55 protein-coding genes and 1 pseudogene (2 of these 56 running past the window's edge) are annotated in these 54,906 nt (G+C 66.7%); 26 read left to right on the top strand and 30 right to left on the bottom strand.

Annotated elements, in window-relative coordinates:
* Nucleotides 1–513, top strand: partial view of an alpha/beta hydrolase gene (locus ACLJPD_RS09090; RefSeq protein ID WP_410871413.1) — the final stretch only. 555 nt of this gene lie to the left of the window's left edge; only the last 513 of its 1,068 coding nucleotides appear in the window; its start codon lies off the left edge, out of view; the stop codon is at nt 511–513.
* 21 nt (nt 514–534) lie between these two features.
* Here ACLJPD_RS09090 and ACLJPD_RS09085 read toward each other — a convergent pair whose 3' ends face one another.
* From ACLJPD_RS09085 to ACLJPD_RS09070, 4 genes are read right to left on the bottom strand one after another with little or no spacing between them, the layout of a single operon-like run.
* Nucleotides 535–1,866 (bottom strand): CHAT domain-containing protein, encoded by a 1,332-nt coding sequence (locus ACLJPD_RS09085; protein ID WP_410871412.1) that lies wholly within the window; start codon nt 1,864–1,866, stop codon nt 535–537.
* Nucleotides 1,863–3,377, bottom strand: a complete 1,515-nt coding sequence (locus ACLJPD_RS09080; RefSeq protein ID WP_410871410.1) for a tetratricopeptide repeat protein — start codon at nt 3,375–3,377, stop codon at nt 1,863–1,865. Before ACLJPD_RS09080 ends, ACLJPD_RS09085 begins: the two co-directional genes overlap by 4 nt.
* A 35-nt stretch (nt 3,378–3,412) precedes the next feature.
* Nucleotides 3,413–4,468: a hypothetical protein gene (locus tag ACLJPD_RS09075; protein ID WP_410871408.1), complete on the bottom strand. Its 1,056-nt coding sequence runs from the start codon at nt 4,466–4,468 to the stop codon at nt 3,413–3,415.
* Nucleotides 4,468–5,850 (bottom strand): hypothetical protein, encoded by a 1,383-nt coding sequence (locus tag ACLJPD_RS09070; RefSeq protein ID WP_410871975.1) that lies wholly within the window; start codon nt 5,848–5,850, stop codon nt 4,468–4,470. The genes ACLJPD_RS09075 and ACLJPD_RS09070 overlap by 1 nt, the downstream gene beginning before the upstream one ends.
* Before the next feature lie 173 nt (nt 5,851–6,023).
* Between ACLJPD_RS09070 and ACLJPD_RS09065 the strand changes: the two genes are divergently transcribed.
* The 3 genes from ACLJPD_RS09065 (at nt 6,024) to ACLJPD_RS09055 (ending at nt 9,599) form a co-directional block, all read left to right on the top strand.
* On the top strand, nt 6,024–6,548 hold the full coding sequence (locus ACLJPD_RS09065) for a lipoprotein LpqH (RefSeq protein ID WP_410871406.1): 525 nt from the start codon (nt 6,024–6,026) through the stop codon (nt 6,546–6,548).
* A 41-nt stretch (nt 6,549–6,589) separates the two neighbouring features.
* Nucleotides 6,590–7,390 carry a hypothetical protein gene (locus ACLJPD_RS09060; RefSeq protein WP_410871404.1) on the top strand — a complete coding sequence of 267 codons (801 nt, stop codon included), beginning with the start codon at nt 6,590–6,592 and terminating at the stop codon, nt 7,388–7,390.
* 154 nt (nt 7,391–7,544) lie between these two features.
* Nucleotides 7,545–9,599: a PhoX family protein gene (locus ACLJPD_RS09055; protein WP_410871403.1), complete on the top strand. Its 2,055-nt coding sequence runs from the start codon at nt 7,545–7,547 to the stop codon at nt 9,597–9,599.
* A 27-nt stretch (nt 9,600–9,626) separates the two neighbouring features.
* Here ACLJPD_RS09055 and ACLJPD_RS09050 read toward each other — a convergent pair whose 3' ends face one another.
* The 4 genes and pseudogenes from ACLJPD_RS09050 to ACLJPD_RS09035 all read right to left on the bottom strand — a co-directional run bounded on the left by ACLJPD_RS09050 (nt 9,627) and on the right by ACLJPD_RS09035 (nt 11,235).
* The gene (locus ACLJPD_RS09050) at nt 9,627–9,794 is read right to left on the bottom strand and encodes a hypothetical protein (RefSeq protein ID WP_410871402.1); all 168 of its coding nucleotides are present in this window, start codon (nt 9,792–9,794) and stop codon (nt 9,627–9,629) included.
* Nucleotides 9,791–10,189 (bottom strand): type II toxin-antitoxin system VapC family toxin, encoded by a 399-nt coding sequence (locus tag ACLJPD_RS09045; protein WP_410871401.1) that lies wholly within the window; start codon nt 10,187–10,189, stop codon nt 9,791–9,793. The genes ACLJPD_RS09050 and ACLJPD_RS09045 overlap by 4 nt, the downstream gene beginning before the upstream one ends.
* A 95-nt stretch (nt 10,190–10,284) precedes the next feature.
* Nucleotides 10,285–10,437: pseudogene (locus ACLJPD_RS09040) on the bottom strand (type II toxin-antitoxin system Phd/YefM family antitoxin); the annotation flags it as partial.
* A gap of 63 nt (nt 10,438–10,500) precedes the next feature.
* Complete coding sequence (locus ACLJPD_RS09035; RefSeq protein WP_410871400.1) at nt 10,501–11,235, bottom strand: glycoside hydrolase family 25 protein; 735 nt, start codon at nt 11,233–11,235, stop codon at nt 10,501–10,503.
* Between the two features lie 131 nt (nt 11,236–11,366).
* Between ACLJPD_RS09035 and ACLJPD_RS09030 the strand changes: the two genes are divergently transcribed.
* A complete protein-coding gene (locus ACLJPD_RS09030) occupies nt 11,367–12,047 on the top strand; it encodes a pentapeptide repeat-containing protein (protein ID WP_410871399.1) in 681 nt (226 codons plus the stop codon).
* Here ACLJPD_RS09030 and ggh read toward each other — a convergent pair.
* On the bottom strand, nt 12,044–13,384 hold the full coding sequence (gene ggh / locus ACLJPD_RS09025) for a glucosylglycerate hydrolase (RefSeq protein WP_410871398.1): 1,341 nt from the start codon (nt 13,382–13,384) through the stop codon (nt 12,044–12,046). The genes ACLJPD_RS09030 and ggh overlap by 4 nt on opposite strands.
* Before the next feature lie 54 nt (nt 13,385–13,438).
* Nucleotides 13,439–13,981, bottom strand: coding sequence for a DUF6069 family protein (locus tag ACLJPD_RS09020; protein ID WP_410871397.1), 543 nt, complete (start codon nt 13,979–13,981; stop codon nt 13,439–13,441).
* A gap of 120 nt (nt 13,982–14,101) precedes the next feature.
* Between ACLJPD_RS09020 and ACLJPD_RS09015 the strand changes: the two genes are divergently transcribed.
* A complete protein-coding gene (locus ACLJPD_RS09015) occupies nt 14,102–14,791 on the top strand; it encodes an SDR family oxidoreductase (protein WP_410871396.1) in 690 nt (229 codons plus the stop codon).
* A 264-nt stretch (nt 14,792–15,055) separates the two neighbouring features.
* On the top strand, nt 15,056–15,838 hold the full coding sequence (locus tag ACLJPD_RS09010; RefSeq protein WP_410871974.1) for a polysaccharide deacetylase family protein: 783 nt from the start codon (nt 15,056–15,058) through the stop codon (nt 15,836–15,838).
* A gap of 66 nt (nt 15,839–15,904) precedes the next feature.
* Here ACLJPD_RS09010 and leuS read toward each other — a convergent pair whose 3' ends face one another.
* Entirely contained in the window at nt 15,905–18,745 is a 2,841-nt protein-coding gene (gene leuS / locus ACLJPD_RS09005) for a leucine--tRNA ligase (RefSeq protein ID WP_410871395.1), read from the bottom strand.
* Between the two features lie 190 nt (nt 18,746–18,935).
* Here leuS and ACLJPD_RS09000 point away from each other — a divergent pair, with 190 nt between their 5' ends.
* The 3 genes from ACLJPD_RS09000 (at nt 18,936) to ACLJPD_RS08990 (ending at nt 20,547) form a co-directional block, all read left to right on the top strand.
* The gene (locus tag ACLJPD_RS09000; RefSeq protein WP_410871394.1) at nt 18,936–19,343 is read left to right on the top strand and encodes an SdpI family protein; all 408 of its coding nucleotides are present in this window, start codon (nt 18,936–18,938) and stop codon (nt 19,341–19,343) included.
* Nucleotides 19,344–19,406: 63 nt separating this feature from the next.
* Nucleotides 19,407–19,745 carry a hypothetical protein gene (locus ACLJPD_RS08995; RefSeq protein WP_410871393.1) on the top strand — a complete coding sequence of 113 codons (339 nt, stop codon included), beginning with the start codon at nt 19,407–19,409 and terminating at the stop codon, nt 19,743–19,745.
* A 484-nt stretch (nt 19,746–20,229) separates the two neighbouring features.
* Nucleotides 20,230–20,547 (top strand): hypothetical protein, encoded by a 318-nt coding sequence (locus ACLJPD_RS08990; RefSeq protein WP_410871392.1) that lies wholly within the window; start codon nt 20,230–20,232, stop codon nt 20,545–20,547.
* A gap of 77 nt (nt 20,548–20,624) precedes the next feature.
* Here the strand turns inward: ACLJPD_RS08990 and ACLJPD_RS08985 are convergent, their stop codons facing one another.
* Genes ACLJPD_RS08985 through ACLJPD_RS08970 form a run of 4 tightly spaced genes read right to left on the bottom strand, consistent with a single transcriptional unit; the run spans nt 20,625 to nt 25,058 of the window.
* On the bottom strand, nt 20,625–21,653 hold the full coding sequence (locus ACLJPD_RS08985) for a pyridoxal phosphate-dependent aminotransferase (RefSeq protein ID WP_410871391.1): 1,029 nt from the start codon (nt 21,651–21,653) through the stop codon (nt 20,625–20,627).
* On the bottom strand, nt 21,650–22,663 hold the full coding sequence (locus ACLJPD_RS08980) for a 3-oxoacyl-ACP synthase III family protein (protein WP_410871973.1): 1,014 nt from the start codon (nt 22,661–22,663) through the stop codon (nt 21,650–21,652). Before ACLJPD_RS08980 ends, ACLJPD_RS08985 begins: the two co-directional genes overlap by 4 nt.
* Nucleotides 22,664–22,665: 2 nt before the next feature.
* Nucleotides 22,666–23,325, bottom strand: a complete 660-nt coding sequence (locus ACLJPD_RS08975; protein WP_410871390.1) for an SRPBCC family protein — start codon at nt 23,323–23,325, stop codon at nt 22,666–22,668.
* On the bottom strand, nt 23,322–25,058 hold the full coding sequence (locus ACLJPD_RS08970; RefSeq protein ID WP_410871389.1) for a thiamine pyrophosphate-binding protein: 1,737 nt from the start codon (nt 25,056–25,058) through the stop codon (nt 23,322–23,324). Before ACLJPD_RS08970 ends, ACLJPD_RS08975 begins: the two co-directional genes overlap by 4 nt.
* A gap of 140 nt (nt 25,059–25,198) precedes the next feature.
* On the opposite strand from ACLJPD_RS08970, the gene ACLJPD_RS08965 reads away from it, so the two are divergent.
* The 3 genes from ACLJPD_RS08965 to ACLJPD_RS08955 all read left to right on the top strand — a co-directional run bounded on the left by ACLJPD_RS08965 (nt 25,199) and on the right by ACLJPD_RS08955 (nt 27,652).
* The gene (locus tag ACLJPD_RS08965; protein WP_410871388.1) at nt 25,199–25,726 is read left to right on the top strand and encodes an EXLDI protein; all 528 of its coding nucleotides are present in this window, start codon (nt 25,199–25,201) and stop codon (nt 25,724–25,726) included.
* An 88-nt stretch (nt 25,727–25,814) separates the two neighbouring features.
* Nucleotides 25,815–26,873 carry an ATP-binding cassette domain-containing protein gene (locus ACLJPD_RS08960; RefSeq protein WP_410871387.1) on the top strand — a complete coding sequence of 353 codons (1,059 nt, stop codon included), beginning with the start codon at nt 25,815–25,817 and terminating at the stop codon, nt 26,871–26,873.
* Complete coding sequence (locus ACLJPD_RS08955; RefSeq protein WP_410871386.1) at nt 26,870–27,652, top strand: ABC transporter permease; 783 nt, start codon at nt 26,870–26,872, stop codon at nt 27,650–27,652. Before ACLJPD_RS08960 ends, ACLJPD_RS08955 begins: the two co-directional genes overlap by 4 nt.
* Nucleotides 27,653–27,704: 52 nt before the next feature.
* Here the strand turns inward: ACLJPD_RS08955 and ACLJPD_RS08950 are convergent, their stop codons facing one another.
* From ACLJPD_RS08950 to ACLJPD_RS08940, 3 genes are all read right to left on the bottom strand, one after another.
* Complete coding sequence (locus tag ACLJPD_RS08950) at nt 27,705–28,403, bottom strand: zf-HC2 domain-containing protein (protein WP_410871385.1); 699 nt, start codon at nt 28,401–28,403, stop codon at nt 27,705–27,707.
* Complete coding sequence (locus tag ACLJPD_RS08945) at nt 28,400–28,909, bottom strand: sigma-70 family RNA polymerase sigma factor (RefSeq protein WP_410871384.1); 510 nt, start codon at nt 28,907–28,909, stop codon at nt 28,400–28,402. The genes ACLJPD_RS08950 and ACLJPD_RS08945 overlap by 4 nt, the downstream gene beginning before the upstream one ends.
* Before the next feature lie 68 nt (nt 28,910–28,977).
* Nucleotides 28,978–29,616 carry a YqgE/AlgH family protein gene (locus ACLJPD_RS08940; RefSeq protein WP_410871383.1) on the bottom strand — a complete coding sequence of 213 codons (639 nt, stop codon included), beginning with the start codon at nt 29,614–29,616 and terminating at the stop codon, nt 28,978–28,980.
* 106 nt (nt 29,617–29,722) lie between these two features.
* Here ACLJPD_RS08940 and ACLJPD_RS08935 point away from each other — a divergent pair, with 106 nt between their 5' ends.
* Nucleotides 29,723–30,481, top strand: coding sequence for a lysophospholipid acyltransferase family protein (locus ACLJPD_RS08935; protein ID WP_410871382.1), 759 nt, complete (start codon nt 29,723–29,725; stop codon nt 30,479–30,481).
* On the opposite strand, the gene ACLJPD_RS08930 is transcribed toward ACLJPD_RS08935, so the two are convergent.
* A complete protein-coding gene (locus ACLJPD_RS08930; RefSeq protein ID WP_410871381.1) occupies nt 30,475–30,786 on the bottom strand; it encodes a GNAT family N-acetyltransferase in 312 nt (103 codons plus the stop codon). The two genes, ACLJPD_RS08935 and ACLJPD_RS08930, sit on opposite strands and share 7 nt — an antisense overlap.
* A 170-nt stretch (nt 30,787–30,956) precedes the next feature.
* Between ACLJPD_RS08930 and ACLJPD_RS08925 the strand changes: the two genes are divergently transcribed.
* Nucleotides 30,957–32,081, top strand: coding sequence for a glycerate kinase (locus tag ACLJPD_RS08925; protein ID WP_410871380.1), 1,125 nt, complete (start codon nt 30,957–30,959; stop codon nt 32,079–32,081).
* Here the strand turns inward: ACLJPD_RS08925 and ACLJPD_RS08920 are convergent, their stop codons facing one another.
* Complete coding sequence (locus ACLJPD_RS08920) at nt 32,082–32,441, bottom strand: winged helix-turn-helix transcriptional regulator (protein ID WP_410871379.1); 360 nt, start codon at nt 32,439–32,441, stop codon at nt 32,082–32,084.
* 156 nt (nt 32,442–32,597) lie between these two features.
* Between ACLJPD_RS08920 and ACLJPD_RS08915 the strand changes: the two genes are divergently transcribed.
* Together ACLJPD_RS08915 and ACLJPD_RS08910 are read left to right on the top strand one after the other, a co-directional pair.
* On the top strand, nt 32,598–33,473 hold the full coding sequence (locus ACLJPD_RS08915; protein WP_410871378.1) for an NAD(P)-dependent oxidoreductase: 876 nt from the start codon (nt 32,598–32,600) through the stop codon (nt 33,471–33,473).
* The gene (locus ACLJPD_RS08910) at nt 33,473–34,306 is read left to right on the top strand and encodes an NAD(P)-dependent oxidoreductase (RefSeq protein WP_410871377.1); all 834 of its coding nucleotides are present in this window, start codon (nt 33,473–33,475) and stop codon (nt 34,304–34,306) included. Before ACLJPD_RS08915 ends, ACLJPD_RS08910 begins: the two co-directional genes overlap by 1 nt.
* A 46-nt stretch (nt 34,307–34,352) precedes the next feature.
* On the opposite strand, the gene ACLJPD_RS08905 is transcribed toward ACLJPD_RS08910, so the two are convergent.
* Genes ACLJPD_RS08905 through ACLJPD_RS08895 form a run of 3 tightly spaced genes read right to left on the bottom strand, consistent with a single transcriptional unit; the run spans nt 34,353 to nt 36,353 of the window.
* Nucleotides 34,353–34,589 carry a helix-turn-helix transcriptional regulator gene (locus tag ACLJPD_RS08905; protein ID WP_067455043.1) on the bottom strand — a complete coding sequence of 79 codons (237 nt, stop codon included), beginning with the start codon at nt 34,587–34,589 and terminating at the stop codon, nt 34,353–34,355.
* Nucleotides 34,579–35,415, bottom strand: coding sequence for an ABC transporter permease (locus ACLJPD_RS08900; RefSeq protein ID WP_410871376.1), 837 nt, complete (start codon nt 35,413–35,415; stop codon nt 34,579–34,581). The genes ACLJPD_RS08905 and ACLJPD_RS08900 overlap by 11 nt, the downstream gene beginning before the upstream one ends.
* Nucleotides 35,412–36,353 carry an ABC transporter ATP-binding protein gene (locus ACLJPD_RS08895; RefSeq protein ID WP_410871375.1) on the bottom strand — a complete coding sequence of 314 codons (942 nt, stop codon included), beginning with the start codon at nt 36,351–36,353 and terminating at the stop codon, nt 35,412–35,414. The genes ACLJPD_RS08900 and ACLJPD_RS08895 overlap by 4 nt, the downstream gene beginning before the upstream one ends.
* Before the next feature lie 181 nt (nt 36,354–36,534).
* Between ACLJPD_RS08895 and ACLJPD_RS08890 the strand changes: the two genes are divergently transcribed.
* The gene (locus ACLJPD_RS08890; protein ID WP_410871374.1) at nt 36,535–36,981 is read left to right on the top strand and encodes a nitroreductase family deazaflavin-dependent oxidoreductase; all 447 of its coding nucleotides are present in this window, start codon (nt 36,535–36,537) and stop codon (nt 36,979–36,981) included.
* On the opposite strand, the gene aroQ is transcribed toward ACLJPD_RS08890, so the two are convergent.
* Nucleotides 36,978–37,424: a type II 3-dehydroquinate dehydratase gene (gene aroQ / locus ACLJPD_RS08885; RefSeq protein WP_410871373.1), complete on the bottom strand. Its 447-nt coding sequence runs from the start codon at nt 37,422–37,424 to the stop codon at nt 36,978–36,980. The genes ACLJPD_RS08890 and aroQ overlap by 4 nt on opposite strands.
* Before the next feature lie 15 nt (nt 37,425–37,439).
* Nucleotides 37,440–37,994 (bottom strand): hypothetical protein, encoded by a 555-nt coding sequence (locus ACLJPD_RS08880; protein WP_410871372.1) that lies wholly within the window; start codon nt 37,992–37,994, stop codon nt 37,440–37,442.
* 396 nt (nt 37,995–38,390) lie between these two features.
* Here ACLJPD_RS08880 and ACLJPD_RS08875 point away from each other — a divergent pair, with 396 nt between their 5' ends.
* Both ACLJPD_RS08875 and ACLJPD_RS08870 read left to right on the top strand, forming a co-directional pair.
* The gene (locus ACLJPD_RS08875) at nt 38,391–40,070 is read left to right on the top strand and encodes an NTF2-like N-terminal transpeptidase domain-containing protein (RefSeq protein WP_410871371.1); all 1,680 of its coding nucleotides are present in this window, start codon (nt 38,391–38,393) and stop codon (nt 40,068–40,070) included.
* Between the two features lie 81 nt (nt 40,071–40,151).
* Nucleotides 40,152–40,508, top strand: coding sequence for a DUF3054 domain-containing protein (locus ACLJPD_RS08870; RefSeq protein ID WP_410871370.1), 357 nt, complete (start codon nt 40,152–40,154; stop codon nt 40,506–40,508).
* Here ACLJPD_RS08870 and ACLJPD_RS08865 read toward each other — a convergent pair whose 3' ends face one another.
* Together ACLJPD_RS08865 and ACLJPD_RS08860 are read right to left on the bottom strand one after the other, a co-directional pair.
* Nucleotides 40,509–41,579, bottom strand: a complete 1,071-nt coding sequence (locus tag ACLJPD_RS08865; protein WP_410871369.1) for a lysylphosphatidylglycerol synthase transmembrane domain-containing protein — start codon at nt 41,577–41,579, stop codon at nt 40,509–40,511.
* 4 nt (nt 41,580–41,583) lie between these two features.
* Nucleotides 41,584–43,104 carry an adenylate/guanylate cyclase domain-containing protein gene (locus tag ACLJPD_RS08860; protein WP_410871972.1) on the bottom strand — a complete coding sequence of 507 codons (1,521 nt, stop codon included), beginning with the start codon at nt 43,102–43,104 and terminating at the stop codon, nt 41,584–41,586.
* Between the two features lie 72 nt (nt 43,105–43,176).
* Here ACLJPD_RS08860 and ACLJPD_RS08855 point away from each other — a divergent pair, with 72 nt between their 5' ends.
* The 5 genes from ACLJPD_RS08855 to ACLJPD_RS08835 all read left to right on the top strand — a co-directional run bounded on the left by ACLJPD_RS08855 (nt 43,177) and on the right by ACLJPD_RS08835 (nt 49,158).
* Complete coding sequence (locus ACLJPD_RS08855) at nt 43,177–44,415, top strand: AI-2E family transporter (protein WP_410871368.1); 1,239 nt, start codon at nt 43,177–43,179, stop codon at nt 44,413–44,415.
* Complete coding sequence (gene macS / locus ACLJPD_RS08850; protein ID WP_410871367.1) at nt 44,396–45,574, top strand: MacS family sensor histidine kinase; 1,179 nt, start codon at nt 44,396–44,398, stop codon at nt 45,572–45,574. Before ACLJPD_RS08855 ends, macS begins: the two co-directional genes overlap by 20 nt.
* A 16-nt stretch (nt 45,575–45,590) precedes the next feature.
* Nucleotides 45,591–46,241, top strand: coding sequence for a LuxR C-terminal-related transcriptional regulator (locus ACLJPD_RS08845; RefSeq protein WP_410871366.1), 651 nt, complete (start codon nt 45,591–45,593; stop codon nt 46,239–46,241).
* A gap of 61 nt (nt 46,242–46,302) precedes the next feature.
* Entirely contained in the window at nt 46,303–46,974 is a 672-nt protein-coding gene (locus ACLJPD_RS08840; RefSeq protein ID WP_410871971.1) for a DUF1707 domain-containing protein, read from the top strand.
* 516 nt (nt 46,975–47,490) lie between these two features.
* The gene (locus ACLJPD_RS08835) at nt 47,491–49,158 is read left to right on the top strand and encodes a DUF2339 domain-containing protein (RefSeq protein WP_410871365.1); all 1,668 of its coding nucleotides are present in this window, start codon (nt 47,491–47,493) and stop codon (nt 49,156–49,158) included.
* Nucleotides 49,159–49,265: 107 nt separating this feature from the next.
* Here ACLJPD_RS08835 and ACLJPD_RS08830 read toward each other — a convergent pair whose 3' ends face one another.
* Genes ACLJPD_RS08830 through trmB form a run of 3 tightly spaced genes read right to left on the bottom strand, consistent with a single transcriptional unit; the run spans nt 49,266 to nt 54,712 of the window.
* Entirely contained in the window at nt 49,266–53,195 is a 3,930-nt protein-coding gene (locus ACLJPD_RS08830) for an MMPL family transporter (protein ID WP_410871364.1), read from the bottom strand.
* Nucleotides 53,196–53,912 carry an NYN domain-containing protein gene (locus tag ACLJPD_RS08825; RefSeq protein ID WP_410871363.1) on the bottom strand — a complete coding sequence of 239 codons (717 nt, stop codon included), beginning with the start codon at nt 53,910–53,912 and terminating at the stop codon, nt 53,196–53,198.
* The gene (gene trmB, locus ACLJPD_RS08820) at nt 53,909–54,712 is read right to left on the bottom strand and encodes a tRNA (guanosine(46)-N7)-methyltransferase TrmB (protein ID WP_410871362.1); all 804 of its coding nucleotides are present in this window, start codon (nt 54,710–54,712) and stop codon (nt 53,909–53,911) included. The genes ACLJPD_RS08825 and trmB overlap by 4 nt, the downstream gene beginning before the upstream one ends.
* Before the next feature lie 134 nt (nt 54,713–54,846).
* Between trmB and ACLJPD_RS08815 the strand changes: the two genes are divergently transcribed.
* Nucleotides 54,847–54,906, top strand: the beginning of a protein-coding gene (locus tag ACLJPD_RS08815; RefSeq protein ID WP_410871361.1) for a hypothetical protein. 1,050 nt of this gene lie beyond the right edge of the window; only the first 60 of its 1,110 coding nucleotides appear in the window; the start codon lies at nt 54,847–54,849; its stop codon lies off the right edge, out of view.

Genomic DNA, 54,906 nt, shown 5'->3' with positions numbered 1-54,906 from the left:
ACGGCGGTCCTGCAATTGGCGCAGGCCAGGCCGGGCTTCTACCAGTCGGTCGCCGGCTACAGCGGCTGCGCCCAGATCGCCGACCCGATCGGCAAACAGTTCACCAAACTGGTCGTGGAGACCTACGGCGGCGGCGATGTGCGCAACATGTACGGCCCCGACGACGATCCGGCCTGGGCGGCCAACGATCCGGTCGTGCACGCCGAGAAGCTGCGCGGGACAAGGCTTTACGTCTCGGACGCGTCCGGCCTTCCCGGCCCACATGACCGTATCGACGACCCGAACATGATGAACCCGACCCCCTTCGGCCTGGCCAACCAACTCGTCGTCGGCGGCATCATCGAAGCGGCGGTCACCTGGTGCACCCGCAACCTCGAAACCCGCCTGGCCGAATTGGACATCCCCGCCACCTTCGACCACCAACCCACCGGCACCCACTCCTGGGGCTACTGGCGCGACGCCTTCTACCGCTCCTGGCCGGTCCTCTCAGCGGGCCTCGGTCTCCCCGAATAGGGCCCCGGCCCGGTAGGCCTGTCAGCCGGTGACGGTGGCGAAGGCGGCCCAGAGCAGGGGTGAGTTCTCGGGTATCGGTGCGTCTCGCCAGGCGGCCAAGCGGGATCTTTGCCAGGTCAGGAGGGTGGGGATGGGTGTGGGGGAATCGTGGGCGGTGTCTACGGCGCAGATGGCTGATTGCAGGGGGTAGGTCGTGGTGGGGGTGAGGGTGTGGAAGGCGTGGTCGGTGGGGAGGGGCCAGCGGGTGGCGGTGACGAGTTCCGCGCCTGCCGCCATGGCCGCGGTGGTGAGGCCGAGGGCCTCGGTGAAGCGCAGGTCACCGCCGCTTTCGCAGGCGATGAGCGCGACGCGGCTCGGCATCGGCCACAGGTCGCGGCCGGGGATCGGCGACGGGTCGAGGGAGTGGGTGCCGAGGAGGAGGTCTTTCGCCGAGAGCGGCCGGTGGGTGCGGTTCGTCGCCGCGAAGCCGCGGGTGTCGGCGGTGCAACTGAGGTGCAGTTCGGCATGTTCGCTCTGCCCGGATTCCGGTGCGGGAGCGGTGACATGGCCGACGTAGACGAGCCGGCTCGCACCTTGCCGTAGGACCGCGGACAGCCAATCGCGATCGGTGTCGGCGCGACGGAAGAGCTCGACCGGATCAGCCGCCAGGGGGACCAGGCGCGGGCCGTAGCGGCTGAAGTGCTGGGCCACTTGACTTTCCGGGCTGGGCCGACCGAGTACCGAGCCGAGTTCGGAGTCCGCGCGGAACCCGGGTACCCGCGGATCGAGCACCGCGACGACGGGCAGATCACGAGTGTCGTTCCAGCTGTGCACGATTCGCTCCGGCGAACGAACTACCGATGCTGGTGCGAGCAGACTCACATCGGCGATATCGAGCAGCCGGATCTCGGGATCGGGCGCGAGGATCTCCCACGGAACCTGCGCCAGTCGCGGGGACGGCTGAATCCGCAGATGTGGCCGAACCCCACGTTGCGACAGTTCGTAGAGCTGCACGGCCAATCCGTACGGCAACAAGGTTCGTGACAGCGCTTGTGCCAGAGCGCTTTCCGCAGCCGGATCGACGAGGGCGCCCTCGGTCATCACCCGCCGCAGATCCTCGGGCCGTGCGGGATCGGGCACCGCGTCGCCCAGCGTCCGCAGCACCTCGCGCACCTCGTCGCGCGGCAGCACCGCGACCCCACGCGCCAGGGCATCATCGGCCCACAGCCACGACACATAGACATCGCCCGCGTCAGCCATTCGGATGAAGGCGGTCGGTCCGGCAGCGGTGGCCGCTGGGTCGGTCGGGGCCGTGTCGGGCTTGTTCGGTCGGCGGTTCGGTGGCTGCGCCGCGGCCGCAGGTTGTGGGTTCACAGGGCGATCATCCGATGGTCGCGGACAGGGTGTCCGTAGCGTTGCTCGGCGAAGAAGATGAAGTCCGACAGCAGTATTCGGCCGCCGTCGGTGAGTCGGGGCGGGGGTGCGACGGGGATCCCCGCCGCTGCGGCGACGTCGGCGAGTGCTGCGCCGAGTTGTAGTGCCGGTGTGGTCATCTGCTCTGCGACGGTGGGGTTGAGCAATTCGAAGTCGAGCACAGAGCCCGCGGGTTCGGTGAAGGAAGCGAGATCGAGAGTTGTTCCCGCGCATTGGGTGTCGATCAGATCGCTGACCAGCTGACCGTCGCCGGAGCGGGCGGCGCAGCGGAAAGCCAGGCGCATGGCAGGTTCGGCTACGGCGCGGTGCCAGTGTTCGCGCTGGTTGCCGTTGGGGAGGGTGTGGCGGACGGCGTCGATGGCGAGGGCGGCGGGAATCGCCAGGGCGACGGCGCGAGCCAAGACGGCTGGATCAGGTTGTGCCGCTTGTTCGATCGTGGTGTGGAGAAGTTCGGCGTGCCAGTAGTCGAGCTGGGCGCAGTGCATGCCGAGTCCGTGGGCGGCGTAGACCGCGAACGACGCGTCCAGCAGTTCTTCGGCGGCGGCGAGGTCACCTTCCGCGCAGGCGACCGTGGCGAGCCGGAGCCGGACATCTGCCGCGTCCACCACCGCGCCGGTGGCGTCGAACCGGTCCAGCGCGCGCTCGTACTGTGCGCGCGCCGCGCCGAGATCACCCCGACGCTCGGCGAGAAACCCCAACGTCTTGGCCCCGATCCCGGACCAATGCCCCAGCTCACCGGCCTCGAAGAACTCCTGACTGGCCCGCAATGGCTCCTCGGCCTCGTCGAAATGGCCCGCGCGCACCAGCATGGTCGCCAGATTCTGTCGCGACTCAGCGACCGAGGCATCCGCACCTGCTGCGACGAACGCGGCAACCCCCTGTCGCGCGAAGTCGATCGCCAGTTCCCATCGCCCGGTTTCGAACGAACAGGCCGCCAAGTTCATCAACGGGTGCCCGGCCAGCTCGGGCGCGAAACGCTCTGTCACCCCCAGCGATTCGGTGGCCAACGTGCTCGCTCGCGCCCACTGCTGGCGGTGTAGTGCCACGGCTGTCAGCGACAACAGACAGGCCACCCGCAGCACCCCCTGATCGGAGCTGTCGGCAAGCAGCGCACGCGCTTCCTCGAGCACATCCTGTGCGGCATCGAGTTCGCCGAGATGCTGGAAGGCCTGCGACAGATTCACCAACGCCGTAGGGCGCTGATGTGCTGCGTCTGACGGCATTTCAGCAAGTGCGGTTCGGAACAACACCACCGACCGCCGGTGATCCCCGAGCTCATCGGCCATACTCGCCGCGTTGATCAGCGCCGCACTCCGCAACCGCGGCGCCGCCCTCTCGGCCGCCTGCTCGAAGATCTCCAACGCCGCCACCACATCGCCACGCTGATACGCCGCGTACCCGGCGGCGAGCTGCGTGTCGTCCTGGTCGGACGTTCTTCCGGTTGCTGCCATCTATCCGCCACCGATCTGCGCCAGGCGCACACTCATCAGAAGTCCTCGTCCGCTTCGGCCGCGGCCGTTTCGGCCGTCAGCAGGTCGCCGGTGGGATCACTGAGGCGAAGGCGGGCGAACCGGCGGATCCGGTCCCGAACAACCGACTCCTCCACTGGGTCGGCAGGTCCGACACCGGGAACGAAAACGGCTACCTCGAGCGATGTTTCAGGAGGGCCGGGTATCTCGGCCACCCCCGTCCAGGTGTCCCCCCGCAGGTGCAAAGGAAGTCGCACGCCGACCGCAGGCGGCTGCGCCCGAACCGACTGCAGGCGGGCGAAGGGTCGAAGGTGTTCGGGAACAGCGCGCCGAAAGTTGGGCGCGGCGACCACACTGACCCGCACTATGGACACCCCCGCCGCCCGGGTCACCTGCCATGACACCGCGCGCTCACTCGCATCGAGAATGCCGGGCGGGCAACACCGCCAATCCCATCCACCGCTTCCCCGCGCGACGATCAGCCCGTCGGTCTGGTCAGCGCCGCCCGCCGCCAGGGCGTAATCGTTCGCACGACCGTGAGTTTCAGCTCGCTCTGTATCGCGCCCAGCGGAAGCATCGTGCGCCCCCTGGCTTTCGAAGAGCCCGGACTCCGTGGCATCGTCGTGGGCCGCCGTATCGAGCACCATTTCGCAAGCGTCAGTCAGAAATTCGATGTCGTTCACCAACAGCCGAGAATCCAGCGATGGGATTCCATCGACAGTCGACGCGGGCCACCACCGACTTACCCAGTGCGCGTACGCAAGTCGACGCAGTGCCGCTACCAGATCCGGCCGGGCAGGTACGGCTGTGAGTGATTGGGGATAACTTCCGGCGACAGCCAACGCGACCGCTTCGCCGTAGACCGCCCACACCCAATATTGCGCGGCATCGACATCGTCGAGCACCGCAGCGGGCAACTCGGTGCCGTCGAGTAGTCCCCAACTCAGATGCCCGCCAACAACTTCGAGCACCATCACATCGAGCGCGGGTGCGGCATCGGTGACCAGCGGCGCTCCGTCGGGAGCGATCACGAGCAGGCCCGGCTCGGCACGGCGCAGTTCGACCACGGTCATCAGCTGGCCCTCGCTTCCGTGACAGCCGCCTCGGCGGTGAGTGCCTGTTTGACCCGCGTGCGGTGATCCAGCATCACCGACCGAGCGACACCATCGAGCAGATCCCACAACTCACCGGGCTCGTACACCGGCATCTCCCGCACATCCCGCCCGTGTAATCGCACCCATAACCTGCGCAGATACGGCCGCCACGGGGTACGTAACTCGGCCGCCACCGCCGCAAGAGGACCTACCCCGTCGACCGCGTGCACCGCGTACCGTCGCGCCTGCAGCACATAGCCTTCGCGCCGCCACCGGCTGTTGACCACCTGGTGCGCACGGGAAGTCGGCACGCCAGGCGAGACCCCCTGCGCATCCCGCAGTCCGTCGCCGCGCGATTCGTCCGAATTCGGTGATGCGCCGAAAGATTCTGACCTACCCGAGGTGATGTGGTCGGCGATCGGTGCGAGACCGAGCGCCAGTTCGCAACCCGCGGCAGCGGCGACCCGCAGCGATTCATCGAGCAACCCCCACGGCGAACAACTGCGCGAGATCTCCCGCGTCACCAGCTCCGGGATCTCGGGCAGGTCGGTCCGATCGAGACTGCCGTGCAGCACCGTGAACACCCGCTCGTAGACGGTCCGGTCGAACGGCAGTCCGAGGTTCGAGGTCGACGCGGACGCGCCGACTTCGGGTTGTCGCGGGCTCGAATGTGCGGTGAGCCCCAGGTCATCGGCGCCGTCGACCGGATGCTCCAGCCACAGGGCGATCCCGCGATGGGTGCCTGCGCGGTCGTCGATGATGTCATCGAACAGCGGCCCGGCATCTGCCGGATCCCCCGCACGGGCCAGCGTGCACGCATCGAGCAACTCGGTCAGTTCGGTCGCCAGATCACGGGCGCCATAGGGTGCGAGGGGCCGTCGAGTCCAGGCGATATCCAGCAGGTCAGCCAGCTCAGCGGCCCGATGCGGTTCGGTCACATAGCTTTTCAGCGCGGCGGTGGTGCGACCGCCCGTGCTCTCGTGGACTTCTCGCAAGGTCTCCTCGGCTCGTGACCGTCCGTCACCCGCAGGCGCACCCCACCGGATCGCGAGCTCGAAGCAGCGCTGGAAGTACAGATCCTGCGCGTTCCCCTCGGTGATCCGCAGCGCCCGCCGCACCTGCTTGAGCACCGTGAACCACGACGCACAGGCCCGCAAGGTGTCGGACTGCGCATGCACCAACGCGGTCATCAGCGCGATCCCGTCCGCGTCGAGCACGCTCGCGGCCAGCGCCGGGTGCTGCATCGGTCGCAGCACCAGCGGATCGAGAATCAACTTCACCGTCCGCCGCAACGGCCCACCGGCGGCCCCACTCAGCGCATCGACACCGTCCAACCCCCGCCACACCTCATCGAGAACCATGGCGCGCGATCTGAGCATTCGACCAGGCTAGCTGTAATTTCGGCGGCTGGCGCCGCAGTTCGAGGCCGTCCTCCCGAGCCGAAAGTTGGGATCGGTAGGCGGCGCGGAGTTTCTACCTTTCTCTCAACGGGTCACCGACCCAGACCCGCACAACCCAGAGAAACGGAAACACCATGAACGCCAAGCTGATCGCCACCCTCGCCGCTTCCGCCGCCGCCACCGCGCTGTTCGTCACCGGCTGCGGCGACGACGCGAGCACCACCTCCCCGAGCACTACCTCCCCGAGCACCCCCGGATCGACGGCCCCGGCCGCGGGCAAGTCCACCGCCACCGTCGACGGCAAGGAGTTCACCGCGAAGTTCGACACCACCTGCGCCAAGCAGGGGGGCACCCTCGCGCTGGCGCTCACCGACACGGCCAACTCCACCTACGGCAGCCTCTCGGTCAGCGCCTCGATCGAGGGCGAGAAGGTCCAGGCCGTCGCCATCGCGGGCAGTCAGGGCGGCTCCAACGGCCTGCCCTACGCCGTCGGCTACGGCAACGGCCAGCCCGGTGGCTCGGCGACCCTGGCCAAGGACGGCAACACCTTCCGCGTCACCGGCGAGGGCATCAGCGCCGATATGACCAACCCGCTGGCGGGCCCGTCGACCGCGAAATTCGACATCACCTTCGCCTGCTCCACCATCGTCGGCGCCTGACCCCACCTGCGACCCGGTCGCACAGCACAGAAGGAGAAATCATGAAGTCCAAGCTCCGTGCGACCGCGGTCGCCTTCGGAATCCTCGCAGTCGGCTACTACCTCTACTACGGCCTCACCTACACCCCTGACGAATACACCGGCGCGATGCTCGGCTGGGTCGGCCCGCAGATGGCCCTGCCGATCATCGCCCTCACCATCGTCCCGATAATCTTCGCCTTCACCGGCGACGGCATCCTCGAGGCCTTCACCGGCCGCAACAGCAGCGAATTCCGCGACGCCGCCGTCGGTATCGGCACCATCGTCTCGTTCCGGCAGACCGGTGTCTCGGTGAACGATCAACCGCAGGTCAAGATCGCTTTCCGGGTCGAGGGGTCCGATGGAAAGGTCTTCGATTCGCACGCCAAGATGATCGTCCCGCTCACCGAGCTGGCCTTGCTGCAGCCGGGTGTGGTCCTGCCGGTCCGGTACCTGCCGGGCCGTACGGACAAGGTCGAGGTCGACCGCTCCGGTGACAACGGCGCCGCCCAGCGGGCGATGAACGAATCCCTGATCCGCAAGGGCATCACCACCCGCGGCAAGCTCGACATCGCCGAACTCGGCATCGCCGCCCAAGCGGTGGTTCGCAGCCTCGACGTCCCCGGTCGCATCCGCGGCGGGTACACCGAGATCACGCTCGGCCTGGTGGTCACCCGCCCCGACGGCACCACCTTCGAGACCCGCGCCGAGAAGTACCTGCCCCCGACGGCGGTCGGTGCGGTGCAGGTCGGCCGGATCCTGCAGGTGCACTACCTGCCGGGCAACGAGCAGGAGGTGGTGATCTCGCTCCCGGTCAACGCCTGATGACAACTCCATACTCGCCGAGCGCGCGCTGTGCCTGATCCTCGTGATCGGTCACAGCGCGCGCCGAGTTTTGGTCGCGCGTTCATCTTCGCGTTCCCGACGGCTCGCTTGCGCTGCTTACGGTGCCCGGAGTCCGTTCTACTCAGGAGTCACCGTGAGTCCGAAACCGCTCGCCCTGTTCGTCAAGCACGACGGTCAGTCGGCACGCGCCGCCCTGACCTGTGAATACAAGTGCGGCAATGCCTGCTTCCACGAGGTGCCCAACACCTCCGGCGGTGAGTACTTCGGTGACATCGTCGCCGGACTCAACCGTCGTGGCCTGATCAAGGGCGGCGCCGCCGTCGTACTCGGCGTCGGCGCCGTGAGCATGCTGGCCGCCTGCGGCGATGACAGCTCCGACACCGGCTCGACTCCCACCGGCTCGCCCGGCACCGGCACCGGCTTCACCGCCGTCGCGCCGAACAAGGAAGACGCGGTAGTCATTCCGGAAGGCTACGAGCAGTCGGTGCTGATCCGCTGGGGCGACGCCGTGGTCGAGGGCGCACCCGCGTTCGACTTCGACAAGCAGACCCCCGCCGCCGCTGCCAAGCAGTTCGGCTACAACTGCGACTTCGCCGGCCTGCTGCCGATCGAGGGCCAGACCGACAAGTACCTGCTGGTCGTGAGCCACGAGTACAGCACCGAGCCGATGATGTTCCGCGGCTACAAGAAGGACGCGCCGACCCGCGAGCAGTTCGACATCGCGCTGGCCTCGCACGGTCTCAGCGTCGTCGAGGTGCACGGTCAGTCCGGCTCGGGCAAGCTGACGCCCGCGTTCGGCAAGTACAACCGGCGCATCACCGCGACCACCGAGTTCGAGGTCAAGGGCCCGGCCGCGGGCAGCGCGCTGCTCAAGACCAAGGCCGACCCCACCGGCGCCAAGGTGCTCGGCACCCTGAACAACTGCTCGGGCGGTGTAACCCCTTGGGGCACGGTGCTTTCGGGTGAAGAGAACTTCAACCAGTACTTCGGCAACGCCGCGAGCGTCACCGAGCCGGCCGCCGCGGCCCGCCTGAAGCGCTACGGCATCGAGGGCACGGCTTCCGAGCGCAAGTGGGAGACCTTCGACCCGCGCTTCGACGTTGCCCAGGAGCCCAACGAGGTCAACCGCTTCGGTTACGTCGTCGAGGTCAACCCGTGGGACGCCGCCTCGGCGCCCGTCAAGCACACCTCGCTCGGCCGGTTCAAGCACGAGGCCGCCACCATCCACGTGACCGGCGACGGCAGCGTCGTGGCCTACAGCGGTGACGACGAGCGCTTCGACTACATGTACAAGTTCGTCTCCACCAAGAAGGTGCAGTCGGGCGTCGGCGCGGCGGCCATGCGCCACAACATGACCATCCTCGACGAGGGCACCCTCTACGTCGCCAAGCTCACCGGCGACCACGCGGCCGAGATCGACGGCTCCGGCAAGGTTCCCACCGGCGGTTTCACCGGCAAGGGCCAGTGGATCCCGCTGCTCGAGACCGGCGCCGACGGCAAGGGTAAGTCCCTGGTCGACGGCATGTCCGCCGAAGAGGTCGCGGTGTTCACCCGCCAGGCCGGTGACAAGGTCGGCGCCACCAAGATGGACCGCCCCGAGGACTTCGAGACCAACCCGAAGACCGGCAAGGTCTACGTCGCGCTCACCAACAACACCAACCGCGGTGCCGACGGCAAGGCGGGCGTCGACGAGGCCAACCCGCGCAAGCTGAACAAGAACGGCCAGGTCCTCGAGCTCACCGACAACCACACCGGCACCGACTTCACCTGGACGCTGCTGCTGGTCTGCGGTGACCCCACCACCGCCGACACCTACTTCAGCGGTTTCGACAAGACCAAGGTCAGCCCGATCTCCTGCCCGGACAACCTGGCCTTCGACCCGTACGGCAACCTGTGGATCTCCACCGACGGCAACGCGCTGAAGTCCAACGACGGCCTGTTCTCGGTGGTCCTCGACGGCCCCAACCGCGGTGAGACCAAGCAGTTCCTCACCGTCCCGCGTGGCGGCGAAACCTGTGGTCCGGTCATCACCGAGAAGCAGGTGCTGGTCTGCGTGCAGCACCCCGGCGAGGGCGACGACGCCACCGTGGACAAGCCCCTGTCGAACTGGCCCGACGGCGGCACCACCCAACCCCGCCCCTCGGTCGCGGTGGTCTGGAAGAAGAACGGCGGACGAATCGGCGTATAGCCGATCCCCGATCCGCTGACGAAACCGCTACTCGGCTGGGCGAGTAGCGGTTTCGTCATTTCTGCGCTCGGCCATAGCCGCGGCCAGCTCGTCCGCGGTGACAACTTCGCCACGTGCGAGCGCAGCCTCCGATTGGGCCATCCGCATCAACGTCTCCGGGTCTGCCAGGATCGCCGCGGTCTCGGCGGTGCTCATCTAACGGGGTCATGCACGGGGAAGCCGAGTTGTTCGGCGACCGCGGTCATGTTCTTGTCATGCGTCACGATGGTGATGTCGTCCAACCCGCTGCGTAGGGCTGATGCCAGATGAATGGCATCGAGCGAATTGACGTGCGAGATAATCGCCTCGGCCTCATGCAAGACGGCGTGGTCGAGCGGGATGATGCCGATCCGGTCGAGGATGTGGTCGCGATCGAGAACCGGATGTCCTTCGCGGCGCAGTACGCGGGTGAGTTCGGTCCGCAGTAGACGTGACGAAACAACTGAAACATCCAAGTCGCCCGTGGCGGTGTCGAACCACCGGGCTGCCTCTGGTGAATGCCCGAACAGAATTCGCACGGCGATCGACGTATCGAGGTAGTACGCCTTCACCAATCGCCCTTCTCGGATTCGAGCAGTTCGTCGATGGAGCTCGCGGTGCGCAGTTCACGTCGGGGGAGTTCGCTGGTGCGAGCGGGACCGGCAACCTTGCGCTCGATGATGCGCGCCGATGACGCCGCGGGCACGATGTAGCCGACGCGGTGGTTGTGCCGAGTCAGCTCGTAGACCTCTCCTGACTCGACATCGGCAATCATCTCCGATGGATTCTGACGGAGCTCCCCAACGCTGATCGACTTCATAACCCCAGCATAGAGCAGTTTGTCTACATATGTCTACGAGGTCTACCGGGGGAGGTCCGTCGGCTAGCTGCTGCCGAACAGTCCTGACATGTTGGCGAAGCGGGCGAAATCGCGATGGGCGGCGTTGAAGCGGTTGACGTCGGTGCCGCCGTGGATGCCGGGGACGGTGCCGCGGTCGGTGGTTTGCCAGAACGTCCAGGTGGGCCAGTTGCCGGGGACCTCGGGGTGGTCGTCGCCGCTGTAGTCGGCGATCCAGAGGGGGTATCCGGTGAACTCGCTGGTGTCGGCCATCGCGGTCTTCCAGAAGTGGGGATAGGTGTAGATGATGGGCGTGCGGCCGGTGACGGTTCGCACGGCGTTGAGGTAGCGGTGGGTCCAGTCGATGAGGGCGGCGGGGGCGAGGCCGCCCGCGGTTTCCAGGTCGAGAACCGGTGGCAGATCGAGGGGGCCGTTCTGGCCGAGGACCGTCGCGGCGTACATCGCGGCCTGCGGTTCCGGCGGCAGCTCGGGGCGGGCGAAGTGGTAGGTGCCGCGAGCCACCCCGGCGGTTCGCATCAGGATGCTGTCCTGCACGAAATACGGATTGACGTAGTGCAGACCCTCGGTGGCCTTCACCATCGCGAACTGATGCCCGGCCGCGCGCACCGCGTGCCAGTCGATCATCCGGCCGTCCACATGCTGCCAGGACGACACATCCGGCCCGCTCGGCTCCGCCTGCGCGGTAACGGGCAGCGCGCAGACCAGGGCGACGAGCGCGACACAACCACGAACCCTCGAACTCCAGCTCTTGGTGTCCATGGCCGTCGACCGTAGTGGCTTGTTACCTGTGTGACCAGTGGTGTTGGTGGGTGTCCGGGAATAGTTACCGAAAGCCTGTCAGCCTGTGCCCGTATCTTGGTGCGGACATCGGCTGACAGGGAGTGGTAGGCATGGCGCGCAAGCGTGAGGTCCGGTTCGAGCCCGCGGTGGCGAAGCTGGGAGCGCTGCGACCCGCCATTCCGCCCGGCGACGATCCGATCGACGAACTGACCGTGACCGACGTCGAATATCGCGACGCGGACTTCGCCGAGAGTCACGTTTCCGGCATGAGCGTCGAGGCCTGCCTGTTCGACAGCGTTCGATTTCCGAGCACCCTGCGTCACAGCACCGTCGCCGAATCCACGCTGCGCGTCTGCGACCTGGCCAACGTACAGGCCGACGACTCCTCGATGATCGAAACCGTGGTAGAGGCGGGCCGTCTCACCGGATTGTCTTGGACCGCAGGGGTTCTGCGCGACGTACTGATCGACTCCACGCGTGCCGACCTGTCCTCGTTCGCCCAATCCCGCATGCGCACAGTGGTTTTCCGCGACTGCGACCTCCGCCAAGCCGACTTCCAGGGCGCCGAGTTCCGCAATGTCCGCTTCGAACGCTGCAATCTCGTCGGCGCCCGCTTCACCGGCGCGCGCATCCAGCAGAACCTGCGCTTCGAAGACTGCGACCTCACCGGCATCTACGGCATAACCGCGCTACGCGGCGCAACCATCCAGGGCGGTGACCCGGAAGGGCTGGCGTCAACGCTGGCTCGCGAACTCGGCATCACTGTCGAGTGGCAGGCCGGAGAGAACTAGCCCAACCAGTCGAGAACCGAAGCGGCAGTCCAGGATTGCTGCATGCTGCCGAGGGGTGCACCGGTGTACGGCTCGTAGTACTCGGCGAAGCTGCCGTCGCTGGCCTGGCGCAAACCTTCGGCGCGCAGCATGTAGGAGCGCTCGGCCCAGCCACGGCGGGCGAAGGCCCAGCTGAACAGCCAGCTCATGACCGGCCAGACGGGTCCGCGCCAGTATTCGCGCGAGCGGAAGTCCTTGGAGACGGGCGAGGTCGACGGGGGCAGGGCGTAGCGGAGGTCGGGGTGGCCGCAGAAGCGAGGGCCTTCGAAGGTGTTGACGAGGGCGCGTTCGGCGTGGCGGGACAGGCCGCCCGAGATCAGCGGCGCGAACATGGCCAGCGTTTCGGTGCTGATCCAGCGTTGCAGGCGGACGTCGTAATCCCGTGCCGCACCGGTTCGTTCGTCGGTGGTGGCGACCACGCCCTTGCGGAAACGGTCGGCCCAGCCGTGCAGTTCGCGGACGTCGGCGTGCGGCTGTTTGTACTCCTCGCCGATATCGGCCAGCACATCGCAGGCCAGCGCGAAGATCGCCGACACGAACACGTCCTCCACGGCGAAACTCATCACCGAGGTGAGCTGGAAATCGTCGTAGTTCGCGCGCCGCATCTGCTCGACCAGCCACAGATACCGGTCGTATTCGCGGTCGCTCGGCCGCTGGGTCGGGTCGGAGACGATCGAGGTGTCCGCGCGCCGATACGGCGGAAGATCGGCCCCCGGAACAACATTGGCGTAGGCGCGGTCCCAGCGCGGCGAGTTGTCCATCCCGGATTCCCAGCCGTGATACAGCGTGATCCGCCCGGTTTCCTTGGGGTCGCGGGCGTGCGCGAGCCAGCGGTGCCAGCGCACCAGATCCGGCCAGCGGCGGTTCAGGAATTCCTCGGCGACCGCCCGGGTGGAGCGGCCGTGCCTGCGGGAATGGTCGAGGATGCGCTGCACGGCGATGGCGTGCACCGGCGGCTGGGTGATGCCGGAGGTGTCGGGCCCGTCGGGCGCGTTGGCCGCCAGCTTGCGGCATTCCCAGCGCGCGGGCCCCGGGAAGTACCCGTCGACACCGTTGGCGAAGACGATGTGCGGGATCATCCCGTTCTTCCACTGCGCCGACAGCAGCGTGTCGAGTTCGACCACCGCCCGCTCCACGCTCAACGGCGCCAGCCCCACCGCGACGAACGCCGCGTCCCAGCTCCACATGTGTGGGTAGAGGCGGGGCGCGGCGCTGGTCATCGTGCCCAGGTCGTTGCCGCGCAGGAGGTAGGCCGCGCGGGCCGCGAGCTGCGTCGAGGTGAAACCTGGGTCGGTCATCTACCTATTCTGCGGCGGTGCAGGGCCGATGGCATCCCGGCGGCGGTGTGACGATCAGTACCCGGCTTGACGCGGCGTGTTCTGGGCGGCCGATCCGACCGAGCTGAGCATGGTCGTGATGCACAGTCCCACCACCAGGTTCACCGCCGCGGTCGCGATCTTGGCATCCAGATCGGCGACCAGCGTGAACGGCAGGATCACCGCGACGGCCGTGAGGAGCAGGCAGATCCAGGTGAAGAAGGTGAGCGGGCTCGGCATCGCCAGCAGCAGCACCATCAGCAGCGCCGTGGCCAGCAGCGCGGCGCCCGCGGCGGCGATGGCGTAAGAGGTGGTGGAGACGGTGCCGTACGCGCCCGCGCCTTCCGGCGAGAGGATCGCGATGCCGAGAACCCCACGGATCAGCATGATCGCGACGACCACCAGCAATGCCGCCACGGCGGCCGTGCCGATACCACCCGCCCACAGCTTGCCCACATTGATTTTGGGTTCGGGGTCACCCTGGGGGTAGGCGGGCTGGCCCTGGCCGTATTGGGGCTGGCCCTGGTTCTGGGGGTATTGCGGGTCCGCTGGTCCGTAGTTGTACCGGGGATCGGTCATAGTCCGACGGTACTAGTCGGTGCCGACATTCGCGCGTGGAAACGGCCACGGTGTCGAGATCCCCATACACCGTTGTCACGCCCGTGTGGCCGATCGCCGCCCGCGGATTAGCGTGAACCCATGACGGTGACCAGTACGCCCGCCCCGACCGCCCTAATCACCGGCGCCAGCCGCGGACTCGGCGCCGCGATCGCTCGTGAACTCGCGCCCACCCACGACCTGCTGCTCGGCGCCCGCTCCGCCGACGCGCTGAAGCCGATCCTTACCGAGCTGCCCGATGCGACGGGCTGGCCGGTCACGCTCACCGACTACCCCGCGGTGGCGGCGGCCGCCGAGCGGATCTCACGGCTCGATGTCCTCGTGCACAACGCGGGTATCGCTGATCTCGGTACGGTCGCCGAGTCCTCGGTCGAGCAGTGGCGCGCGACTCTCGAGGTCAATCTGATCGCCGTCGCCGAGCTGACGAGAATGTTGCTGCCCGCGCTGCGCGCCGCGAACGGGCATGTGGTGCTGATCAATTCGGGTGCGGGGCTGCGGGCACATCCAGGTTGGGGTTCGTATGCGGCGAGCAAATTCGGGCTGCGCGCCTTCGCCGACGCGCTGCGTCAGGAAGAGCCAGCACTGCGGGTGACCTCGCTGTTCCCCGGCCGCATCGACACCGATATGCAGCGCGCGATCGTCGCCGACGAAGGCCGCGAGTATCGGCCGGAGGAATTCCTCACCGCCGAGACGGTGGCGGGTGCGGTGCGAACCGCTGTCGACACACCGCGTGACGGGCACCCGACCGAGATCGTGCTGCGACCCCGCTGAGCTGCGCCATTCGGGTATGGTCGCCGATAGCTGCGTCCAGGGGTCGGCGCCGGAATTCGCACAGAAGTATCCGTCGGTTCAGGTATTCGATGGATTCGATGGATACCGTCTGCCTGGTTCTCGGCGCGCCTCCGCCGATGGACTGACCGAAGGGTGCGACGAAGGAGTACCCGTAGGGAGGGAAGAGGTGGAGTTCAGCGCCGAGAACTGCGGCGCCAGCCGCAAATGATTCGAGTAGGGGGTTCGGCAGTGGATAGACGTCGAATGCTGGCGATGTTGGCTGCGGGTACCGCCGTGGCGTTGACCGGTTGCGCGACCGCCGAGGGAGAGCCCGTCGCGGCCGGTTCCGCCGGCGAGATCCCCGTCCCGCCCACTGCCCCCGCGCAGCCGCTGATCCCGCCCCCGCCGGGCGGTCCGAAGTCGATCATTCCCCCGAAGCCGATTACCGCGCTCCCCGGTCCTGGCCTTTCCATGGCATTGACCGTCGACGACGGCGCAAGCCCCGAAGTCGTCGGCGCCTACGTGAAATGGGCCAAGGACACCGGCGCCCGCTTCACCTTCTTCGTCACCGGCTACTACGAATCCTGGACCATCCACCGCGACGCCATGCGCCCGCTGGTGGATTCGGGCCAGATCCAGCTCGGCAACCACACCTGGGACCACGCCGCCCTGACCAAGATCAGCTCCACCGCGGTCGCCGATCAGCTCGGCCGCACGAAAACCTTCCTGCGCAACAACTTCGGTGTCGACGGCACCCCGTATTATCGCCCGCCGTTCGGCTATCACAACGCGGCAGTCGACAAGATCGCCGCCGACCTCGGCTACACCGTCCCCACCATGTGGTATGGCTCCCTCTCCGACTCTGGCCTCATCACCGAGGAATACCTGATCGAGTGCGCCCGCAAGTATTTCGCCGCGCAATCGATCATCATCGGCCACGCCAACTTCCCCCCGGTCACCCACTGCTACGGCCAGCTGGTCGACATCATCAAGGAACGCCATCTCGCCCTGGTCACCCTGAACGATGTTCTCCAGGTAGGAGTCTGACGGCACAAAGTAACCCCGGCGATGTGAGGCGAAATCAGGGATCGTCCGGGGTTACGGCGGCGCGGATCAGGGGACGATGTTGACCATCTTCCCCGGCACCACGATGATCTTGCGCGGCGCTTGACCTTCGAGCAGGGCGATGACCTTCTCATCCGCCAGGGCGGCGGCCTCGATCGACGCGGGGTCGGCGTCGGCCGGGACCTGAATTCGGCTGCGTACCTTGCCCTTTACCTGAATCGGGTACTCCACCGAGTCCGCGACCAGCAGCGCGGGGTCGGCGGCGGGGAACGGACCGTGGGCCAGGGATGTGTTGTGGCCCAGGCGTTCCCAGAGTTCCTCGGCGATGTGGGGGGCAAGCGGGGCGAGCATCAGCACCAGGGGTTCCACCGCGGCGCGGGGGGCGCCGGTGGGGTAGTTCTTGGTGAGGTGGTTGGTGAGCTCGATCAGCTTGGCGCCGGCGGTGTTGTCGCGCAGGGCAGCCAGGTCGTCGTCGACACCGGCGATGGTGCGGTGCACCAGGCGCAGAGTTTCGTCCGAGGGCGCGGCGTCGGTGGCCTTCACCGTGCCGGTCTCCTCGTCGACCACCAGGCGCCAGACGCGCTGCAGGAAGCGGTGCGCGCCCACGACGTCCTTGGTCGCCCACGGGCGTGAGGTGTCCAGCGGACCCATCGACATCTCGTAGAAGCGGAAGGTATCGGCGCCGTAGAGGTCGCACATCTCGTCGGGCGAGATGGCGTTCTTCAGCGACTTGCCGATCTTGCCGTACTCCTGGAAGACCTCGTTCTCGACGCCGTCGGCGCCGGTCCAGAAGAACTTCGCGTCGCGCTCGACGACTTCGGCGGCGGGCACATACGCGCCACGGGCGTCGGTGTAGGCGTAACCCTGCACGTAACCCTGGTTGTACAGGCGGCGGTAGGGCTCGCTACCCGAGACATCGCCCAGGTCGAAGAGCACTTTCTGCCAGAAACGCGCGTACAGCAGGTGCAGTACCGCGTGCTCCACGCCGCCGACGTAGAGGTCGACGCCGCCCGGATCGTTCGGGCCGTGTTCGGCCGTGCGCGGGCCGAGCCAGTACTTCTCGTTCTCCTCGGCGCAGAACGTCTCGGCGTTGGTCGGGTCGGCGTAGCGCAGCTGGTACCACGACGATCCGGCCCAGTTGGGCATGACGTTGGTGTCGCGGCGGTACAGCTTTGGCCCGTCGCCCAGATCCAGTTCGACGTTCACCCAGTCGGTGGCCTTGGCCAGCGGCGGGGAGGGCTCGGAGTCGGCGTCGTCGGCGTCGAAGGTGACCGGCGCGAAGTCTTCCATCTCCGGAAGTTCCACGGGCAGCATGGATTCCGGCAGCGCGTGGGCCACACCGTCGGCGTCGTAGACGATCGGGAACGGCTCGCCCCAGTACCGCTGCCGCGCGAACAGCCAGTCGCGCAGCTTGTACTGGACGGTGCCGGTGCCGTGGCCATCGGCTTCGAGGTGACCGATGATGGTCGCCTTGGCCTCGTCGACCGAAAGGCCGTTCAGGAAGCCGGAATTCACCAGTTTTCCGTCACCGGAGTGCACCCCTTCCGCGACGTTCCCGCCGTCGATCACCTCGATGATCGGCAGGTTCATGGCGGTCGCGAAATCCCAGTCGCGGCTGTCGTGGCCGGGCACCGCCATGATGGCGCCGGTGCCGTAACCGCTCAGCACGTAGTCGGCGATGAAGATCGGCACCTGCTTGCCGTCGGCCGGGTTGGTGGCGTAGGAGCCGAGGAAGACGCCGGTCTTCTCCTTGTTCTCCTGTCGCTCCAGATCCGACTTCGCCACGATCGACTTGCGGTATGCGGCAACAGCTTCCGTGGGGGTGGCGCTGTCGTTGGTCCAGCGGGCGTCGGTGCCTGCGGGCCACGCCTGCGCGGTCAGCTTGTCGACCAGTTCGTGTTCGGGGGACAGCACGACGTACGTCGCGCCGAACAGGGTGTCGGGGCGGGTGGTGAACACCTCGATGGTTTCGCCGTCGGCGTCGAACCGCACCTGGGCGCCGCGCGAGCGCCCGATCCAGTTGCGCTGCATGGACTTCACGTTGTCCGGCCAGTCCAGCGTGTCCAGGTCGTCGACCAGGCGGTCGGAGTAGGAGGTGATGCGCATCATCCACTGCCACATGCGCTTACGGAACACGGGGAAGTTGCCGCGCTCGCTACGACCGTCGGCGGTAACCTCTTCGTTCGACAGCACCGTGCCGAGTCCGGGGCACCAGTTGACGATTGAATCCGACTGGTACACCAGGCGATACGAGTCGATCAGCGCACCGCGCTCGGCGGCCGACATGGTGTTCCAGTCCCCGTCGGGAACCGGACGCGCGCCGGTGGTGAACTGGGATTCCAGCTCCGCGATCGGCCGGGCCCGACCGGCTTCCTGGTCGTACCAGGCGTTGTAGATGCGCAGGAAGATCCACTGCGTCCACCGGTAGTACTCGGGATCGGTGGTGGCGAACGACCGTCGCGGATCGTGGCCGAGGCCGAGGCGGTCCAGCTGACGCTGCATCGTCGCGATATTGGCCTCGGTGGTCACCCGCGGGTGCGCGCCGGTCTGCACGGCGTACTGCTCGGCGGGCAGGCCGAAGGCGTCGTAACCCAGCGCGTGCAGCACGTTGCGGCCACGCATGCGGTGGTAGCGGCCGAACACGTCGGTGGCGATATAGCCGAGCGGGTGACCGACGTGCAGGCCCGCGCCCGAAGGGAACGGGAACATGTCCTGGATGAACAGCTTGTCCGGCGGCGTCTCGCCGGCGAGCGGACCGACCGGGTTGGGCGCGTTGAACGTGCCACGCTCGGTCCAGTTCTGCTGCCAGCGGCGCTCGATCCGCCCAGCCAGCTCGGCGTTGTACCGGTGCTGAGGTACGTCAGTCTCGGTTGCACGAGTGTCCTGCACGGTCCTGCCTTCTTGTTCTCGCCGATCCCCGGTAAACATCGTCTAACAGCGTAGAACGTCGGTGCGAGGCGATTTCCCAAGGGCCGAGAACGTGCCGCCGGGTCTTGTGGGCCCCGCAGGTGGTGTGTGGCCGGTCACGCTCGGCGGGAGCCCTGATTTCAGCCTTTCCCGGGTGCGCTAGCCTGCATGAATGGTCGTCGTCGCTCTCCTGTTGTTCGCGCTGGCCGCGGTCGCCATCGTGACCGGCGTGCTCGGACTGCTCGGCAAACTGCCCCGCAACCGCTTCCTCGGTGTCACCACCGAAGCCGCGCTGCACAGTGACGACAATTTCCGGATCGCCAACCGCATCGCCGCACCCACCTCCGTCGGCGCGGGCGCACTGCTGTTCGCCGGCGGACTGGTCGTGCTGGTGGCAGGCGGTCTCGCAGGTCTCGGCGTAGCCGCGCTGGTGGCCGTGATCGCGGTCTTCACCCTCGGGGCAGGCGCCAACGCCGCCGCCCGCACAGTCGAACCCCTCCTGCCCCCCGCGCCCGTCGGCGGCTGCGGCTCCTCCTGCGGCGGTTGCTCCCTCCGCGACACCTGCGCCCCCGCGAATTAACCCCCTGGCGGCAGGTTCTGCGGTCCGGTAAAACTGGAGGCAGGACCTTGACCGGGGGGCATCATGAAGATTGTCGGGGCGGGGCTCGTGCTCGCATTGATCGGCGCGATCATTACCAGCTATTCAGCGATCATCGGGATCGTCGTGGTCGTCGTCGGGGTGCTCACCATCGCGGTCGGCGGCGTGCTGATCGTTCGCGATCCCGGCGGTTCCAGGAAGTCGAAGCGGTGGTGGGCTGTCGGCGCGTCCGAGGCCGGGGCCAGCTGGTTCGGTGACGGCGGCGGGCAGACGCACGGCGGCGGTGGTGGGAGCAACAGCAGCGGTGGACACGGTGGCGGCGGCTGTAGTGGTGGCAGCAGCAGCTGTGGGGGCGGCGGTTGTGGGGGCGGCGGCGGCGACTGATCACTGACCGCGGCTGAGTCACAAGGGAATTGCAAGCCCGCGCGGTTACGGTCGGCCTCGACATACCGGTTCAGGTAGGAGGGTCCATGAGTATCAGCGATGTGGTCACCACAATCCTCGCGCTCGTTGTCGGAATGCTCGGCGTAGTGGGGATCGTGACCGTGCCTGTCATGGTCATTCTGGCGATTGTTCAACAGACCTCTGATCCTGCGGGGCGAGCGGAAAGGCGCGCCCGGATCGTGGTGAATCGACACGCACGGGATCTGGCGCGGGCTCGAAACCGACAGCGGGGATACAACTCGGGCTTGAGCAGTTGGAGTTCGGTCAGTACCGGCTGGTCCGGAAGCAGTAGTAGCGACAGCGGTAGCAGCTGGTCGGGGAGCTGCGACTCCGGGTCGAGCAGTAGCTGTGGTGGTGGCAGTAGTAGCAGTTGCGGTGGTGGCAGTAGTAGCTGCTGAGTTATATCGACTGAATTGGGGAAATCATGAAGGTACTCGGGCTCGGACTTGGGCTGTTGTTTCTCGGATTGCTCATCGGTGCGTTCGAACCGCTACCCGGCGTCCTGATCATGATGGTCTCGCTGGGCTTCATCGTGACCGGTGCTGTGCGCCTCAACCTCACGTCCGGACAACGCCGAATGCACGCTGGCGGCCGCCGCAATCGCGGTTGGGCCGCGGGTGGGGCCGCTTCCGCGGGCACTTACGGCACCGGTGACAGCGGTGGTGGCGGAAGCAGTTTTGGCGGCGGTAGCAGCTGCGGAGGCGGCGGTGGCGGATGTGGTGGCGGCGGCGGAGGCTGCTGAGCCGCGGAGGACCGGGACCTGGTGGAGGGTCCAGGTCCCGGTCGTGGTGACCCGGTGAGCACCGGGTCAGGAATTGGTCAGCGCAGGTTGGCGAGGGCGGTGTGGACGGCTCGGCCCGCGGCTGGGTCGCCGACCGCGATGCGGGCGCTGCCGTCGGGATAGGCCTTTGCTTTGATGCCGGCGCGGCGCAGGGCGGTGGCTACGCCGGGGCCGGGCAGATAGAGGAAGTTCGCGTGGCTGCGGGGGACATCGATTCCACAGGCGCGCAGAGACATTCGGAGGATTTCTCGTTCGCGGTTGATGGTGTCGACACGGTCGTGGAGTTCGGTGGGGGCGGCATAGGCGGCGCGGACCGCGGCGACCGAGGTGGTGGGGATACCGAAGGGCAGTTGCTGGTGGCGGATTCGTTCGATCAGCTTTCCGCGGCCGACGCAGTAACCGATGCGCAGGCCTGCCAGTCCGTAGGCCTTCGAGAAGGTGCGCAGGATCAGCAGGTTCGGGTAGCGGTGGAGCAGCGTGCGGATATCGAGTCGGTCTGTCGGGGCGAGGAATTCGACGTAGGCCTCGTCGAGGAGGACGGGTACGCGGCGCGGGATCGCGGCGAGGAAGGATCCGACGGCCGCGATGTCGAGGACCGTGCCGGTGGGGTTGTGCGGGCGGCACAGCACGACCAGGGAGGTCCGCCGGTTCACCGAGCGGCGCATGGCGGTCAGATCCTGGTTGCCCGCGCGATCAAGGGGGACCGGGACGAGCGTCATCCCGGCCTGGGCTCCCATGATCGGGTACCCGTCGAAAGTCGGTGTGCTGGTGAGCAGTTCACCCCCATCGAGCGCCCGCATCACCTGCATCGCGACACCGGTGGCCCCGGCGCCGACCACCACGTTGTCGGGTGAGACCCCGAGGTGGTCGGCGATGACGCGCGGCAGTTCTTCCGGAAGGAACTCCGGATACCGGTTGGTCTGGGTCAGTGCGGTGGTCACCGCCGCGAGAACGGAAGGCAGTGGAGGAAAGGGATTTTCGCTGAGACCGAGGTCGAACAGCGTGGGTGTTGCCGTGGTGTGGAACTGACGGGAGGGAATCGTCGGTTCCACCAGTTGCAGACTCATCGCGCGGCGCCCCAGCGAATGGCCGCCGCGCCGGCGAAGTCGCCCGCGTGCGCGAACGCCGACAGCAACACCACCGACCCGTTGCGCAACCGGCCTGCCCGGTTCTCCGCATCGAGCGTCACGGGAATTCCTGCGGCGAAAAGGTTTCCGCACTGATCGAAAGTATCGGGATGGCGTTCGGCGGGCAGTTCCAGCGCGTCGTGCCAGTTGCGCAGGAACAGCCGGTTCGGCTGATTGGTGACGAAGGTGTCGATATCGCTGCTCTTCACCCCGATCCGCGCACACACCGCTTGCGCCACCTCGGGCACGAGTCGATTGCCGCGGGCGAACACCTTGGTGATCTTGGATTCGGAGAAGCTCACACAGCCCTGACCCTCGCCCGGCTCCCAGTACTTACGCGGACCGTTCGTGGAAAAGTCCATGTCACCGGCGAATTCGGGATATGTGCGGGTTTCGATATCGAGGATCGGCCCCGAATCATCCTTGCGCAGCAGGCCGATTCCGCAGCCGTCACCTGGCACCGGCGCCTGCGCCAGTTTCCGGATATCGGGCTGGGTGAACACCGGTCCCGCGCAATTCTGCGCGGCGACGATCAGCGCGGTCTTCGCGTCGCTGGTGGCCATCATCATCCTGGCCATCGCCATCATCTGGACGAACGCCGCGCACCCGCTGTTGTGCACATCCAAGACCTGCGACGGATGCGCACCCAGCCGACGAGCCAGCTCAGGACCCGCGCCGAGTACCGGATTATCGGGCAGCTGGGTGTGGGTGATGATGATGTCGATCTCGGCGGCGAGGTCGGCGCCGTGGCGGCTCCGCAGCGCCTCGAACGCCTTCTCGGCCATGTCGACGGCGGTTTCGTCGCGGCCGATGTGATGGCGGCCGGTCGGCGAACGGAACATCACGTTCTTCGCCATCCGCTCCGAACGGGAGAACTGGGTGAAGTATTCGGTCGGGACCGGGTCGCCGGGCAGATAGCTCGCGACATCGACCAGACTCACCTGCGGCATATTCACTGCATCCACTCCGGCTTGATCGGCAGCCCGTTGGCCGCGCGGTATTCACAAATGGCTTTGAGGTTGTCCAGCTCCAGCTGATGTCCGGCGGAGAACATCTCCCAGAAATCGCCGACCCAGACGGGCCGCTTCGGCGGAGCTGTTTCGGGATAACCGTTTTCGTCGTAGAAGGGGTGTTTGCAGTTGACCCAGGTCACTACCGAACCGGGCTTGTTGAACACCACCTGGGCGTCGACCACCCGCATCAGGTAGATCATCCAGAGGTGCTCGGACTGGTCCCACGCGCAGTGATAGTCGACGGTCATCGCGTCGGCATGGGCGACGGTGCGGGTGAAACACTTGGTTGCGTCACCGAGGCGGTCGTAGGCCAGCCACAGGCCGGGCTCGTCGGTTTCGGTGAATCCGCGCAGGCTGTAGGTCCATTCCTCGAGCGAGCGGGTGTCGGCGAGGTACTCGTACACCTCGCGCGGCGGGGCGGCGATGTAGGTCTGCACGGGGCAGTAGTCGCCGAAGACCTGGTCGTGCGGATACACCGAACGCAGCATGTCCATGATGATCGGCGTGGTGGTCTCCCGGTCCGAGGTCTCGATGCGGATGACGCCGGGCACCACCGCTTCGGGAATGTCGGACAGGGCTGGCAGGGCGCTGGTGGTCACAGGGTGCTCCTGGATTCGAGGGCTGACAAGAAGGGCAGAAACGGCGGGACTTCGTCGGGGTCGCAGAGGATTTCGAGAAAGGACGGGCCGGGGGTGGCGAAGCTGTGGGTCAAGCTGTCGAACAACCGGTCGGGTTCGGACACGGTGCGGGCGGCAAGTCCTGGGAACATGGCCGCGACGCCTGCTCCCAGATGTGAGTGCTGAAAACGGTTGAAGCTGTAGCGATCCCGGTAGTAGAGCTGTTCCCGGGTGACACACATGGCGTGTGCGTTGTTGTTGAACACCACGAAGGTGATGGGCAGGTCGTGCTCGATGGCGGTGTGAATCTCCATGCCGTGCATGAAGAACGAGCCGTCGCCGGCGATGACAACGGTGCGGTGTGGGCCGTCGGGTGCGGCGCGGCGGGCGAACGCGGAACCGATACCCGCGCCGAAGGCGTAACCCATGCCGCCCATCCCGAGTGCGACCGTGAAACGCCCGCGCTCGGGTACCCGTAGGTAATGCACCACCGAGGCGCCGGTGTTACCCGCATCGGCGAAAATGTCGGCGCCATCGGGCAGTGCGCGTTGGATCGCCTCGACGACCGTGCGATAGCGCAGGCCGGGGCCCCCGGCTTCGGGCACGGTCATCGGGGTGGGCTCGGCCGACCTTGCGGTTGTTGTCGGGCCCGCGCCGATTCCGGCCAGCATGGTGGTGATCGTCGCGGCGAGATCGGCACCGGTGGCGTGAGTTGCCGCAACGTAGGGCGGCAGGGCGCCGATGCTGAGTACCGGCAGGTCGGCGAGGGCGGTATCGAGTCCGGCGCGGGCGGTCACCGGCAGCCGGGTGCCGACGAGCAAGCAGGCACTCGCCGCCGACAGGGCCTCGACCAGCTCGGCATGACCCATGCTGCCCGCGACGCCGCAGTAGCCGGGGCCGGTATTGGAGTACACGTCCTTGGCGTCGGGGGCCAAGCCGATGGCGGCATCGAGCACCGCGACCAGTTCGGCGAGTTCGGCGCGGGCATCGTCGCGAGCGATCTGATCACCGGCGATGATCACCACCTTGCCGATGCGCCGGGCGTCGGCGAGTTCAGCGGCGATGGTGTGGGTGGAGACCTCGGCGTGAGCGCAACGTTCGACAGATTCCAGGCCCACGTTGTCGGCCGGACCTGCGCTGTCGGTTGCAGTGCTCGAGTCGAAATCTGTCGACGTAGTCAGGCGCACCGGCATCACCTGCTGTTGAACATCTTTCGGAATCAGCAACACCGCGGGCCCACCATCGTGCGCAGCCGCGATCGCTGCCTCGAGCTGCGCGGGCAGTTCGGCGGGGTCGGTGACCCGAGCGCAATACCGGCTCACCGTCGCGAACAGCGCTGCCGCGTCGATGGATTCGGCCAGCCCGCTCGAATCCTGAAAGGCGCCGAACCCTTCGATACCGGTCGGCGGCTGTCCGATCAATGCCAGCACCGGTACCCGCGAGGTGAACGACTCGGCAAGTCCAGCAACAAGATTCATGGCACCACCGCCCGAAGTGGCGGCGACGACACCCATCCCGCCGGTGCTGCGCGCGTACCCGTCGGCCATCGTCGCCGCGGAGAACTCGTGCTTGGCGACGATCCCGGCAGGTGAACCACCCGCATCGAAGATCGCGTCGTACAGATCCTCGATATTGGCGCCGTCGACACCGAAGATCTGGGTGATTCCTCGGTCGGCTACCGTCCTCACCAGGTAGTCCACCACTCTGTCCGGCATCGGCCCTCCATCTGCGCGACGAAACTCGACGGGCTGTTCACCGCGTCTACCGGGAACTACGAGGCGCACCGAGGGGGAGTTCAGAGGGTGGGCGAAAACCACCCCTTGTGTGTACGTACACTTATACGTATAGTGAGTTCATGCCCAACAAGACGATCTACGTAGCCGACGACGATCTCCCGGTGTTCCAGCGGGCTCAGGAGCTCGTCGGCGGGAACCTCTCCAGCACCGTGGTCAGCGCGCTGCGCAGGCTCATCGAGCTGGAAGAAGGCCGTGAGGCCGGCTTCGAGGAGGTCGTCCTGCAGGTGGGTCGCGACGGTGTCCGGCAGGTGCGCTTCCAGGGCGTGCTGCTGGGCGAATGGCGCGATGTCGGTGACAAGCAGGTGCTGCACCAGCAGGTCTACCGCAGCCGCAAGGGCAAGCTCGTGCTCCACACGCACTCGGCGCTGTGGTCGGAATATCCGACCGGAGATGCCGCGGGCGAGATGAAGGACTGGAAATACTGGCGCCGCATGTTCGGCATCGGTGACCGGCCGTGGGACTGGGGCGACTACACCTACGAGATCCTCGACGATCTGAAAGACCTGAAGGATCGCGTGCCCGACAAGCTCTACCGCAAGGTCGAAGACATCACCGCGCACCCGCAGATCGAGGAACTCGACATCTAACTCCTCGACCGACAACCACACACCGAACACACCTACCGCAGCCCCTGGGGGCTGTGTCGATAACACATGCACATATGCGCAGGCATGAATGCATACTCTGAAAGGGACGATCATGGTCAACTCGGCCATCACCGCACGCGGTCTCCACAAGGCCTACGGCGACAAAACAGTTCTCGACGGCATCGACATCACCGTCGCCGAGGGCACCGTCTTCTCCCTGCTCGGCCCCAACGGCGCGGGTAAGACCACCACCGTGCAGATCCTCACCACCTTGATCGCCGCCGACGGCGGGCAGTGCACCGTGGGCGGCCACGATGTGGCCGACGATCGAGGCGGAGTGCGCGAGCTGATCGGCGTCACCGGGCAGTTCGCCGCGGTCGACGAGCTGCTGACCGGCCGGGAGAACCTGCAGATGATGGGTGACCTGAACCATCTACCGCGCCGCGAAACCCGCGCTCTGGCAGACGAATTGCTCGCCCGCTTCGATCTGGTCGAGGCCGCCGACAAGCCGGCGAGCACCTACTCCGGCGGCATGACCCGCAGGCTCGATCTGGCGATGACGCTGGTCGGCAGTCCGCGGGTGATCTTCCTCGACGAACCGACCACCGGCCTCGACCCGCGCAGTCGCCGCTCCATCTGGGAGATCATCCGCGGCCTGGTCGACGACCTCGGCGTCACCGTCTTCCTCACCACCCAGTACCTCGAGGAGGCCGACCACCTGGCGGACCGCATCGCGGTGCTCGACAACGGTCGCATCGTCGCGGAAGGCACCGCGGCAGAGCTGAAGCGACTGATCCCCGGCGGCCACATCCGCATCGACTTCACCGATCAGCCCGACGTGGCCGCCGCCCAGCGTGCGTTCGGCTCGACGGCGAAGGTCGTGGAGGGCACCGACGGGCTGACCCTCGCCGTGCCGAGCGACGGCGGCGTGCGGTCACTGCGCGCTGTGCTCGACCTCCTCGATGCCGAAAACATCGAAGCGGGTGGCATTTCCGTGCACACCCCGAACCTCGACGACGTCTTCCTCACCCTCACCGGCATGAGCGGTCAGCGGCCGGAGGCGGAAGCGGAGCGTGACCACGCAGGCCGCCCGAGCATGCCCAATGTAAACAGCCGCGCCACCACCGAGCAGGAGTCACTGCGATGACCACTTTGACCAAGTCCAAGTCCTACGCCTTCGCCGACACGATGACGATGTTGCGGCGCAACATGATTCACGTCAAGCGCTACCCCAGCATGACCTTCAGCATCATCATCATGCCGATCGTGTTGATGCTCGTGTTCAAGTACGTCTTCGGCGGCGCGCTCGAAAAGTCCTCTGGTGGTAGCTATATCGACTACCTGGCGCCGGGCATGATGTTGCTGTTGCCTGCGTATCTCACGGTGTCGGTAGCGGTCTCCATCGCCACCGACGCGAGCAAGGGGATCGTGAATCGGTTTCGGGTGATGGCGATTTCGCAGTCGTCGGTGCTCACCGGGCATGTGCTCGGGGCGCTAATCCAGGCGATGGCGGGGGTTGTCGCGATGACCGCCGTCGCGATGCTGGTCGGCTTCCGGCCCAACGCGAACGTCGTCGAGTGGGTCGGCGCGTTCGGGCTGCTCGCACTGGTGACGTTCGCCTTCACCTGGCTCGCCATCGCCCTCGGCCTGCTCTCGCCCACTCCCGAAAGTGCCAGCAACGCACCGTTTCCCATCGTGCTGCTGCCCTTCCTCGGTAGCGGTCTGGTCGCCACCGACACGATGCCGGTCGGTATGCGTCAGTTCGCCGAGTACCAGCCCTTCACACCCATCACCGAGACGCTGCGCGGCCTGCTGATGGGTACCGAGATCGGCGCGAACGGCTGGGTCTCGCTGGCTTGGTGCGCTGTAATCGCAGGCGGTGGCTTCCTCTGGTCGAAGTCGATCTTCCGCAAGCAGGCGAAGTAACCTGTCGCGCAAACGGTCCGGTCTCCCATCAGGAGACCGGACCGTTTCGCGTTCAGACCTGAGCGACCAGCACTGTCTTGCCGGAATCGATGGAGGTGATCTCCACCTTGCTGATCGAATCCGGCGGGGCGTCGATGGTGCGATCCACCGTCAGCTCGGTGCCGGGGCCCGCGGGCCACTGGTCGAGTTCGAGCCGCTGCTCACCCGCGGTCACGACCAGGCCGTACGTGCGGGTGTAGCCGGAGCCGTAGGAGCTCGGTGCGTAGCGGCAGGTCATCACCAGGCGCGTGCGGTCACCGTCGCGGACCAGCTTCACCTGCGCGCTCACCGGCGTCTGCTCCACCGCCTGCATCTGCTGCTCCGCGACGATCTGCTCGGTCGGCGTCTCCGAGCGGGCCACCGACATCGTCACCGGAACAGCGATCGCCACCGCGGCTGCCGCGACAGCAACCGCGCTGCCGACACTCACCCAGCGCCGCCGCTTCCTGCGCCGTTCGGCGGCCGCGGCCAGTGCCGGGATCAGGTCGGGGACCTGCGGTGGAACCGGTTCGGGCGATTCGATCATCGACAGCGCGGTATCGCGGTCGACCAGGCCGAGCATGCCCGGCATCCCGGACAGTTCGGCGACCGCCTGCTGGCAGTGCGGGCAATCGAGCAGGTGCGTTTCGTATTCGCGCCGCTCGGCGGCACCGAGCGAACCGAGGACATAGGCAGCGTCCCAGGTGCTGTACTCGTCGGCGAGGTCGGTCATCGGTTCGTCACCCCCATCTCCTGTAACGCCAGTCGCATGGCGCGCATGCCGTAGTGCAGGCGCGATTTCACCGTCCCCGGCGGGATGTCCAGTTCGTCGGCGATCTGGGCGGTGCCGAGGCCGCGATAGTAGGCCCGCACGATCACCTCGCGATGATCCGGGCTCAGCGTGCTCAGCGCGTCGGCGACCAGCCAGCCGTCGAGTGCCCGATCGGATTGGTCGGGACTCACCTGCTCCGGCGGGGTGTCGGTGCCGAACTCGCGCCGGTGCCTGGCGCTGCGATATTCGTCGACCGCGAGATTACGAGCCACGGTGAACAACCATGCCCGGGGTGAGGTTTCGGTCTGTTCGAGCACGGCGGGGCGTTGCCAGGCGCGCAGCAGCGTCTCCTGCACGATGTCCTCGGCGCGGCCGGGATCGCGCACCAGCCCGAGGGTGAAACGCCACAGTGCGGGTGCGTGCTCGGCGTAGAGCGCGCGCATCAATTCGTCGCGACCATCGTTCATCGGCGGCCCTGATCACTGCTCGTCGTAATTCATCGCATCACTCCTGCTCGTTTGAAGGAGTAACGGAGTCAGTTGCGTTCGAGTTCAATCGGGTGTGTCGCCAGCAGCGCCAGCGGCAACGGCTGACGGCGCAGCACCGCGGCCCACAGGTCATGGCGGTCAGTGGCGATCGGGTCCGACGGCAGCGCCGACACCACGATCCAGTCGTCGTTGTCGAGTTCGCCGTCGAGCTGGCCCATCGACCAGCCCGCGTACCCGGCGAAGATCCGGATGTTCTCGACGAGCGGGCCGATCTCGGCGGGGTCGGCGTCCAGATCCACCAGCACCACCCGGCCGTCGACCCGGCGCAGGCCGCGGATATCGGAAATGTCGACGCCCGCGCGCAGCACCGCCAGACACAGCGCCGCGTCGCGTTTGACCGGGCCGCCGATGTAGAGATCCGTCGGTGTCGCGGCCAGATCGGCCCAAGCGGGCAGCACATCGACCACCGGGGTTTCGCTCGGCCGGTTCAACACCACGCCGAGACTGCCCGCGTCGTTGTGCTCGATCACATAGACGACGGTGCGCCGGAAAGTAGGTTCCACCAAATCGATCGCGGACACCAGCAGGTTGCCCGCGCGAACACTCACCGCGGGCTGACCGCGCCGCCGATCGTCGCCGTGCCCGTCGCGAGTCCGGCGCTCGTCCGGGTCGTCTCCGCCTGCCACCGAGTCATCATCGCATTCGATCGGCGGTGCGCGCTCCCCGCGGAGCGGATCGAAACCGGAATTTCCGTTCCCGCGAACCCCGCGGATCGCCCGGTAGTGTCGCGCTATGCATTCGCCCGAAGTCCTGCTCGACGACTATGACGCCGTGTACGACTACTACTTGCGGCATCAGCAGAACAGGTGGAAGGCGCTGGCCTCGTACGCGGTGCTCGGCCGGCGGTTCCGGCCACGCGTGACCTTCGCCGAGAGTGCGAAACAGCAGTTGAAGGCACTGATCCGCAGCGGTCGGCCGGTGATCTACGCGATCAACCACCTCTCGACCAGCGACCCGTACACGGTCGCGGCGACGGCGTGGCGCTCGCCGTTGCGCTCGAAGATCGGGCGGGTTCGGGTGCTGGCCAAGGACGAGCTGTTCGTCGATCCCGAGCAGCGGCGCAAGGTGGACATGATGGGTGGGATTCCGGTGTTCCGCGGCAAGGATCACGGGATCAGGGCGGTCAATGCCGCAGGTCAGCGAATGATGGATGTGTGCGCGCAGCGGTTGGCCGCCGGTGATCACCTCGCGATCTTCCCCGAGGGGACGTGCAATGAGGTAGATCACACCAAGGTGCAGGCGGTCGGTAGCGGGATCGGGCACATCGCGTTTCGTGCGGCCAAGCTGAACGCGCCACCCGCGCTGGTGGCGATGGGGATGAACTACGGGACCTATGCGGCTGGTGTCGGACCGACCGCGGCCGAGGTCGTGTCGGGGAGCGCGCACTTCCGGGCGCCGATCCTCGAACTGCCGCAGCGGCCCGCCGACATCGCCAGGCTCGTCAGGGAAGAGCTGCAACTGGCTGTCGACGGGGCCGTCGCGCACTACTGAGGCAGTCCGAACAATTCCCTGGCTCGCTGCGGAACGTAGGCGATGTAGTCGGGGTGAGTGGTGATGAAATGCTGGACCACCGGGCACATCGGCAAGATGGCGAAGCCTTCGTCGCGGCTGGCGTCCAGTGCCGCCTTGACCAGGGCATTCGCCATTCCGCGGCCTTCGAAATCGGGGTAGATCTCGGTGTGGACGAGGGCGCGTTCGTCGCCGGTGTCCTGGTATTCGATGTAGCCGGCGGGGTGACCGTCGGTGGTGAGTTCGAACCGCTCGAGCGCGGTGTTGTTGCGGACCTCGGTCGCCATACACTGACGCTACCGTGTTCAGTGGGACAACCCACTGAGCAAGTGAGAACATGGGAAACTCCCTCACCACCTCCGAGCCGCCGCGCACTCGACGTGAGACCGAGAGTGAACGGTCGAGCTCGATGCGACACGCTGACATCGCGCCAGAGGCGGAACAGAGAGGCGGAAAGATGACCGGTGGAACGCTCGTCGTGCTTGCCCCCGACAAGTTCAAGGGGTCGTTGACCGCGCCCGAGGTCGCCGCGGCGCTGGCCAGAGGGATTACGCGGCGGGCGCCGAGGGCGCGGGTGCGGTGTGTGCCGGTGGCCGACGGCGGGGACGGGATGGTCGAGGCTTTCGTGTCGGCGGGGTGGACTCGGGTGGAGGTGGCGGCGCCCGGGCCTACGGGGGAGGACTCGACGGCGGTGTACGCGGTGCGGGGGGAGACCGCGGTGGTGGAGTTGGCGGTGGCGGTCGGGTTGGTGAAGTTGCCCGGTGGACGGCTGGATCCGATGCGCGCCGACACATTCGGGTTGGGGGTGGTGATCGGGCACGCGCTCGACGCGGGGGCCCGCGAGATCGTGATCGGACTCGGCGGGAGCGCGTCGACCGATGGTGGGTCAGGGTTGTTGCGGGCGCTCGGATTGCGGCTGCTCGACAAACAGGGGCGGGAATTGGCGGGGGGCTCGGATGTGGCCGCGCTGCTCGAGCAGGTCGCCTCGGTGGATCGGGGCGGGTTGCATCCGGCGGTCGCGACGGCGCGGTTCACGCTGGCTTGCGATGTGGACAATCCGTTGCTCGGGCCTGCCGGTTCGGTGGCGGTGTACGCGCCGCAGAAGGGTGCCACTGCTCGACAGATGATGAAACTCGAAGCGGGGCTCAGCAATTGGGCGGCCGTGCTGGGTAGGGGATATGCCGAGATCGGCGGCGCCGGTGCCGCGGGCGGTACCGGATTCGGGACGCTCGCGGTGCTGGGTGCGCAGGTGCGCAGCGGGATCGATGTCTTGCTCGAGCTGCTGGACTTCACGACGCTGGTGAAGGAGGCCACGCTGGTCGTCACCGGCGAGGGCTCGCTGGACCACCAGAGCATGCACGGGAAGGCACCCGTCGGTGTCGCGGCGGCGGCGAAGAAGGCGGGGGTGCCGGTGATCGCAGCGGTGGGCCGAACCCTGTTGTCGCCCGGTGAGATTCGAGCCGCCGGGTTCGCCGCCTGCTATCCGCTCAGCGACCTCGAGCCCGATCCCGCGCGCTCCATCAGCACCGCCGCGAACCTACTCGAACGAATCGGCGAGCGAATCGCCATGGAGCACTTGTAGTTACAACCGTTCCGGTATCCGCGGCTGGCTGGTGGGGGACAGCTCTGAGCGGTGTGTGTTGCCCCAGCTCTCCAGTGGTTCCAGGGCGAGGCGCAGGGTTTCGCCCAGCGGGGTGAGCGAGTACTCCACACGCGGGGGGATCTCGGGGAAGATCTCGCGGTGCACCACGCCGGTGCTCTCCAGATGTCGCAGGTTCTCGGCGAGCACCTTCTCGCTCACGCCGTCGAGCAACCGCCGGATCTGGCCGAATCGCTGCGGCCCCTCGCCGAGCGCCCACATCAGGTGCAGCTTCCATTTACCGCCGACGACGTCGATGGCCAGGCTCATACCGCACACATCGTGATCTGCGTCACTACTCATCGTCGCCACACCCTTCTGACCGTTTTTCGAACCTGTAGGTAAGCAACCACACCCCAACGTTCGGTCTTCCCGACGATACCCGCGCCGACCACTATGAAAAGCGGCGCCGAACCAACCAGTATCGACAATCGGTATCGAAAAACGAAGGGCCACAACATGTCCGAGAAAACCGCTGCCGTTTCCGTACTCGGCCTCGGCCCGATGGGTCAATCCATGGTCAAGGCCTTCCTCGAGGCAGGCGTCGAGGTGACGGTGTGGAATCGCAGCACCGCCAAGGTCGACGCGATGGTGGCGCTCGGTGCCAAACGCGCCGACACCGTCGCCGAGGCGCTCGACGCCAACGAGGTCTCGGTCCTCAGCCTGACCCACTACGACGCCATGTACGAGGTGCTCGGCCAGGCGATCGACCACCTGCCGGGCAAGGTCATCGCCAACCTGTCCTCCGATTCACCGGAGAAGGCGCGGGCAGGCGCAACCTGGGTCCGCGAGCGCGGCGCCGAATTCTTCTCCGGCGGGGTGATGTCGGCGGGCGACGATATCGCCCATCCCGCGTCCTACATCTTCTACAGCGGCCCGAAGGCGGTGTTCGACGCGCACGCCGAACTCCTACGCCCGCTGAGCCCGCAGGAATACCTCGGCGCCGACGACGGCCTCGCGCAGATCTTCTACCAGGCACTGTTGACGATCTTCCATCCGTGGCTGCTCGCCTTCGACCAGGCGACCGCCATGATCGCGAAATCCGGCCACGACATCGCCCAGTTCGTACCGTTCGCGGTCCGTTCGAGCGAGGCGTTCCCGTTCTTCATGGAGCAGTTCTCCGTGGCGAACCAGAACGGCGGCTGGGCCGACGTGGCGAGCCTGAAGATGATGGTCGCGGGCGCTCAACACATCATCGACGCCAGCGAGGAAGTCGGCGTCGACGCGGGCTTCTCACACCTGTCACAGTCATACTGGCGCAAGGCAGTCACCGCGAGTGACGCTGCGGGCGAACCAGTTTCGACCTACGCGTTGATGCGTGGCGAAGCCTCCTGATGACGAACCGAACGAAGGCGGTTACCGTCATCGGCCTCGGCTCGATGGGCCGGCAGATCGCGCGCACCTACCTGGCCGCGGAGTTCGAGGTGACGGTCTGGAACCGCACGCAGGGCAAGGCTGACGACCTCGGTGCCCAGCGCGCCGAGACCGCCGCCGAAGCGGTGGCGTCGGCCGAGCTCGTCGTGCTCAGCCTGACCCACTATGACGCGATGGACGCGATTCTCGGTTCGATCGATCTGACCGGCAGAGTCGTGGTCAATTTGTCCTCGGATTCGCCGCAGCGGACCAGGGAAGGCGCGGCGTTCGTCCGGGCGCGAGGTGGTGAGTTCCTCGCCGGTGGGGTGATGGCTCAGCCGGAAGAGCTGGCAGGCCCGTCGGCGTACATCTTCTACAGCGGACCGCCGGCGGTCTTCGAGGCGCAGCGGGAGTTGTTGCGGCCCTTGGCCGCAACGGAGTATCTGGGTGCCGATGAGGGTGCGGCCCAGGTCTACTACCAGGCGATGCTCGCCCTGTTCCTGCCGCTGCTGCTCGGCTACGAACAGGCGCTGGCGATCATCGACCGGTCCGGCTCCGAGATCGCTCGGTTCCTGCCCTACGCCCAGCGCTCACTGGGCAGTGTCGGCGACCTGTACGCCGCGTGGGCGGGGATGGCCGAGGAGGGCGGTCCGGCCGATCCGGCGTACCTGCGGATGATGGCGGCCGGTGCGCGACATGTGGTGGAGACCAGCGCCGCGGTCGGCGTGGATACCGTGCTGGCCGCATCGGTTTCGTCCTACTGGGAGCGAGCCGTCGGCACGTCGGCCTCGACGTTTCAGTTGCTGCACGGATGACACACCGTAACCGTCCGGCGCTGTGCTGCCGGACGGTTTCGGGTGTTCACGCGGTCTCGGCGCCCAGTCTCGGGAAGGGTTCGGTGGAGAAAACCACTTCCACCGCCACCTCGAAGTAGGCCGCGAGTCGCAGGGCGAGGTGCAGGCTGGGGCTGTATTCGCCCCGCTCGAGGTAGCCGACGGTTTGGTAGTGCACGCCGAGCGCCTCGGCCAGGTCCCGCCGCGAGATGCCGCGCTCGGCACGCAACATCGCGATGCGGTTGTAGATGACCTCAGAAGGCACGCTGCATCGCCTTGTCCCGTCGCTGTGCCATCACGGACCCGGATTCGTGGTTCGCCATGCGCCGCAGAATGAACGGAGCGATCAACAGGCCGACCACTGCCCACAGACCCAGCACCCCAACGGTTTCCAGGTGGCGCCACGACTGATCGAGTTCGATCGCGACCGCCTCTTCGGGCAGTAGTGCCGAACGCATCCCGAGGCCGAGCCAGTAGATCGGAAACACCTGGGCGAGTCCCTGCAACCAGCCGGGCATGGCGGTGATCGGGTAGAAGATGCCGGAGATGGCGATGATGCCCATCAGCGGCATGGTCAGCAGGAAGCCGGTGCGCGCGTCGAGCACGCTGCCGAGTATCGCTCCGAACGGCAACACCGCGAGTAGACCGAGGACGACCACCCACGCGAAGATCGCCACCGCGCCAGGGCCGCTCAGCGAGAAGCCACCGATGATCACCATGCTCACGCCGAGCACGATAGCCAGCTGCACCATGACAGCGCCCGCCGTGGTCACGATCTTGCCGACGAAATAGCCGACCATCCCCTTGGGGACCGCCTTGGCGCGCAACAACGTGCCGTCTTCGCGATCCTGTACCAGGACGTTGAGCAGGGCATACATGCCGTTGAACGAGATGATGGTCGAGAGCATGCCGGGCACGGCCAACTCGGCGATGGATAGTTCGGTGTCGCCGTAGGTCTTGTTTCGGAGCAGGAACAGCACGCCGAGGGTGATGGTGGGCGTGAGGAACTGGCCGATCAGGTCGACAGGGTTGGTGTAGGCCTGGCGCAGTTCGATGAGACCGCGGTGCAAACCTGCACGGGTGCCGCTCATTTGGTGACCTCCGCGAGAGTGTGGACGGCGTCGGTTTCCTCATCGGATTCCGCGCGCCGAACCAGGGTCATGTAGGTGTCTTCGAGTGAGGCGCGACGTACCTCGAGGTCGCCGATGGAGTCGCCGTGTTGTTTGAACAGTTCGTGCACGAACTTGGTGGACTCGGTGGTGGTGTGCACGAAGCGTTGGTCGTCGACAGTCCAGCTGACCTGGGCTTCGCCCGCGATCGACCGGGACAGTTCGTCGGGGGAGCCGTCGGCGATCACCCGCCCGCCCGCCAGGATCAGGATCCGGTCGGCGAGTTTCTCGGCTTCGTCCAGGTCGTGAGTGGTGAGCAGGACGGTGGTCTCGTCCAGATCGGCCAAGCGGTGTACCAGGTCGTGGAAGTCGCGACGCGCGGCCGGGTCGAAGCCCGCGGTCGGTTCGTCCATGAACAGCAGTTCGGGCCTGCCGACGATGCCGATCGCCACGTCCAACCGGCGGCGTTGACCACCCGAGAGGGTGGAGATCTTGGCGTCGGCCTGGTCGGTCAGGCCGACCAGGCCGACGAGTTCCGCTGTGTCCCATGGTCGTTGAACTCGATCAGTGGCGTATGGGGTGTAGTAGGAGCCGAGGTGTCGAAGTAGTTCGGCCACTCGCCATTTGGCGTGATCGCGCCACGATTGGAGCACCACGCCGATGCGGGCGCGCCAGAATTCGTCACCGTGTTCGGGATCGGCCCCCAGCACATCGACCTTGCCGGCCGACCTCCTGCGGAACCCCTCGAGGATCTCGATCGTGGTGGTTTTGCCCGCGCCGTTGGGGCCGAGCATGACGAGCACTTCCCCGCGTTTCGCTTGAAAGCTCACATCGTGCAGGACGTCTGTCTCGTCGTAGCGCATCCGTAGTTGCGCGACATCGAGAACGACATCTCGAGCACTGTTGTTGTTCGAAGCCATGAGTCCTCCCAGTCATCGACCTTCGATGTTATGTAGCATACGTACTACATTCCATCGCGGCAATACATCGTCGAAACTGGACAATTCGGAAACTGTGAGCACTGCTCTTGACTTCGCGTAGCCGCGGGTACATGCTTGTACTCAACAGAGAGCAATGCTCACAGTTTTAGGAGTGATCCCCATGGACAACGCCACCCGCCACCTGCCCCCGACCGGTATCGATCCGATCGTCAACAAGATCGCCAACCTGCTGCCCAAGTTCGGGATCAGCATCATGGGTTCGCGACTGCTCGCGGTGCGCGGGCGCAAGAGCGGCGAATGGCGCACGACCATGGTGAACGTGATGACGGCCGCCGACGGCGCGCGCTACCTGGTCGCGCCGCGCGGGCACGTGCAGTGGGTGCGCAATCTGCGCGTCGCGGGCGACGGCGAACTGCGCCTCGGTCGCAAAACCGAACAGTTCACCGCCACCGAGGTCGCCGACGCGGACAAGGTTCCGCTGCTGCGGCTGTACCTGGAGAAGTGGGGCTGGGAGGTCGGCAAGTTCTTCGACGGTGTCACCAAGGACGCCACCGATGCCGAATTGATCGCTATCGCACCGGGTTTCCCCGTTTTCCGGCTCGGCTAGGCCTTGCTCAAGAATTCGATCGCGGCCGCATAGCCCTGGATGCCGAGGCCGGCGATCACCGCGGTCGCGATGGGGGAGACGTACGAATGGTGCCGGAACTCCTCGCGCGCGTGCACATTGCTGATGTGCACCTCCACGATCGGCACCTCCGGGATCACCAGCGCGTCGCGCAGCGCGACCGAGGTGTGGGTGAGGCCGCCCGGATTGATGACGATGGCCGACACTTCGCCGCGGGCCTGCTGGATCCGGTCGATCAGCGCGCCTTCGTGATTGGACTGGAAGGCGATGACCTCGCGATCGAAGCGGGCGGCGGTCTTCTCGCACAGGGCGACGACCTCGTCGAGGGTGTCGGCGCCGTAGATCTCGGGCTGCCGGGTGCCGAGCATGTTCAGGTTCGGCCCGTTGATGACCAGAATCGGACCAGTGGCCTGCACACTTCCCATGCAGGCCACCTTAGGTCACAGACCCGTGGGGCCTTCTGAGCGGAGGTCGTCTACTTTGCGCATGGCTTCGCGGAGTTCGGCCAGCCAGGTTTCGGCGTGTTTGCCTGCGAGTTTGACGGTCCAGGCCAGGGCGTCGGCGCGGGAGCGGGCTACGCCTGCGTCGATGAGGGTGTCGAGGACCTGGCGTTCGGGCTGGCGCAGGCGGGTCATGACGGGGACGGCCAGGTGGGTGAACACGACTCGTTCGCCGTCCACTCGCACGCCCCAGGCGACGCTGCGGCCGTAACGGCGCTGGGCCTCGTCGGCGATCTGCATGCGCGCGGGCCGGGTCGACTCGCGGAAGCGGGCGAGGGCGCCTTCCTTGGTGGCGGTGCTCGCGTCGTCGGAGACGGGGAGTTCGCCGACCACGACGATCTCGTCGCGGTCGATCTCGATCTCCAACGAACCGGTGAACCAGTCGGCGGGCAATCGTCCGGCGAACCAATCGGGGGCGTCGGCGGGATCGGGGAGGTCGGCTTGCTGCCAACCGCCGGGTCGGCCGAATCCGCGTTCGCGATGAGCGTTCCGCATGGACATCACCTGCTATCTCTCTTACGCACGTTGCGTTGATTACAAGATTACGCCGATATCGAGTCCGGGGATTCCGCCCTTGGTGAACGGATTATTTTCGGTTCGCGAGGTCGATGCCACTGGGGTTGACGGCCAGTAGCCCTGGGTACCCCGCGTTGAATCGCCGGACAAATGCGAGATCCGCACGACCCGGTGTAGCTATAGGTACGGTTGACACAGCAGTTGTTGCCGCTTACTGGGCGAGGTGGGAAATCCTGTCCTCATCGGGGCGAGATTTCCGGCACAATCGAGGTGTATCGGTCGGGCAGTGTCCCGACCTACCGGGGCATTGGAGACGGGTCAACTTCGGGTACGGTGGATCAGTTACCGAAGTGGCAAGAGTGAAGAGTGGGCGATATGGATGTGTGGGGATCCCGCCGCTTTCGCATCCGCGGCGCAATGGCGATCGCGGGGGTTGCGACCCTCGCCATGGCACTGTGCTCGTGCGGAGTGGGTGGGAAGACGAGCGAGTCGGAGACGGTGGTCCAGCGGTTCACCGATCTCCTCGACGATCAGGACTACAGCAAAGCCGCCGACCTGACCTCGTACCCCGCCGCCGCTTCGGCAACCATCAAGCAAATGTTCGAAGGCCTGCAGTCCGGCACCGTCGACTACGAGGCATCACAGGTCATCGACCTCGATCCGCAGTCGGCGATCTTCAGCATGGAAGTCGCATGGAACTTCGGTGAGAAGAAGGACTGGACCTACACACTGCAGGGCACCGTCCGCAAGCTCGCCATCGGCTGGCGGATCTCCTGGGAGCCCGCGGTGGTGATGCCGCAGCTGGAGAACAATCGCACCGTCAAGCTCGTACGCACGACCGCGAAGCCGCCGCCGAAGGTCGTCGACCTGCCGGGCGACACGCTGATGACCGAGCAGACGCTCAACGTCATCAAGATCGACCCGAGCCGCACCGGCGATCTCGTCGGCACCACCAACGCACTGGCCGAGGCCATCGAACCGGTTGCGCCGCTGATCACCGGAGCGTCGCTGATGCAGCAGTTGGCGGCCTCGCAGGGCAAGCCGATCATCGCGGTGAACCTGCGTGACGGGGATTTCGCGATCCTGGAACCGCGGATGGCCAGGGTGCCGGGCGTGGTGATGGAGAAGCAGCCGAAGCTGATCTCGGCCGACCGGCGCACCCGCTCGCCGATGCTCGACGCGCTGCGCGAGGTATGGCAGGACAGTCTCGAGGCGACCGCGGGCTGGGGTGTGCAGATCTTCGAAGCCGACGGCAGGTTCGTCGATCAGGTGGCCGGATATCAGGGGCCAGCGGGGCCGGATATCGCCGCGACGATGGATCAGCGATTGCAGCGCGCCGCCGAGGACGCGGTGGTGAGCGCCGGCACAGCGGCCACGGTCGTGGCCATCCAGCCCTCGACCGGCGCGGTCGTCGCGGTCGCGCAGAACTCCTACGCCACCGAGAAGGGCCCGATCGCCTTCACCGGGCTGTTCCCGGCGGGCGGCACGATGGAACTGTTCCGTGCGGTCGCCGCGGCAACGAAGAACAAGCCGCCGCAGGACGTGACGGTGCAGGAAGCCGCCGAGGCCGCCACTGCGCTGGGTGTCGGCGTCGACTTCAAGGTGGCCGGGCTCGACGAGGTGACCGGGCGGATCAGCGCGCCAGGGCGTAGCACCGAGCAGGTGCGTCAGGGTGCGGGATCCGATGCGGTGCAGGTCAGCCCCTTCGGGATGGCGATCGCCGCGGCGGCCATTTCGCGTGGCTCGGTGGCGCCCCCGATGATCGAGGCGGGCAAGCCGGGCACCACCGATACGCCGGTCCCCGCGCTGCCGCAGCCCGCGGTCGACCGCTTGCGCGCCATGATGCACGAGGGCATCGGCAAGCCGGAAACCGCCGCGCTGCGCGGGTTCCGCGATATCACCGCCTTCGCCGCGACGGGCGGCGCCGACGGGTGGCTGCTGGCGACGATGGGCGATCTGGTCTTCGCGGTGCACATCGCCGATGTCGACAGTGGTGACGCCACTTCACGACTCGCGGCCGTCTTGCTGAAATCGCTGGCCACGCCGGAGCCGTGACGACCGGTTTCGATGAATGCACACTGGTCAGTGGGTATCGACTCGGTCTCGATCTAGATCAACAACGGTTACGCTACGTCCGTGAAGAGATACGCGCCGTTCGGTATCGATGCTGTGTTGGTGATTGTTTTCTGTGCGATCGGTAGGCGTAGTCACGACGAAGCCGTCATCGCCGGTCTGCTGAAAACGGTGTGGCCCTTCGGGTTAGGGCTGATTCTCGGTTGGGTGTTAGCGGTGTTCATCGCGCGGAACACGCGGTTCGACGCGACGGCGTTGTGGCCCAGCGGAATCCTGATCTGGGCCAGCACCCTCGTCGGCGGGATGGTCTTGCGCGCCATCAGCGGTCAGGGTGTGGCACTGAGTTTCATGATCGTCGCGGCCAGTGTGCTCGCGCTGTTCCTGTTGGGTTGGCGGGCGGCCATTCGCGCACTGCGATGATCAGATGCGCCGGTGCTGCTTGAATTCTTGTTCGTACTCTTCATCGTCGGCCTGCGGGGTGCGGAACAGGAACGCGAAGACGATCCAGCCGACGACGGCGACCAGGATGAAGCTCACCAGCCGGTAGACGAACGCGGCCGCGACGGCCTGCGCGGCGGGCAGCCCCGCGCCCGCGGTGAGACCGTAGATCAGCGTCGCGTCCACGTAGACGATGCCGCCAGGCGCGAACGGAATGGACCCCACCGCCTTGCCCGCCGCGAACGCGATGAGCAGCCCGGACAACTTCGGATCAGCGCCGACCGCATAACAGGCGGCGCCGAGACACGCCACGTCGGCGAACCGGTGCACCAGCGCCCACACCCCGACCAGCGCCGCGTCCTTCTTCCCCAGATCGACCGACTCGAGCTGTGCCCGGATCTCAGCTAGCTTGGCGATGCCGTGATCGGCCGACTTCTTGCGCAACCGGTTGACCAGCGCGAGCACCCGCCGCAGCATGGCCTCGAGCGTGCCGGGATGGCGGGCGAGATAGTTGCCGGTGAACAGGACCAGCCCGAGCACCACCAGCGAGACGACGAATTTGAACCCGATTCCCTGCCCGACCAGCGCCGCACCGCCGATCCCGAGCAGGGCCAGCCCGGCGGCGGCCACCACGCCCGAGAAGACCAGTTGCCAGGACGCGACGATCGGGCTCGCACCCCAGCGGCGGGTCTGGCGGTAGGTGAAGGCGGTGGAGAAGACCTGGCCGGCGGGCAGCGTCAGCGACATCGCGGTCGCGCCGTAGACCACCGATACCGATTTCCCCTGGCTGACGTCCACCCCACCGGCGTGCAGCAGCTGCTTCTGTACTCGGCCGAAACCGCTCATCGAGAAGGCCTGCAGGACGATGCAGCCGATCAACCAACCCCAGTGGATCTCGGTGAGCGTGCGCCACGATTCGTGCAGGCGGGGCCACAGGTACACGCCTTCGCCGACGAGCAGCGCGAGGACCACCACGCCGAGCACCCACTTGACCCACCGGAACCGGCGGCGGCGCCCGGCCGGTGCGCCTGCTAGGTCGCCGTCGGCCGTCACGGTCTCAGCCTAGCGAACTGACAGGTTCTTCCTCGTCGGTGCGCGGCGCGGCGATCGCGGACTTCGGCCAGGCCAGGCGGGTTTTTCTGCGTCTGCCGCGCAATTGCACCTCGTCTCCGGTTACCCAATGTTCTTGCTCGCTTTCGTCGGCGAAGTAGAGCGCGCTGCCCGAAGCGAGAACGCGGCCGGGATGATCTTTGGCCAATTCGGTGAGTCGCGACGCCTCGTTCACGGGGTCGCCGATCACGGTGTATTCGAAACGATTTGCGGCGCCGATGTTTCCGGCCACCGCCAAGCCCGCCGAGACGCCGATGCCGATGTCGAGGCTGGTCACCCCGCGCAGTGCCTCGCGCAGATCGCGGGCCGCGGCGAGCGCGGCGCTCGGCGCGTCGGGGCGATCCAGCGGGGCGCCGAAGATGGCGAGCGCCGCGTCGCCGACGAACTTGTTGACGAAACCGTGGTGGCTGTCGATCACGTCGACCACCACCCGGAAGAACTCGTTGAGCAGGCTGACCACCTCGGTCGGTGGGCGCTCGGCGGCAGCGGCGGTCGAACCGACCATATCGACGAACAGCACCGCCACGAATCGGGTCTCACCACCGAGTTCGGTGCCGTAGTCCAGTGCCCGCTGTGCCACGTCCTCACCGACGTGCTGACCGAACAGTTCCTGCAGCTTTCGCCGCTTGGCCGCCTCGTCCATCATCCGGTTGAAGCCCACCTGCAGCAGCCCGATCTCGCTGCCGTCGTAGACCTCGACCTGCACGTCACGCGAGCCCGCCTGCACCCTGTTGATGGCTTGGGACAACTGACGCACCGGGTCGGAGATCGACGAACCGGTCAACATCGACAGCGCCAGCGCCTGCAGGATCACCACGCCACACAGCAGCAGGATCGAGATCGCGAGCGACTTGGCCGAGAACTTCACGTCCGAGGAGATCTGGGTGACACACAGCAGCACGATCGCGATCGTGGGCGCGAAGGTGCCCATGCCCCAGGTCATCGCCATCCGGGTGCCGACGCCGGGAGTCAGGGTGTGGTCGAAGGTGCCCTCGGTGAGCGCCTCCGCGGCGACCGGGCGCAGGATGCGTTCGCCCAGCATGTAGGTGAAGCCGAACACGATGGTGGCGGCCATACACTCGGTGACGATCACCGCGCCTGCCAGCTCGGGCGATTCGGCGATGATCAGCGCGGCCAGGATCCCGCCACCGATGACCCACAGCACCAGGTGCACGATCGACTGCCGCAGCGGCACATGCAGGGCCGCCATCTGCTCGCGCCTGCTCGGTGGCCCACCACGCATCTGCCAGCGCATCACCGGCCGCAACATCAGCGCGGCGGCGAAGATGCTCAGCACCGCGGCGACCCCGAAAACGAGCAGCGGCGCGAGCAGACCGGTCTGGCGCACCCCACCCGGATCGCCCTCGGGTACCGGCAGGCCGTATTGGATGAAGGCCCACACCAGCACCGCGCCGAAGGCGTTGGCCAACAGCACAGACGTCAGATACAGCGGCCAGCGCGTTCGCATGGTCTGTTTGACCGCTTCCAGAGGCGCCGACACGACCACCAATCTAGCGTTGCGACCGATAGGCTCTCTCGAGTGACCGACCAGAAGGTAGATTCACCGACCGCGTCGACACCATGGCGCTCGGACGCCGAGGCAGTTCATCCCCTGGTCCGCAAAGCCGCGGCGTGGAGCTGGCGGCTGCTGATCATCTTCGGCGCGCTGCTCGCGGTGGGGATGCTGGTGCAGAAGTTCGCCACGGTGGTGATCCCGCTGGCCATCGCCCTGCTCGCCGCCGCGCTGCTCGCGCCGCTGGTCGATTGGATGCAGCGGGTGGGGATCCCGCGCTCGCTCGGCGTGTTCGTGGCACTGCTCGGGTCGATCGGGCTGCTCGCGGGGGTGCTCACCTTCGTCGTCGAACAGTTCGTCGACGGTGTGCCGGGGCTGTCCAACGAGGTCACCAACAGTGTGCACAAGGTGCAGGACTGGTTGATCAACGGTCCACCACACCTGAGCGATCAGCAGATCCGCAACGCGGGCGACACCATCGTGCGCACCATTCAGGACAATCGCGAGAGCCTGACCAGCGGCGCGCTGACCACCGCCACCGCCATCGGCCACATCCTCACCGGCGCGTTCCTGATCCTGTTCATCCTCATCTTCTTCCTCTACGGCGGGCACCAGATCTGGACCTTCATCACCCGGATCATCCCCACCGCGCACCGCGAAAAAGTCCGCACCGCTGGTGAATTGGGCTTCGGCACGCTGGTCGGGTTCGTGCGCGCCACCGTGGTGGTGGCGGCGGTGGACGCGATCGGGATAGGAGCCGGGCTCGCGATTCTGCATGTGCCACTTGCCCTGCCGCTGGCCTCGCTCGTGTTCATCAGCGCGTTCATCCCGATCATCGGCGCGTTCTTCGCCGGGTTCGTCGCGGTGTTCATCGCGCTGGTCACCAAGGGTTTGGTGACCGCGCTGATCGTGCTCGGCATCATCGTGGCGGTGATGCAGCTGGAAGGCCATGTGCTGCAACCGCTGCTGCTCGGCCGGGCCGTGAGCATCCATCCGCTGGCCGTGGTGCTGGCGATCACCGCCGGATTGGTCGTCGGCGGCATCGCGGGTGCGCTGCTCGCGGTGCCGTTGATCGCGGTGGGCAACACCGCGATTCGGTATCTGCTCGCCGACAGCCCGGCGGAGGCCTTCGGCGAGTTGGTCAGCGCCGAGGAGCGAAAACGGTTCACCGCCGAGCCCGACAAACCGGAACCGCCAGGCCGTTTCGACGTGGCGAAGCTGCTGCGCAAGGAAGCCGAGTCCGGTGATGCGGACCCACACAGCTGAGTTGCGCACGGCCGACGCCGCCACCGCGCCGCTGTGGCGGGCCGCGCAGGCGTTTCGACTGGTCACGCTGCTGTACGCGATCGGTCAGCAGATCGCGTCTGTCTCGTACTACGAGCATCCGCGACTGAGCTGGATGCTGATCGCGGTGATGGCGATCTGGTCGGGGAGTTCGGCGCTGCTGCTGTCGCAGTGGTACTTCCCCGAGGCGACCGGGAAGATTCGCGGCTGGGTGGTGTTCGGCGACCAGGTGGTGACGATCGCGCTGATCGCCTCGACTCGGCTTGTCGCGGACTACGATTGGTACCACGGGCATCAGACGCTGCCGACGACGCTGTGGATCGCGAACTCGGTGATCTCGATGGCGATTCTGCGCGGACCTGTTGCGGGAGTGATTGCGGGGCTTGCCATGTCGGCTGTCGTGGTGACGGTGCGGGATCAATGGGGGCAAGACGTGTGGGGGGATGCCACTGCGCCCGTGCTTGTTTCGGTGGGGTTGGCGCTCGGCCTGGCCGCCAATACCGCTCGACGGGCGCAGGGGCAGCTGGAACGGGCCTTGCGGATCACGGCCGCCGCGCAGGAACGGGAACGTCTGGCTCGTGAAGTGCACGACGGGGTGTTGCAGGTGCTCGCCTTCATCAAACGGCGCGGCGGTGAAATCGGGGGGCCCGCGACCGAACTCGCGCAGCGAGCGGGGGAGCAGGAGGTGGCGTTGCGGGTGTTGTTGTCCGAGCAGGCGGAACTGCCCGACTCCGGTTCCGGGGAAGTGGATCTGCGGCCGCTGCTGACTTCGCGCGCTACGACCACGGTGTCGGTCGCGACGCCGGGCGATCCGGTGTCGGTCGGGCAGGTGGTGGCGCAGGAGATCGCCGCGGCCGTGACCACAGCTCTGTCGAATGTTTCTTTGCACGCCGGTCCCGATGCGAAAGCGTATGTGCTGCTCGAAGATACCGGCGAAGCGCTCGTGGTGAGCGTGCGTGACGACGGTGTGGGGATCGCGGCGGGACGACTGGAAGCAGCCGAAGCCGAAGGGCGGATGGGGGTTTCGCGGTCGATCATCGGGCGGATCGAGGCGCTCGGTGGCACCGCTGAGTTGCTCACCGAGGGCGAGGACCTCGGTACCGAGTGGGAATTCCGGATTCCGCGCCAGTCGGCGCGCTGAGAAGAGGAGCTGGGCGATGCCGGTCATTACGGTGATGGTGGTCGACGACCATCCGATGTGGCGTGAGGGTGTTTCTCGCGATCTCGCCGAAGCCGGTTTCGAGGTGCTTGCCACCGCCGACGGCGTCGGGACGGCTTCTCGACGTGCCGCGGCCGTGCAGCCGGCTGTGGTGTTGATGGACATGCAGCTCACCGATGGGAACGGGGCAGCGGCGACCGCGGAAGTGCTGCGCGTGTCACCGCACAGTCGGGTGCTGGTGCTGTCGGCTTCGGCCGAGCGCGACGATGTGCTCGACGCGATCAAGGCCGGGGCCAGCGGTTATCTGGTGAAGAGTGCGTCGGCGGCCGAGCTGATCGATGCCGTTCGCGCGACTGCCGCGGGTCAGCCGGTGTTCACGCCCGGGCTGGCCGGGTTGGTGCTCGGGGAGTACCGGCGGATGGCGACCGTGCCGGCGGCGGCCGACCAGCCGCATCGGCCGTCGTTGACCGAGCGGGAGACCGAGGTGCTGCGGATGGTGGCCAAGGGGTTGTCGGCCAAACAGATCGCCACTCGGCTGAACCTGTCGCATCGGACTGTGGAGAACCATGTGCAGGCGACGTTGCGGAAGTTGCAGCTGGCGAATCGGGTCGAACTGACGCGTTACGCCATCGAGCAGGGGCTCGAATAGTCGCAGTGATTAGGGGTTTGCCCTGATGTGCTCGGGGGTGCTGCTGGTTACCCTCGATGATATGGGCGGTCCTGAATCCCTTTTCGTACCCGGTGTCGCGACGGCTGGTCCCGTCGGTGACCGTGAGCTGCGTGTTTCCGATGCCGAGCGTGAACATGTCGGGCAATTGCTGCAGCGGGCTGTCGGGCTCGGCATGCTGTCGCTCGGGGAGTTCACCGAGCGGATGGATACGGCGTTGGCTGCCAAGACTCGTGGCGAACTCAATGCTGTGCTGGTCGATCTGCCCGGGATGCGGGTGGCTGGCACGCCGCAGCCTGCCGCGATGCCGCGGCCGCGACATGTTCCGGTGCCCGTCGGTGGGTCCAATCCGAGTGCTATCCGTAGTCGGTTGTCGGGGGTTCATCGGCGTGGGCCTTGGCAGGTGCCGCCTGTGCTGCATCTCAATAATCTGATGTCGGGGGTGACGTTGGACTTCACCGAGGCGGTGATGCAGACGCAGATCGTTGAGATCCAGGTGGATGATTACTGCACGAGTTTGACGTTGCTTGTTCCCGCGGCTGCGACTGTTGATCTCAATGGGCTGGATCTGGTGGGGTCCTCGGCTAACAACAAGGTGCGGACGGGGCCGCCGATCGGGCCGTTGCATCTTGTTGTGCATGGGCGGGTTCGGTTCGGGTCGGTGACGGCGAAGTATCCGTTGATGGTTCAGTGGAGGCGGTTTCTGGGGGCTTGAGCCTGGCGTAGTCGTGTCAGGTTGTGGTTGCGTAGGAATGGGGTGTGGGCGGGGGTTTCTACTCATGTCTGTCGGTTCGTGGGGGTCGACTATGGAGTTATGAGTACTGGTATCGATCCTGCGCTGGTTGCGCGGCTCTCGGGGGAGTTCACCGCGCTCGGCGCGCACATGGGGCAGCTGGGTGGTGATCTTGATGTGCTGGCCGGGCAGTTGCGGGCGGAAGCGGCGCTGCGTGCTAGGGGTGCGGCGCCGGGGGCGGGTGCTGAGGAGTCCGACTCGGGATCTCGAGGTGTCGAAGGGTCGGCTGTGCCAGCTTTCGGGCCCGTTTACGGTGGCCGGGCTGGTGGTGTTCCCTATGGTCAGGTGGCGTGGGCTGGAGGCGCCGGGCGTGTTGGGCAGGGTGGTGGGGCTCCGGCGTATGGGGTGCCGGGGCCTGTCGGGGCGGGGCAGGGTCGACCAGCGGGGCCGGGGTGGGGGTACGCGCCTCCTCCTCCTGCTGGACGGTCTGGAATGCCGATGCCGATGCCGATGCCGATGCGTGGGCCGGGGCGGGTGGCTCGGGTGGCGTGGTGGCAGCGGGAAGGGGTGATTTCTCGGGTGTTGGCGGTGGCTGGGGTTGGGGTGACCCTGGTCGGGGTGTTGATGCTGTTGGTGCTGGCCGCGCAGGCGGGGTTCTTCGGTCCGGTCGCGAGAGTTGTTGCTGGTGGCGCGCTTTCAGTGGTTTTGGTTGGCCTCGGGTGGCGCGTGTTCGGGCGGCCCGGTGGGCGCGTCGGCGGAATTGCCCTGGTGGCCACCGGTATCGCGGGGCTGTATCTGGATGTTGTCGCGGTGACGGGGTATTACCGGTGGATTCCGGGTGGGGTGGGGCTTGCTGTGGCGCTGGTGGTGGCGCTGGTCGGGGTGGGGATCGCGATGCGGTGGCAGTCGCAGCCGTTGGCGGTGGGGGTGGTGTTGGGGGCCGCGGTGTTGTCGCCCGCGTTGACCACCGAGTTGATGTTGCTCGGGTTCTTGGTGGTGTTGCAGGCTGCGGGTGTTCCGGTGCAGATGCGCAGGGACTGGCCGGTGCTGCACGTGGCGCGCACCTTGCCGGTGGTGCTCGCTGTCCTGGGGATGGTGGTGCTCAGCGGGATCGACCGGGCGATCTCCGGCGGGGCGGCGGAGCAGCGGCACGGGCTGCTCGTCGCGGCGATCGCCTGTGCGGTGGTCGGACTGGTCGGTGCGCTGCTCGCGGTGCACCGCAGGTCAGGCGACATCACCGCCAGCATCACGGTCGCCCTCACCGCCCTTCCGGTACTCGCCGCCGCGGTGCTGTTCGACCGTGTGGTGAGCGCGTCGATCACCGCGGTTCTCGCCACAGTCCTACTCGGCCTGGCCGCCACCGTGTTGATTCCAGGCCGCGCCGGTGGGATCGCTCGGCATACGGCGTTGGTGGCCGCGCTGACCGGTGCGGTCGCGTTGTTGCAGACCTGCACCGTTGCGACGGGCGGTCACCCTCGACTGATGCCCACCGCACTGTTCGTTGTCGGGCTCGCGTTCCTCGGGGTCGCCGCCGTGAGTCGCACCCGGGTGGCCGCCGGACTCGGCATCGCGTTCGCCCTGCTTGGCGGGCTGGTGATGCTGGCGATCGCCGCGCCGGAAACACTTGCGCTACAACAACTCGCGGAGCAGGAACTCGATATCGCGACGGCCGTGGCGGCGGTGGTCGGGTTGGGCGTGGCGGCCATGGTGGCGTGGGCTGTGCCGCGGCTGCCGCGGTGCGATGATTCGGCGCTCGTCACCGGAGTGTGGATCGCGGTGAGTATCGCCGGGCTGTACTACGTGTTGGTCGCCGCGGTATCTCTGGGCGTATCCCTCGGCGGCGCAGACGGTTTCATCGTCGGACACAGCCTGGCGACCATCGTGTGGATGGTGGCCGCGACCGCCTCGCTGTTCTACGGTCTGCGCCGACTCGCCAGTTCACCCGCGGTCGCGAAAGTCTGCCTGGTCTCCGGCCTGCTGGTCGCCGCGGCCGCACTGGCGAAACTGTTCCTGTTCGACCTGGCCACCCTCTCCGGCCTGATCCGCGTCACCGCGTTCCTGGCAGTCGGAATCCTGTTGCTACTCACCGGAACCCGCTACGCCCGCGCCTTCGCCGACGCCACCCAGACCCCGCCAACCCCGCAGCCCGGGCAGGGTAACCCCTGAGTGTCCCTACCCCACCAAAGCCCACAGCCTGGGCCGGGTATCCCTGATATGTCCCTACCCAAAGGGGCCTCAGGGGCCCCGCTCGAGCGCGCCAGCGCTCCAAGAAATCAGTCGTCCTCGCGCCGACGCAGCAGCTCGTTGACACTCACAGTCCGACCCTCGCCACCACTGTGCCGACCCTCATCCGCCGCAGTACCCCGGCGAGACGAACGCAGCTGAGCCATCCAGTTCTCGATCTCATTGCGGGTGTCCGCCTGCGGTTCAGTCGATTCCGGTGTCGTGGAATCGGTTTCGGCCGTAGGCGACCCCTCGTCGGAAGTCGACGACTGCGATGCGGCGGGGGCGGGGACAGCGGTGAAACCGGAAGGCGCCTGCCACTGACCAGGGGTGTCGGTCCGGTCGGTCGGCGCGTCATCGTCGCTCGCGCTGTCCTGCGAGGAGGGCGTGACCGGCGAGAACCGCGGTCCGCCGTCCTGATCGGGCGGATTGAAGCCGCGCGGTGTGCCAGGGCCGGTCATGCCGTTGTTCCACGGAGCGCTCGGCTGTGGTTCGACGGGCACCGAGGTACCGAAAACGCCCTGTGAGGGGACAGGCGATTCGGGTTCGGTCTCCGCGCGGGCCGCGGTTCCCTGGTGCGACTCGGCACGATGCGCACCGGGCGTTGCCGAGAAGTCCGAGCTCGGTGCCGCGAAACCCTGCGGGCTCGAATCCGTTTCGCGCACTGCGTCATCGGCCTGTCCGGGCGAGCGGCTCGGCTCGGCAGGGGTGCTCGAATCGGGTGCGGGGGTGTCGGGCGTGACCGGCCTGAGGTTCGACGCGGTCACCGGGCTGAATCCGTTGAAGGTTCCGCTCGACGGGGTGTCCTGAGGTGCTGGTGGCGCCGCACTCGACGGGGTTTCGCGAGGTGCTGGCGGCACCGCACTCGGCGGTGTGTTGACGATCCTCGGTGGCTGCGGCGGAACAACCCCGCGCGGTGGCGGTGTCGCCGTGCTCGGCCTGGCCGGGGGGACGATGCTCGGCCGTGAATCCACTGTGGGCGTACCGAATCCGGCGCCATCGCCGGTCTCGTTCGGTGTCGACACCTGAGGTGCCTGCGGAGTTTCGCCGATCACCCCGGGGGTGTACCCCGACGGCGGCTGCACGCGCTCGGAGCCACGCGGCGAACCGCCGGTGACGATGCCGGGCAGGTCGAGGCGGGATCCGTTGTCGGCCGGGTCGGGATGGGAAACCGAAGGGCCACCGGAGGTTTCGGCACCACCGAAGCCGGCGTCCGACCCAGCGGTGCCGTTGGTTTGTCCGAGTCGATTGGTGGGGCGAGTGGCGCCGCCGGGGCCGGTTTCGGGATCGCCGAGATCGGTGAGGGGCACGGGGGGTGTGCCGAAGCTCGGCCCCGAATAGCCACGGTCTTCGTCCGCGGAAGTGTCCGGGGTCGAATCGCCTTGATCCTGAGTGGGATTCGGAGTGCCCGGCTTCACGATCGGGAGCACCTGGGTCGGCTCGCCGGACACGTACTTCGGCAGCTCGAGATCGGAGTCCGCCGACTTCGCGGCATCCTCGGAATCGGATTTCGCGGGCGTACCCGGCTTCACCACCGGCAATTCCCGCGTCGGCTCACCCGAAGACAGCATCGAAGCCCGGGGACGCGTCGGATCGGGCGACATCGGCAAGCGCGACCGAGCGGGCTCGGCGGCTTCGGAGTCGGTGACCTTGTCGATCCGCTGAGTCGGCGCCTCGGCCTCGATCTGGGCGACCGTGCGCGGCCTGCGCGGGGTGCGGGCCAGCTTGGAGTCGGGGACCGCCGTCATCTGCATGGTCGGCGGATCGGTGATCGGGGTGGTCTTCACCAGATCGACCACGCCACCGTGTTCCGGGCGTTCGTCGTCGAGAATGGGTTCGCCGAGGCCGATCTTCTCCTGGATCCGCTGCATCCACTTCGGCGCCCACCAGCAGTCGTCGCCGAGCAGCTTCATGATCGCGGGGACCAGCAGCATGCGCAGCACGGTGGCGTCGATGAACAGCGCCGCGATCATGCCGTAGGCGATGTACTGCATCATCACCATGTCGGAGAACGCGAACGCGCCGGTCACCACCAGCAGAATCAGCGCGGCGGCGGTGATGATCCGCCCGGTTTGGGCGGTGCCTATTCGCACCGCCTCGGTGGTGGACGCACCCTGGGCGCGCGCCTCTACCATGCGGGACAGCAGGAAGACCTCATAGTCGGTCGACAAGCCGTAGATGATCGCGATGATCAGCATCAAGACCGGCGCGCTGATCGGCTGTGGCGTGAAGTTCAGGAGCGTGGCGCCGTTGCCGTCAACGAAGATCCACGTGAGGATGCCGAGAGTCGCACCGAGACCGAGCGCGCTCATCAACGCGGCCTTGATCGGCAGTACCAACGAACCGAACGTCAAGAACATCAGGATCGTGGTGGTGACCAGGACGAGCAAGATCATCCACGGCATCAGTTGCAGCAGCGTGTCGATGCTGTCAGCCATCAGTGCGGGCTGTCCGGTCACGTACATCGTGACGCCGTCGGGTACCTCGATCGAGCGGAGGTAGTCGATCGTCGGTTCGGCGTTGTTGGTGGGATCGAGCAGGGTCGCCGAGGTGCGGAACACCTCTGGGTTGGTCGGCGACTTGGTCGGCACCTCGAACGGGCCGACCAGCCCGGGAGCCTGGTTGGCTTCCTTCCACACCTTGCCGATCGCGTTGGTGTTGTCCGAGACGAAGACCAGCTGAATCGGGTCGGTCTTCTTCTGCGGGAAGACTTCGTAGAAGTGCTCGAGTGCGGACCTGGTCGGGTTGTCCGGCGGGAGGTATTTCTCGTTGATACCGCCGAACGACAGATCCTTGACCGGGATGATCAGCAGCAGCAGGCCGATCGTGATCGGGATGGCGATCTTGAGTGGATGCCGCATGACCCAGCGGGTCATGTTGCCCCAGAAGCCGTTCTCGACCTGCTCGGCGGTCTTGGTCTTGCGGAAGCGCTTGAAGCCGAGCATATCGACGCGCGGGCCGAGCACGGCCAGCATCGCGGGCAGGATCGTCACCGCGGTCAGTGCCGCGAGGGAGACGGTGGCGATGGTGCCATAGGCGACCGACCGCAGGAAGCCCTGCGGGAAGATCAGAATGCCGCCGAGGCTGGCGATGATCATCGTCGCGGAGAACACGACTGTTCGTCCAGCGGTCATCACCGATCGCCGGACGGCGGCGCGGGTGCTGTATCCCTCGGCTAGTTCTTCACGGAAACGGCTGACGATGAACAGGCCGTAATCGATCGCGAGACCGAGACCGATCATCGAGACGACACCGGTGACGAAGGAGTTGACCTCGGTGAAGTTGGTCAGCACCATCACCAGGCCGGTCGCGCCGAGGATGGTCAGACCACCGATGATCAGCGGCAGGGCGGCCGCGACTATGCCGCCGAAGATGAAGAACAACAGGATCGCCACCGCGGGGATGGCCAGCACTTCCATCCGCTTGGAGTCGTGCGTGATGGTGTCGTTGAGCGTGACCGCGATGGCCTGCAGGCCTGAGACCTCCACGTCGACGCCGGGGATGTAGAAGACATCCGCCACGGTGCGGTAGTTGGCCATCATGGTGGTGTCGTTGTCACCGGCGATGGCGATCGACGCGAACGCGTGCTTCTTGTCCTTGGACCCGAACGCAGACGGCACGGCCTGCGCGTCGCCCACCTTCCAATAGGTGGCGTTGATCTTGGAGACCTGATCGGGATATTCGGCGACGACCGCAGCCAGGCTGTCGACAACCTTCTTCGAGAACTCCGGATCATCGATCGTCTTGCCCTCAGGGGCGTTGTACATGACGATCACGTCCGCCAAGTGGTCGCGCCCGTAGGACCCGTCGGCGATCTGCGCGCCCTGCACCGACTCCGAGCCAGGATCGAACCAGCCACTCTGACTCAGCCGAGGCCCGAGCCCCATGCCGTAGGCACCCAACGCCAACATCGCCGCACCGACAACAACAATGACGGCGAAGCGGAACCGATAGACCAGATCGCCCCAGCGGGTGAACACTTAAGCGACTCCTTGACCAGGGCGAGAAGTGAGTAGCGCAGACAGCGGCCGGAAGGGCTGCAGCCAAGCGCCCTCGTCGGGCAGCGACTCGAGACTCACCCGCGGTAGCGGTTCCCGGAATACGCCCGGGATGTCCTCGAGATCGACGAACCCGAGGGTATCCGAAGTGACGGCCCAACTCGCGTGCTCACGGAATCCGAGCACCTGAGCTGGGATTCCCTTGGCCGCGATGGCTTCCAGTGGTTCACGGAAGGCCTGACCGTCGGCAGAGGCGACCATGATCCCGGCTAAACCACCGTCGCGCTGACGTAAGGCGATGTGGGCGAGCATGTCGGCGTCGACATCGGAGTCTTCGTCGATCTTGGGCTTGGCGAACACCGCGAAACCGACATTGCGCAGCGCTTCCACCCACGGGCGGACCACGTCGGCGGTGCCGGGCGCGATATTGGTGAAGACGGTGGCCTCGGCCTCGATGCGCCCCTTGGTGGAGACCGAGATCTCAGCGGTACGGGCGAGCAGCCAGCGGCCGAGCGCGTCGAAACGGGGGCGATAGGCGGCGGTGGGACGTCCTCCGAGGATGGCACCGAGCCCCATATCGAGATTCGGCGCGTCCCACACCAACAGGACGCGTCGAACATCGGAACCGCTCAACGCCTCGGAAGCGGTACCTGCCTGGGCGGGCACCGGCATCTCGGGGGCGATCTCACTCACGCTCATCTGTCGATCTTCCCCCATATGAACTCGTTGATGGCGCTACCGGCGCGCAAGCCTTTGCCTTCGAACTTGGTGACGGGCCGTTCGAAACCGATCGGCGCGGTAGTGCGGTTGGCGGCACTGTCGCCGCCGGTGGTGTCGTTCAAGCCGGTGAACAGCGGTTCCCGCGAGCCTACTGCGAGAATATGCTCCGCGTAATCCGCGTGGTCGGTGGCCACGTGCAGCACACCGCCGGGCCTGAGTCTGCTGGCGATCAAGGCGAAAGTCGGCGCCTGCAACAGCCTGCGTTTGTGATGGCGGGCCTTCGGCCACGGGTCGGGGAAGAACACCCGAACGCCGATCAGCGACTCCGGGGCAACCATATTCTCCAGTACGTCCACGGCGTCGCCGCGCAGCAACCGGATGTTCTCGATCTGTTCGCGCTCGATCTGCTGAACCAGCTGGGCCAGACCCGGCTGATACACCTCGATGCCGATCAGGTTCAGGTGCGGTTCGGCCTTGGCCATGGCGGCCGTCGCGGTGCCGGTGCCGGTGCCGATCTCGATGACCAGCGGCGCCTCACGGCCGAACCAGGCGTCGGCCTCGACGGGATCGTTCGACACATTGCGGCCGATCACCGGCCACGTCTTATCCCATGAGGCCTGCTGGTTCGGCGTCAACGCGCCCCGGCGCGTGCGGAAACTCGTGACGCGCGGGTACAGCCGGGAGCCGGTGAGTGAGCGCCTGCCTGCGTCGTCGGGCATCTCCGACAGCTTGTGGCTGGTCGGCTCGGCGTGGTTGGCGGCGTCGTTCACGTCGTCCATTGTCCAGCATGCGCGGAGGTAGGCCACAGGCGAGTTCGTGGACCGGCTGATCTGGCAGGTCGCGGAGTTGGTTCGGGCGAGCGCCCGCCCGGCGCGGATCTGACAGAATGCCCTCCGAAAAGGGGGTGTGCAGAATGTCGACAGCCACCGAATTCGCACAGACACGGCCAGCCGACCGGCTCGACGAGCTGATC

The sequence above is a fragment of the Nocardia sp. A7 genome (assembly GCF_046549215.1).
Classification (GTDB): Bacteria; Actinomycetota; Actinomycetes; order Mycobacteriales; family Mycobacteriaceae; genus Nocardia.
This window is presented reverse-complemented; position numbering and strand designations above follow the sequence as displayed.

Coding starts and splice junctions, on each gene's coding strand:
- ACLJPD_RS08890 (WP_410871374.1), top strand. CDS start 36,535: ATGGACAACGCCACCCGCCACCTGCCCCCGACCGGTATCGATCCGATC.
- ACLJPD_RS09070 (WP_410871975.1), bottom strand. CDS start 5,850: ATGGTTCTCGATGAGGTGTGGCGGGGGTTGGACGGTGTCGATGCGCTG.
- ACLJPD_RS08825 (WP_410871363.1), bottom strand. CDS start 53,912: ATGAGCGTGAGTGAGATCGCCCCCGAGATGCCGGTGCCCGCCCAGGCA.
- ACLJPD_RS08965 (WP_410871388.1), top strand. CDS start 25,199: ATGCCCAACAAGACGATCTACGTAGCCGACGACGATCTCCCGGTGTTC.
- ACLJPD_RS09065 (WP_410871406.1), top strand. CDS start 6,024: ATGAACGCCAAGCTGATCGCCACCCTCGCCGCTTCCGCCGCCGCCACC.
- ACLJPD_RS09010 (WP_410871974.1), top strand. CDS start 15,056: ATGCTGGCGATGTTGGCTGCGGGTACCGCCGTGGCGTTGACCGGTTGC.
- ACLJPD_RS08960 (WP_410871387.1), top strand. CDS start 25,815: ATGCATACTCTGAAAGGGACGATCATGGTCAACTCGGCCATCACCGCA.
- ACLJPD_RS08845 (WP_410871366.1), top strand. CDS start 45,591: ATGCCGGTCATTACGGTGATGGTGGTCGACGACCATCCGATGTGGCGT.
- ACLJPD_RS09050 (WP_410871402.1), bottom strand. CDS start 9,794: ATGAGCACCGCCGAGACCGCGGCGATCCTGGCAGACCCGGAGACGTTG.
- ACLJPD_RS08935 (WP_410871382.1), top strand. CDS start 29,723: ATGCATTCGCCCGAAGTCCTGCTCGACGACTATGACGCCGTGTACGAC.
- ACLJPD_RS08970 (WP_410871389.1), bottom strand. CDS start 25,058: ATGCCGGACAGAGTGGTGGACTACCTGGTGAGGACGGTAGCCGACCGA.
- ACLJPD_RS08920 (WP_410871379.1), bottom strand. CDS start 32,441: ATGAGTAGTGACGCAGATCACGATGTGTGCGGTATGAGCCTGGCCATC.
- ACLJPD_RS08995 (WP_410871393.1), top strand. CDS start 19,407: ATGAAGATTGTCGGGGCGGGGCTCGTGCTCGCATTGATCGGCGCGATC.
- ACLJPD_RS09080 (WP_410871410.1), bottom strand. CDS start 3,377: ATGGCAGCAACCGGAAGAACGTCCGACCAGGACGACACGCAGCTCGCC.
- ACLJPD_RS08950 (WP_410871385.1), bottom strand. CDS start 28,403: ATGACCGACCTCGCCGACGAGTACAGCACCTGGGACGCTGCCTATGTC.
- ACLJPD_RS09000 (WP_410871394.1), top strand. CDS start 18,936: ATGGTCGTCGTCGCTCTCCTGTTGTTCGCGCTGGCCGCGGTCGCCATC.
- ACLJPD_RS08955 (WP_410871386.1), top strand. CDS start 26,870: ATGACCACTTTGACCAAGTCCAAGTCCTACGCCTTCGCCGACACGATG.
- ggh (WP_410871398.1), bottom strand. CDS start 13,384: ATGACCGACCCAGGTTTCACCTCGACGCAGCTCGCGGCCCGCGCGGCC.
- macS (WP_410871367.1), top strand. CDS start 44,396: ATGCGGACCCACACAGCTGAGTTGCGCACGGCCGACGCCGCCACCGCG.
- ACLJPD_RS08875 (WP_410871371.1), top strand. CDS start 38,391: ATGGATGTGTGGGGATCCCGCCGCTTTCGCATCCGCGGCGCAATGGCG.
- ACLJPD_RS09035 (WP_410871400.1), bottom strand. CDS start 11,235: ATGGACACCAAGAGCTGGAGTTCGAGGGTTCGTGGTTGTGTCGCGCTC.
- ACLJPD_RS09015 (WP_410871396.1), top strand. CDS start 14,102: ATGACGGTGACCAGTACGCCCGCCCCGACCGCCCTAATCACCGGCGCC.
- ACLJPD_RS08925 (WP_410871380.1), top strand. CDS start 30,957: ATGACCGGTGGAACGCTCGTCGTGCTTGCCCCCGACAAGTTCAAGGGG.
- ACLJPD_RS08880 (WP_410871372.1), bottom strand. CDS start 37,994: ATGCGGAACGCTCATCGCGAACGCGGATTCGGCCGACCCGGCGGTTGG.
- ACLJPD_RS08900 (WP_410871376.1), bottom strand. CDS start 35,415: ATGAGCGGCACCCGTGCAGGTTTGCACCGCGGTCTCATCGAACTGCGC.
- ACLJPD_RS09075 (WP_410871408.1), bottom strand. CDS start 4,468: ATGACCGTGGTCGAACTGCGCCGTGCCGAGCCGGGCCTGCTCGTGATC.
- ACLJPD_RS08990 (WP_410871392.1), top strand. CDS start 20,230: ATGAAGGTACTCGGGCTCGGACTTGGGCTGTTGTTTCTCGGATTGCTC.
- ACLJPD_RS08985 (WP_410871391.1), bottom strand. CDS start 21,653: ATGAGTCTGCAACTGGTGGAACCGACGATTCCCTCCCGTCAGTTCCAC.
- ACLJPD_RS08980 (WP_410871973.1), bottom strand. CDS start 22,663: ATGCCGCAGGTGAGTCTGGTCGATGTCGCGAGCTATCTGCCCGGCGAC.
- ACLJPD_RS08840 (WP_410871971.1), top strand. CDS start 46,303: ATGGGCGGTCCTGAATCCCTTTTCGTACCCGGTGTCGCGACGGCTGGT.
- ACLJPD_RS08930 (WP_410871381.1), bottom strand. CDS start 30,786: ATGGCGACCGAGGTCCGCAACAACACCGCGCTCGAGCGGTTCGAACTC.
- ACLJPD_RS09060 (WP_410871404.1), top strand. CDS start 6,590: ATGAAGTCCAAGCTCCGTGCGACCGCGGTCGCCTTCGGAATCCTCGCA.
- trmB (WP_410871362.1), bottom strand. CDS start 54,712: ATGGACGACGTGAACGACGCCGCCAACCACGCCGAGCCGACCAGCCAC.
- ACLJPD_RS08835 (WP_410871365.1), top strand. CDS start 47,491: ATGCCGATGCCGATGCCGATGCGTGGGCCGGGGCGGGTGGCTCGGGTG.
- ACLJPD_RS08915 (WP_410871378.1), top strand. CDS start 32,598: ATGTCCGAGAAAACCGCTGCCGTTTCCGTACTCGGCCTCGGCCCGATG.
- ACLJPD_RS08910 (WP_410871377.1), top strand. CDS start 33,473: ATGACGAACCGAACGAAGGCGGTTACCGTCATCGGCCTCGGCTCGATG.
- ACLJPD_RS08895 (WP_410871375.1), bottom strand. CDS start 36,353: ATGGCTTCGAACAACAACAGTGCTCGAGATGTCGTTCTCGATGTCGCG.
- ACLJPD_RS08945 (WP_410871384.1), bottom strand. CDS start 28,909: ATGAACGATGGTCGCGACGAATTGATGCGCGCGCTCTACGCCGAGCAC.
- aroQ (WP_410871373.1), bottom strand. CDS start 37,424: ATGGGAAGTGTGCAGGCCACTGGTCCGATTCTGGTCATCAACGGGCCG.
- ACLJPD_RS08860 (WP_410871972.1), bottom strand. CDS start 43,104: ATGCGAACGCGCTGGCCGCTGTATCTGACGTCTGTGCTGTTGGCCAAC.
- ACLJPD_RS09020 (WP_410871397.1), bottom strand. CDS start 13,981: ATGACCGATCCCCGGTACAACTACGGACCAGCGGACCCGCAATACCCC.
- ACLJPD_RS09030 (WP_410871399.1), top strand. CDS start 11,367: ATGGCGCGCAAGCGTGAGGTCCGGTTCGAGCCCGCGGTGGCGAAGCTG.